The sequence below is a fragment of the Arcicella lustrica genome (assembly GCF_034930985.1).
GTDB lineage: Bacteria > Bacteroidota > Bacteroidia > Cytophagales > Spirosomataceae > Arcicella > Arcicella lustrica.
The window spans coordinates 1-57671 of record NZ_JAYGIM010000004.1 but is presented as its reverse complement, the minus strand read 5'-3'; the positions used below and the strand labels follow the sequence as shown (position 1 = coordinate 57671).

At 34.9% G+C, this 57671-nt stretch carries 44 protein-coding genes and 1 tRNA gene (1 of these 45 running past the window's edge); 19 read left to right on the top strand and 26 right to left on the bottom strand.

Translation table 11 applies throughout. The annotated features are described in order from the left end of the window. From VB798_RS05665 to ccoS, 6 genes are all read right to left on the bottom strand, one after another. Positions 1-384, bottom strand: partial view of a FixH family protein gene (locus tag VB798_RS05665; protein WP_323256871.1) — the 5' portion only. The gene continues 42 nt to the left of window position 1, outside the view; only the first 384 of its 426 coding nucleotides appear in the window; its start codon is at positions 382-384; its stop codon lies beyond the left edge, outside the window. A gap of 212 nt (positions 385-596) precedes the next feature. Beyond that, positions 597-2009, bottom strand: a complete 1413-nt coding sequence (ccoG, locus tag VB798_RS05660; protein ID WP_323256869.1) for a cytochrome c oxidase accessory protein CcoG — start codon at positions 2007-2009, stop codon at positions 597-599. Between the two features lie 97 nt (positions 2010-2106). Then, positions 2107-3018, bottom strand: a complete 912-nt coding sequence (locus VB798_RS05655; protein WP_323256867.1) for a cbb3-type cytochrome c oxidase N-terminal domain-containing protein — start codon at positions 3016-3018, stop codon at positions 2107-2109. Positions 3019-3114: 96 nt separating this feature from the next. Beyond that, positions 3115-3279 (bottom strand): hypothetical protein, encoded by a 165-nt coding sequence (locus VB798_RS05650; protein ID WP_323256865.1) that lies wholly within the window; start codon positions 3277-3279, stop codon positions 3115-3117. A gap of 182 nt (positions 3280-3461) precedes the next feature. Next, positions 3462-5594: a cytochrome-c oxidase, cbb3-type subunit I gene (ccoN, locus tag VB798_RS05645; protein WP_323256863.1), complete on the bottom strand. Its 2133-nt coding sequence runs from the start codon at positions 5592-5594 to the stop codon at positions 3462-3464. A 140-nt stretch (positions 5595-5734) separates the two neighbouring features. Beyond that, complete coding sequence (gene ccoS / locus VB798_RS05640) at positions 5735-5878, bottom strand: cbb3-type cytochrome oxidase assembly protein CcoS (protein ID WP_323256862.1); 144 nt, start codon at positions 5876-5878, stop codon at positions 5735-5737. Between the two features lie 154 nt (positions 5879-6032). On the opposite strand from ccoS, the gene hemN reads away from it, so the two are divergent. After that, positions 6033-7394 (top strand): oxygen-independent coproporphyrinogen III oxidase, encoded by a 1362-nt coding sequence (hemN, locus tag VB798_RS05635; RefSeq protein WP_323256860.1) that lies wholly within the window; start codon positions 6033-6035, stop codon positions 7392-7394. A gap of 135 nt (positions 7395-7529) precedes the next feature. Next, the gene (locus tag VB798_RS05630; RefSeq protein WP_323256858.1) at positions 7530-8366 is read left to right on the top strand and encodes a universal stress protein; all 837 of its coding nucleotides are present in this window, start codon (positions 7530-7532) and stop codon (positions 8364-8366) included. A gap of 282 nt (positions 8367-8648) precedes the next feature. On the opposite strand, the gene VB798_RS05625 is transcribed toward VB798_RS05630, so the two are convergent. Further along, positions 8649-9632, bottom strand: coding sequence for an alpha/beta hydrolase (locus tag VB798_RS05625; RefSeq protein ID WP_323256856.1), 984 nt, complete (start codon positions 9630-9632; stop codon positions 8649-8651). Between the two features lie 177 nt (positions 9633-9809). Further along, entirely contained in the window at positions 9810-10172 is a 363-nt protein-coding gene (locus VB798_RS05620) for a hypothetical protein (protein ID WP_323256855.1), read from the bottom strand. Between the two features lie 541 nt (positions 10173-10713). Here VB798_RS05620 and VB798_RS05615 point away from each other — a divergent pair. Together VB798_RS05615 and VB798_RS05610 are read left to right on the top strand one after the other, a co-directional pair. Then, complete coding sequence (locus VB798_RS05615; protein WP_323256853.1) at positions 10714-12816, top strand: family 10 glycosylhydrolase; 2103 nt, start codon at positions 10714-10716, stop codon at positions 12814-12816. Positions 12817-12940: 124 nt separating this feature from the next. Beyond that, entirely contained in the window at positions 12941-14098 is a 1158-nt protein-coding gene (locus VB798_RS05610; RefSeq protein ID WP_323256851.1) for an iron-containing alcohol dehydrogenase, read from the top strand. Between the two features lie 40 nt (positions 14099-14138). Here VB798_RS05610 and VB798_RS05605 read toward each other — a convergent pair whose 3' ends face one another. From VB798_RS05605 to VB798_RS05575, 7 genes are all read right to left on the bottom strand, one after another. After that, positions 14139-15119 (bottom strand): Rpn family recombination-promoting nuclease/putative transposase, encoded by a 981-nt coding sequence (locus tag VB798_RS05605; RefSeq protein ID WP_323256849.1) that lies wholly within the window; start codon positions 15117-15119, stop codon positions 14139-14141. Between the two features lie 98 nt (positions 15120-15217). Further along, entirely contained in the window at positions 15218-15901 is a 684-nt protein-coding gene (locus tag VB798_RS05600; protein ID WP_323256847.1) for an ABC transporter ATP-binding protein, read from the bottom strand. Position 15902: 1 nt separating this feature from the next. Further along, a complete protein-coding gene (locus tag VB798_RS05595) occupies positions 15903-17162 on the bottom strand; it encodes an ABC transporter permease (RefSeq protein WP_323256844.1) in 1260 nt (419 codons plus the stop codon). Next, positions 17159-18157, bottom strand: coding sequence for an efflux RND transporter periplasmic adaptor subunit (locus tag VB798_RS05590; RefSeq protein ID WP_323256842.1), 999 nt, complete (start codon positions 18155-18157; stop codon positions 17159-17161). Before VB798_RS05590 ends, VB798_RS05595 begins: the two co-directional genes overlap by 4 nt. 307 nt (positions 18158-18464) lie before the next feature. Continuing rightward, positions 18465-18851, bottom strand: a complete 387-nt coding sequence (locus VB798_RS05585; protein ID WP_323256840.1) for a group III truncated hemoglobin — start codon at positions 18849-18851, stop codon at positions 18465-18467. Positions 18852-18988: 137 nt separating this feature from the next. Then, positions 18989-19804: a phytanoyl-CoA dioxygenase family protein gene (locus tag VB798_RS05580; RefSeq protein ID WP_323256838.1), complete on the bottom strand. Its 816-nt coding sequence runs from the start codon at positions 19802-19804 to the stop codon at positions 18989-18991. A gap of 128 nt (positions 19805-19932) precedes the next feature. Continuing rightward, positions 19933-20679, bottom strand: a complete 747-nt coding sequence (locus tag VB798_RS05575) for an acyl-CoA desaturase (RefSeq protein ID WP_323256836.1) — start codon at positions 20677-20679, stop codon at positions 19933-19935. Between the two features lie 277 nt (positions 20680-20956). Between VB798_RS05575 and VB798_RS05570 the strand changes: the two genes are divergently transcribed. Then, positions 20957-22078: an adenylate/guanylate cyclase domain-containing protein gene (locus tag VB798_RS05570; RefSeq protein WP_323256834.1), complete on the top strand. Its 1122-nt coding sequence runs from the start codon at positions 20957-20959 to the stop codon at positions 22076-22078. 13 nt (positions 22079-22091) lie between these two features. On the opposite strand, the gene VB798_RS05565 is transcribed toward VB798_RS05570, so the two are convergent. Beyond that, positions 22092-22760, bottom strand: a complete 669-nt coding sequence (locus tag VB798_RS05565; RefSeq protein WP_323256832.1) for a Rossmann-fold NAD(P)-binding domain-containing protein — start codon at positions 22758-22760, stop codon at positions 22092-22094. Between the two features lie 62 nt (positions 22761-22822). Further along, complete coding sequence (locus VB798_RS05560; RefSeq protein ID WP_323256830.1) at positions 22823-23875, bottom strand: arginyl-tRNA--protein arginylyltransferase; 1053 nt, start codon at positions 23873-23875, stop codon at positions 22823-22825. Positions 23876-24152: 277 nt separating this feature from the next. Here VB798_RS05560 and VB798_RS05555 point away from each other — a divergent pair, with 277 nt between their 5' ends. The 4 genes from VB798_RS05555 (at position 24153) to VB798_RS05540 (ending at position 31152) form a co-directional block, all read left to right on the top strand. After that, the gene (locus VB798_RS05555; RefSeq protein WP_323256827.1) at positions 24153-24761 is read left to right on the top strand and encodes an RNA polymerase sigma factor; all 609 of its coding nucleotides are present in this window, start codon (positions 24153-24155) and stop codon (positions 24759-24761) included. A 130-nt stretch (positions 24762-24891) separates the two neighbouring features. Next, entirely contained in the window at positions 24892-25986 is a 1095-nt protein-coding gene (locus VB798_RS05550) for a FecR family protein (RefSeq protein WP_323256825.1), read from the top strand. Positions 25987-26168: 182 nt separating this feature from the next. Beyond that, the gene (locus VB798_RS05545; protein WP_323256823.1) at positions 26169-29687 is read left to right on the top strand and encodes a TonB-dependent receptor; all 3519 of its coding nucleotides are present in this window, start codon (positions 26169-26171) and stop codon (positions 29685-29687) included. Positions 29688-29730: 43 nt separating this feature from the next. Next, positions 29731-31152, top strand: coding sequence for a RagB/SusD family nutrient uptake outer membrane protein (locus VB798_RS05540; RefSeq protein WP_323256821.1), 1422 nt, complete (start codon positions 29731-29733; stop codon positions 31150-31152). 145 nt (positions 31153-31297) lie between these two features. On the opposite strand, the gene VB798_RS05535 is transcribed toward VB798_RS05540, so the two are convergent. The 3 genes from VB798_RS05535 to VB798_RS05525 form a co-directional block, all read right to left on the bottom strand. Continuing rightward, the gene (locus tag VB798_RS05535) at positions 31298-31624 is read right to left on the bottom strand and encodes a DMT family transporter (RefSeq protein WP_323256819.1); all 327 of its coding nucleotides are present in this window, start codon (positions 31622-31624) and stop codon (positions 31298-31300) included. 77 nt (positions 31625-31701) lie between these two features. Beyond that, positions 31702-32265, bottom strand: coding sequence for a Crp/Fnr family transcriptional regulator (locus VB798_RS05530; RefSeq protein WP_323256817.1), 564 nt, complete (start codon positions 32263-32265; stop codon positions 31702-31704). A gap of 201 nt (positions 32266-32466) precedes the next feature. Next, a tRNA-Asp gene (locus tag VB798_RS05525) sits at positions 32467-32543 on the bottom strand. A 121-nt stretch (positions 32544-32664) separates the two neighbouring features. Here VB798_RS05525 and VB798_RS05520 point away from each other — a divergent pair. Both VB798_RS05520 and dapF read left to right on the top strand, forming a co-directional pair. Continuing rightward, positions 32665-33186 (top strand): DinB family protein, encoded by a 522-nt coding sequence (locus VB798_RS05520; protein WP_323256814.1) that lies wholly within the window; start codon positions 32665-32667, stop codon positions 33184-33186. Positions 33187-33222: 36 nt separating this feature from the next. After that, positions 33223-33987, top strand: a complete 765-nt coding sequence (gene dapF, locus VB798_RS05515; RefSeq protein ID WP_323256812.1) for a diaminopimelate epimerase — start codon at positions 33223-33225, stop codon at positions 33985-33987. A gap of 28 nt (positions 33988-34015) precedes the next feature. Here the strand turns inward: dapF and VB798_RS05510 are convergent, their stop codons facing one another. Further along, positions 34016-38512 carry a translocation/assembly module TamB domain-containing protein gene (locus tag VB798_RS05510; RefSeq protein ID WP_323256810.1) on the bottom strand — a complete coding sequence of 1499 codons (4497 nt, stop codon included), beginning with the start codon at positions 38510-38512 and terminating at the stop codon, positions 34016-34018. A 144-nt stretch (positions 38513-38656) separates the two neighbouring features. Here VB798_RS05510 and tsaD point away from each other — a divergent pair, with 144 nt between their 5' ends. The 5 genes from tsaD to VB798_RS05485 all read left to right on the top strand — a co-directional run bounded on the left by tsaD (position 38657) and on the right by VB798_RS05485 (position 44653). After that, positions 38657-39655 (top strand): tRNA (adenosine(37)-N6)-threonylcarbamoyltransferase complex transferase subunit TsaD, encoded by a 999-nt coding sequence (gene tsaD, locus VB798_RS05505; protein ID WP_323256808.1) that lies wholly within the window; start codon positions 38657-38659, stop codon positions 39653-39655. Positions 39656-39773: 118 nt separating this feature from the next. Continuing rightward, on the top strand, positions 39774-40886 hold the full coding sequence (locus VB798_RS05500; RefSeq protein WP_323256806.1) for a DEAD/DEAH box helicase: 1113 nt from the start codon (positions 39774-39776) through the stop codon (positions 40884-40886). A 129-nt stretch (positions 40887-41015) separates the two neighbouring features. Beyond that, entirely contained in the window at positions 41016-42275 is a 1260-nt protein-coding gene (locus VB798_RS05495; protein ID WP_323256804.1) for a DEAD/DEAH box helicase, read from the top strand. Between the two features lie 358 nt (positions 42276-42633). Further along, a complete protein-coding gene (locus tag VB798_RS05490; RefSeq protein WP_323256802.1) occupies positions 42634-43578 on the top strand; it encodes a 3-oxoacyl-ACP synthase III family protein in 945 nt (314 codons plus the stop codon). 178 nt (positions 43579-43756) lie between these two features. After that, positions 43757-44653: a DUF4349 domain-containing protein gene (locus tag VB798_RS05485; protein ID WP_323256800.1), complete on the top strand. Its 897-nt coding sequence runs from the start codon at positions 43757-43759 to the stop codon at positions 44651-44653. A 60-nt stretch (positions 44654-44713) separates the two neighbouring features. On the opposite strand, the gene VB798_RS05480 is transcribed toward VB798_RS05485, so the two are convergent. From VB798_RS05480 to VB798_RS05470, 3 genes are read right to left on the bottom strand one after another with little or no spacing between them, the layout of a single operon-like run. Then, complete coding sequence (locus tag VB798_RS05480) at positions 44714-45190, bottom strand: DUF4843 domain-containing protein (RefSeq protein ID WP_323256798.1); 477 nt, start codon at positions 45188-45190, stop codon at positions 44714-44716. Between the two features lie 27 nt (positions 45191-45217). Next, the gene (locus VB798_RS05475; RefSeq protein WP_323256796.1) at positions 45218-46648 is read right to left on the bottom strand and encodes a RagB/SusD family nutrient uptake outer membrane protein; all 1431 of its coding nucleotides are present in this window, start codon (positions 46646-46648) and stop codon (positions 45218-45220) included. A 48-nt stretch (positions 46649-46696) separates the two neighbouring features. Further along, on the bottom strand, positions 46697-49753 hold the full coding sequence (locus VB798_RS05470; RefSeq protein ID WP_323256794.1) for a SusC/RagA family TonB-linked outer membrane protein: 3057 nt from the start codon (positions 49751-49753) through the stop codon (positions 46697-46699). 411 nt (positions 49754-50164) lie between these two features. Here VB798_RS05470 and VB798_RS05465 point away from each other — a divergent pair, with 411 nt between their 5' ends. Further along, a complete protein-coding gene (locus VB798_RS05465) occupies positions 50165-51493 on the top strand; it encodes an amidohydrolase (protein ID WP_323256792.1) in 1329 nt (442 codons plus the stop codon). A gap of 91 nt (positions 51494-51584) precedes the next feature. On the opposite strand, the gene VB798_RS05460 is transcribed toward VB798_RS05465, so the two are convergent. After that, positions 51585-52385, bottom strand: a complete 801-nt coding sequence (locus VB798_RS05460) for an SDR family oxidoreductase (RefSeq protein ID WP_323256790.1) — start codon at positions 52383-52385, stop codon at positions 51585-51587. Between the two features lie 97 nt (positions 52386-52482). Beyond that, the gene (locus tag VB798_RS05455; protein ID WP_323256788.1) at positions 52483-54552 is read right to left on the bottom strand and encodes a S9 family peptidase; all 2070 of its coding nucleotides are present in this window, start codon (positions 54550-54552) and stop codon (positions 52483-52485) included. Positions 54553-55152: 600 nt separating this feature from the next. Between VB798_RS05455 and VB798_RS05450 the strand changes: the two genes are divergently transcribed. Together VB798_RS05450 and VB798_RS05445 are read left to right on the top strand one after the other, a co-directional pair. Next, positions 55153-55725 (top strand): hypothetical protein, encoded by a 573-nt coding sequence (locus tag VB798_RS05450; protein ID WP_323256786.1) that lies wholly within the window; start codon positions 55153-55155, stop codon positions 55723-55725. Between the two features lie 347 nt (positions 55726-56072). Beyond that, positions 56073-56984: a tetratricopeptide repeat protein gene (locus VB798_RS05445; RefSeq protein WP_323256784.1), complete on the top strand. Its 912-nt coding sequence runs from the start codon at positions 56073-56075 to the stop codon at positions 56982-56984. Positions 56985-57671 lie beyond the last annotated feature (687 nt).

Below are 57671 nucleotides of genomic sequence, written 5' to 3'. Positions count from 1 at the left end.
TCCATCCGTCCAAGTAGCTTGTATTTTCCACTTTCCTTTTTCTAATTTTTCGGTAGAATAATTGAAAATTGGTTGTTTTTTAACAGGGACGGTAAAGTCTAAACGTTTATCTGAAGGACGAAAGAATGTTACACTTCCATCATTTACATTGGTTGGAAAACCGATTCTCAAAGTTTGGTTTTCAGAGGAATAAGTCATGGCATTGTTTATATTGAGATTTGACGAATTCTTACGTTTATTAATTTGTGATTGATAATTGATTTCGTTTTTGTAATAATCTTTATTCACTAAATCTACATTGGTAGTAGCCATTTTGTAAACCATTGTGCCTATAAAACCTGCAAAGATGATAAAACATAAAACGATTGATTTCCCCCAGTTCATAATATTGTTTTTATGATTCAAATCTACTGTACAATTCTTGAAAAAAATATGAGTTTTGTTAGTCTTTTTGATGAAAAAAGCTAGGAGACTTTAGACTAAAGAAACAAGATGTAAGAAACAAGAATTAAAATTTAGAGCTTGAAGTTAGTTATCTAATATCTTGCCTTTAATATCTTGTATCTTGCTTCTTTCGTCTAAAATCTTGCCTCTCTCTACAAAATTGGCCCTAAAAACTTTGTCTTTACATGATCAATCACTTTTCCATCAGAAATTACTTCAATCTCAATTTTTACACTTCCATCTGTTAAAGATTTATTCGGAATTTCGATGAAAAACGAAGATTCTGCCACTTCGCCTGGCTGAACAATAATCGCTTTTCCAATCATTTTAATCTGGGCATTCTGCTGATTAATTTTTAATTGAATCGGCATTGTTTGATAGCTTTTGTTCAAAACCTGAACATTATAAAGATTTGAAACAGAACCATTTTTGTTTTCTTGGTAAGTCAAACCTGGCGCACGCAAAATGGTAGTTTCAACGATATTTCTGGTCAATAATAAATAAGCCAATACACTTAACAAAGCCACTAACACAAAAGAGTAAGAAGCAATTCTAAAATTGAATTTAAGCTTTGTTTTTTGCTCAATACCTTCTTGCGAAGCATAACGAATCAATCCACGTGGTTCACTGATTTTGTCCATTACTTCGTCGCAAGCGTCAATACAAGCGGTACAGCCTATACATTCTAATTGCGTTCCGTTTCGGATGTCGATACCCGTCGGACATACTTGTACGCAAATTTTACAGTCGATACAAGAACCATGAGCTACGGGAGCTTTTTCTTTTTCTTCGGCTGTTTGTTTCTTGCCACGAGGTTCGCCACGCAAGAAATCATAAGCGACGACTATAGATTTTTTATCTAACATTACACCTTGCAAACGCCCATAAGGACAAACTACAATACAAACCAGTTCACGAAAACGGGCGAAAACAAAGTAAAAAACAGCAGTGAAAATAATAATCGCAAAAAGCCCAGCAAGATGGTCGAGCGGATTATCTAAAATGATAGCAAACAATTCTCTTTTACCGATAATATAAGCCAAGAAAGTATTCGCAATCAGAAATGAGAGTAATACAAAAATGCTGTGTTTGAGGGTTTTCTTCCAGATTTTTTCGGTAGTCCAAGGCTCATTATCTAATCTTCTTTGTGCATTGTGGTCGCCTTCAATTAATACTTCTACTTTTCTGAAAAGCATTTCCATAAAAATGGTTTGTGGACAAGCCCAACCACACCAAATTCTACCAAAAATAACCGTAAATAGAATGACAAATACGATAAAAGTAAGCAAGCCAATGGCAACTAAATGAAAATCTTGTGGGAAAAAAGTTACCCCCCAAAAGATAAATTTTCTTTCAATGACATTAAAAAGAAACACGGGATGTCCATCTACTTCAATCAATGGAAGTCCGAAGAGTAATCCCAACAATAACCAAGAGAAATAAGTACGAAGCTTATAAAAATTTCCGATGACGATACGAGGGTAAATCCAGATTCGTTTACCAGTTTCCGTCACATTCGAAAGATGATCTCGGTAATTGCTCGTATCTATTTTTGCTTGTTTCATAATTGTTGTAGATAATCATCGCATCACGATTTTATCTTATTTAATGTTAGAAAGCAAATCCCCAAAGAGTATCAAACACTTTGGGGATTTAGGTGAATTATTTCAATGAAATAGCACTTGTGGTTTTGTTGGCTGTTGAATCTGTCGAAGCCTCAGAGGATTCATATTTGTCTCCTTGTGGTTCTTTAGGATTCGGTGGATTTGTCCCTTTTAAAGAAACAATAAAACTTAAAACTTGCTGAACCTGAATTGGATTCAATGTTTTTTTCCAAGAAATCATCCCTTTTTCGGGTACTCCTTCGGTAATGGTATGGAAGATGTTTTTATCAGAACCACCATGAAGCCAGAATTCATCAGTAAGGTTTGGTCCAACTTTTCCTTCACCTTTTTCTCCGTGACAGGCTACACAGTTTTGAGTATAAAGTTTCGCTCCACTTTCTATTGCTTTTGCATCAGTCAAGGCTTTTACATTATCTTCATTTACTGCATTGGCGAATTTCTTCATGTACTCTTCTCTAGCTTTTTCTGCAATCGAAACCTCCTCAGAGTACTCATTAACCATGATTTTGCCATTGCCAATAATGTGGAAACCAATTAAGTAAACTACAGCAAAAACAATGGTAGCATAGAAAAGATACATAAACCAAGGTGGAGTAGGATTATCTAACTCGGCAATGTCATCGTATTTATGCTCCATTTCCAAGTCTTTTTCCATCGACAAAGGTTTTAAGCTTGCGAGTTTTTGCCAGAAAGTACGGTTTTGCATGGCTTGTTCATAGGCTTCATCAGTTTGTTTTAATGGATTAATAAATGCCTGCACTTTTTGTTGTAAGCTATATGCTAAAAAACAAATGACGATACAAGTAATGATTAAAATGCCCAATAACGAAACCATGAGCAAGTCTTCCGCTGTTTTGATACCTCCGAAAAAGTACTCTTTTTGTGGGGCATCGGCTGCAAAGATTTGATGCGAGCCTAAAAGAAATGAGAATATAAATATCTTTTTCATCTGATTTTAAATTTCAATAATTTCAACGGCATCAGATGGAACGCCCAATTTTTCATTGAGTGTTAAATCTTTACGATGGGCGTTTCATCGGTTATCTTAATTATTTTCCTCTAAAGGTAAATTACTCATGTATTGGACGTGCTTTTTATCAATGATGAACAGATAAGCTCCTACCATTAAGAAAAACACAAAGAATATGAGAAGAGAAGTAATCATTGGAACATCCGCTCCCTGAACTTTATCTAATAATTGTCTGAACATCGTTTTATATGTTTTGAAAAACCTCACCCCCTGCCCCCTCTCCTTTTGAGAGGGGGAAAAGTTTATATGATTTTCGATTCAATATCAATTTCTTAAAGAACTATGTTTGATACGAAATGTCTTTAAAGAGTTTTTCCCAAATTCCCCCTCTCAAAAGGAGAGGGGGGCAGGGGGTGAGGTTACTATTGTTGTCCTTTTTTAATATCAGTACCAATTCTTTGTAAATAAGCAATCAAGGCAATGATTTCTTTATCTGGCGTAACTTTGATTCCCTCTTTTGCCAAATTATCTGCAATACCTTTTGCTTGAATTTTCAAGTCTTCTTCACCATGTGCAATGGCATAATCATCGTAAGGAACACCTAAAGTTTTCATCGCTTTTAGCTTATTTTTTGTATCAGCGATATTTAATTTTTGAGATAATAACCAATCATAAGCTGGCATAATAGAGCCGGGCGACATTGAACTTGGTTCTCTCATGTGGTGATAATGCCATGAATCTGGATACTTGCCACCTTCACGGTGCAAATCTGGACCAGTTCTTTTTGAACCCCACAAGAATGGGTGGTCATATACAAATTCACCTGCTTTAGAGTATTCACCATAACGTTCGGTTTCAGAACGGAAAGGGCGAATCATTTGACTATGGCAAGAAACGCAACCTTCACGGATGTATAAATCTCTACCTTCTAATTCTAAAGGAGTATAAGGCATTACCGAAGCAATCGTTGGTACATTAGATTTTACCATTAAAGTCGGCATTAATTCTATCATTGAGCCAATCGCAACTACAACTAAAGCACCTACTAATAATGGCATTGGTTTACGTTCCAACCATCTGTGCCAGTAAGTATCAGAACCTTGTGCTACGAATACTTTTTCTAAGGCTGGAGCTTGTGCTGCTTCGTTAGCAATTAATTTTCCTTCCAACATGGTTTTGAAAATATTGTAAGCACCAATCAATGCACCAGATAAGTAGAAAACACCACCCAAAGCACGCATCATATACATTGGAATGATTTGTAGTGTAGTTTCCAAGAAACTTGCGTACTTCAAATTACCTTCTGCGGTAAACTCTTTCCACATCATTCCTTGTGTAAATCCTGCGATATACATTGGAACTGCCCAGAATAAAATCCCCAAAGTACCTAGCCAGAAGTGTGCGTTCATCAATTTTTTAGAGAACATCTGATTCCCATAAATCTTTGGAATCATATAATACATGATGGCAAAAGAAAGGAAACCATTCCAACCTAAAGCTCCTACGTGTACGTGTGCAGGAATCCAGTCGGTATAGTGTGCAATGGCATTGATGTTTTTCAAAGAAAGTAAAGGCCCTTCAAAAGTAGCCATACCATAAGCCGTAATACCAACTACCATCATTTTCAATCTAGGGTCTTCTCTTACAGCGTCCCAAGCACCACGGAGTGTAAGTAAACCGTTAATCATACCTCCCCAAGATGGAGCAATCAACATGATTGAGAAAACCGTTCCTAATGATTGCGCCCAGTCCGGCAAACTTGTATAAAGTAAGTGGTGAGGTCCCGCCCAGATATACAAGAAAATTAATGACCAGAAGTGAAGAATTGATAATTTATAAGAATACACTGGACGATTAGCCATTTTAGGTAAGTAATAATACATCAAACCTAAAAATGGAGTAGTTAAGAAGAATGCGACAGCATTGTGTCCGTACCACCATTGTACTAAAGCATCTTGAACCCCAGCGTAAATAGAATAACTTTTTGTCCAAGATACTGGAATCGCTAATGAGTTCACGATGTGTAACATCGCCACTGTAACGAAAGTAGCAATATAAAACCAAATGGCTACATACAAGTGGCGTTCACGACGTTTTAAAATAGTACCGAACATATTAATTCCGAATACTACCCAAATCAAAGCAATGGCAATATCAATTGGCCATTCTAATTCTGCATATTCTTTTGAAGTACTTAAACCTAAAGGAAGTGTAATGGCTGCCGACAAGATAATTAATTGCCAACCCCAAAAGTGAATCTTCGATAATAGGTCGCTATACAAACGGGCTTTACAAAGACGTTGTAAAGAGTAATACATTCCTGCAAAAATAGCATTCCCTACAAAAGCAAAAATCACGGCATTAGTATGTAATGCACGGATACGCCCAAAAGTAAAGTACTGCGTAATGTTGGCAGAAGGCATAAAAAGTTGAGTAGCAATAAGTACTCCGACTAGCAAGCCAACTATCGCAAAAACGATAGAGGCTAGTGCAAAATTTCGGACTATTTTATTGTCGTACTCAAAATGTTCTACATGGGTATTGATCGCTGACATAATATTATTTATTTCTGGTTAATTAGCTCAAAGTCAATTTCTTTTAGTGCTTTGCAACGTTTACAGTCTTTGTCACAGGTACATTTTTTGTGTTCTTGACTGTCGGTGGTTTGTGGGTTGTTTTTCATGGTGGGATGGTTTTATTCTTTGTCTTCAAATAAAATCCGCATAGCGGGTGTGTGCAAATCGTCGTTTTGTCCTTTAGACATCGACCAGAAGAAAGCACCTAGAAAACCCAGTGCCATCAATAAACTTATGCCAATCATAAAGAAGATAACTTGCATTTTTTGAAGATTTTAGAAATGTTTGATGCCTCAAAATTCGGCTAAAAGGCTCGTTTCACCCATGAGATAAGTCAGAGTAAAGACAAGGATTTATCAGTATCTAAACTGATAAATATCATAAGAAGGGCTTAGTACTTACAAGTAATTTTGAACTATGAATACTTTAATTGATAAATACAACGTTCCTGGTCCCCGTTACACGAGTTACCCAACTGTTCCTTTTTGGCAAAACGATGGTTTTGGTGAAAACGCTTGGCTTTCGTCTTTAACTGATACTTTCAGAAGTACTAATACGGCAACAGGTATTAGCCTATATATTCACTTACCTTATTGCGAAAGTCTTTGTACTTTTTGTGGATGTAATAAACGAATTACCAAGAATCATCAAGTAGAGAAACTATATATTGAAGCCGTTTTGAAGGAATGGGAAATGTATTTAACGCATTTTTCAGCAAAACCACAAATCACAGAAATTCATTTGGGCGGAGGAACACCAAGTTTCTTTGCTCCTGAAATGCTTGATTTATTAATCAATGGAATTTTAAAACACGCAAGTATTAGTATAGATTATGAATTCAGTTTTGAAGGACATCCGAATAACACTTCTTATCAACATCTAAAAACATTATATGATTTAGGTTTCAAACGAGTAAGTTTTGGCGTGCAAGACTATGACCCCATCGTTCAGAAAGCCATTCATCGTATTCAACCTTTTGAAAATGTAAAACAAGTAACTGAATGGAGCAGAGAAATTGGCTATGAATCCATCAGTCACGACTTAGTTTTTGGTTTACCTTTTCAACAAATTTCATCTATTCAAGATACCATCTCTAAAACCATTGAGTTACAGCCCGACAGATTGGCTTTTTACTCGTATGCACATGTGCCGTGGATTAAAGGAAACGGTCAGCGTGGTTTTAGGGATGAAGATTTGCCTTCAGCAGCGCTCAAGCGTCAATTATACGAAACAGGAAGAACACTTTTTGAGGAAAACGGCTATGCAGAAATAGGCATGGATCATTTTGCCTTGCCAAACGATTCTATGTATAAAGCCATGCAAAACGGCACATTGAACCGTAATTTTATGGGTTATACCACCACGCAAACTAAAGTATTATTGGGCTTGGGAGTATCATCCATTAGTGATTCATGGACTGCTTTCTCTCAGAATGTTAAAGATATTGATGAGTACCAAACCATGATTGAAAATGACCAGTTGCCCATTTTGAAAGGACATATCTTAACAGACGAAGACCTTACCATTCGCCAACAGATATTGGATATTATGTGTCAATTTGCTACCTCTTGGAAAGATGATGAATTTAGTTTTGAAGAAAGACAAGTCCTTTTCGAGAAACTAGAAGGTTTTAAACAAGATGGATTGTTGACTTATGATGAGAATTCATTACAAGTTAATCCAGAAGGACGCCCATTTATTCGCAATATCTGTATGGCTTTTGATAAACGAATGCTACAAGAAAATACCGAAAGAAAACTGTTTTCGCAGACGGTGTAATAGATTGATTACTAGTAAATAATTAACAAAACATAATATTAAAATTATGCCTATTCCCGAATAAAAAGTGGATATTTATATACTGAAACAGCAGTACATTTTTTTGAAAATGACATATTAAACCAATTACAAACCATGAAAAATATTCTTGTTGCAACCGACTTCTCAGAGAACGCTAAAAAGGCTTTGCAATACGCAACTTTGTTAGCAAAATCGTATGAGGCTAAAATTTATTTAATTCATACTTATCTACCATATTTTGTAGAACCTGGCATTTATGCTGACTCATTGATGATGCAAGAGGCTTTGAATGAACAGTACGAAAGTATGAACGCAAAATTTGTCCCTTTGGTAAAAGAACTTGAGGAGGCTGGAATCGAACACGAAACCTTGCTTGAACTCAATGACGTTACTTCGGGAATTTTTGATGCTATTGCTGAACATGAAATAGATTTCTTAGTCATTGGTAGAACAGGCTCTGGTGGGTTTATTAATAAACTAATTGGAAGTAATGCTGCTCATATTACCGCTAAGGCTTCTATTCCTGTATTGGCTATTCCGCAACAATTGGAAAATGTGGGTATCAAACAAATTTTGTATGCTACTCAACTAGAATATGAGGAGTGTGATGTTTTGGCAGAAGTATTCGCCTTGGCGCAGAAGCTTGGTGCTAAAGTGAATTTAGTAAAAGTGGAGGCTTCTTTTGAACCTGATATTCAAGCTGATAAACAATTTATCGACCAGATTAAAGGTACTTTTGTGAAAGAGGACTTTGAGATTACTAAGGTTACTGCTGGAAATGTAACGGAAGGCATTTTGAAAACTGCCAAAGCGCAAGGTGCTGATTTGATTGTCTTGGCTGCCCATCACCGTAACTTCTTAAGTCAGATTATAGACCCAAGTAAATCTAAACAAGTAATCATTAGCTCGCCATTACCTGTGTTGACTTTTCAATTAAAGGGAGATTTATAGAGCTAAGAGTTGTGAGTTTAAATTCGATAAAAAGTGGTCAAATAACTAATTTGACCACTTTTTTGTGATTGAGAAACAACGAATTCCTACTGTTTGAGCGAAGCGAGTTTAGGAATTCTTGATTTTCTTTTGTTACTTTTCTTTTATCAAGAAAAGAAAAGTAAGGACAAGGCGATAATAAATATTAAACACCCAAATCTTATTATTATTGATTAGAAAATTCGGGATAATCTTTACGGTATTGATAAGGAAATTCATAAAGAATCTAATATATATTAATCCCTAATCCAGAAAGCCTTTAATATGCGCCCGCATCTTATCTCCTTCACAAGAGGTTGCCATGTGTCCGCAATCACCTGTTAGTTCTACAATCGGGGCTTTTAATAATTTACCAAAACGTATTGCTGCTTGCGGATTCACCATGTGGTCTTGCGTTGCAATTACTATCATCACTTTTGCTTTTACCTTTGCAAAGGCCTCCTCTGGCTTCTGCCCTTGAAAGATGTCATGATTAATCATCGCTTTTAGCTGTGTCGCCCAATCATAAGCATTTAATTTCAGCGCATCATCCTCAATCTTTTTGATATAAGTAGCATATTCATCCGTATTGCTATGAGCTTCTCTGTAGCTTGGCGTCCAGAGGTTTAATTGATGCAGCGCATTTACTGATTTCATGGCTTCGGTTGAATATTGCCCACGCTCAATAATATTCAATTGAAGATTCCAATATAATTTATCATAAGTACTTTGCTTAGGACTACCAATAATCGGAACTACCTTGTCCATAAAATCTGGGTAGCTCATCATCCATTGAAAAGACTGCATTCCACCCATTGAGATACCCGTTACTGCATATAAATGATTAATCTTCAAAACTTCTTTTACCAATTTATATTGAGTATTGACCATGTCACGAATACTGACGGTAGGGAAAAGTTTATCTTTCTGACTAATACTATTAGAAGGAGAGGAGGAAACTCCGTTACCAAGGGCATCCACTACAATGACAAAGTACTTAGTGCTATCAGCTATATCACTTGGATTCGCTACAAAGGATTTTTGTTGACTAGTGCCTGTAAACCAAGTAGGTACTAATACTGCATTTGATTTATCGGCATTCAATTTTCCGAAGGTGCGGTATCCGATTTTACAATCCTTTAGCACTTGTCCATTTTCTAACTGATAATCTCCAATTTGATAATAACGCTGTTGTGCGTATGCCGACTGAACTAAAAATAATAATGTGATGATAAAAAGCTTTTTCATGTAAATAAGGTTATAATATAATGAGTCGGTAAATATACTAAATCGTAAAATTGAAAGTCCTTTATTATGATTGAAATGCAAAGGAATATGGAAATTGATACTTGTTTTAGAAAATCAAATAAGGGCTAAATCTTTATAACATATATCCTACAATTTGTGGATATATGAAATTCTATTTTAAGGTATATGTCTGAATTTGTCCATATATGAAATTTTAGTTTTATGTCTATGTCTAAATTCGTCCATATATGAAATTTTAGTTTTAGGTCTATGTCTGAAATCGTACATGTATAAAATTTTAGTTTTAGGTCTATGTCTGAATTCGTCCATATATGAAATTCTATTTTTAGGTCTATGTCTGAAATCGTACATATATGAAATTTTAGTTTTAGGTCTATGTCTGAAATCGTACATATATGAAATTTTAGTTTTAGGTCTATGTCTGAAATCATACATATATAAAATTTTAGTTTTAGGTCTATGTCTGAATTCGTCCATATATGAAATTCTATTTTTAGGTCTATGTCCAAATTCTGACATAGACTAAATTCTGTTTAAATATATATTCCTGATTTTGGGATAGTATCAAATTCTGTTTAAACATATATTCCTGTTTTTGAGATAGTATCAAATTCTGTTTAAACATATATTCTTGTTTTTGGGATAGTATCAAATTCTGTTTAAACATATATTCCTGATTTTGGGATGTAATCAAATTCTGTTTAAACATATATTCCTGATTTCAGGATAGTATTAAATTTTTGTTTTAGATATATTCCCGATTTTAGGATAGTATCAAATTTTTGTTTTAGATATATTCCTGATTTCAGGATAGTATTAAATTTTAGTTTTAGATATATCCCTGTTTTCAGGATATTATCAAATTATAGTTTTATGTATATTCCTGTTTTCAGGATAGTCCTAAATTCTGAATTTAATCTATGTCCTAATTTGAACATATATCATTTTCATTTTTAATACTATATCATCAATCAGAGATTAGCCTTGTTCCCTACAAAGCCTTCTTTCCTTTTCGGTAATTTATTCTATTTTTATAGCAAGAACCTTTAATATTTAATCTATGAGAATCCTTTCCCTGTTTTTGCTACTAACATTTTTGTCGAATGGCATCTTTGCTCAAGAATCTGAACCTAAATTTTGGTGGAAACGGAATAATCTAAGAGTAATACAAACCAATCTTCCTGACTACGAAGCCGCAACACTTAATCCAGACTCCTTAGTAAAAGATTTAGTGGATTTTTCTGCTAATATGCTTATCATCAATGCAGGAGGAATCATGGCTTTCTATGATACTAAGCTAGATTTTCATTACAAGAACCCTTGGATGAAAAATAATATGTTGAAAGAAGTAGTGGATAAATGTCATCAAAAAAATATTAAGGTCATCGTTCGTTTTGACTTTAGTAGAGTTCACGAAAGTATCTTCAAAAAACATCCAGATTGGTGTTATATCTCAGCCAAGAATGAACGTATTATTAATACAGATATGTACGTCGTTTCAATTAATGCTCCTTATGTACAAGACAAGGCTTTTAAGATTATTGAAGAAGTAATAAATTTCTTTCCTATTGATGGAATCTTCCTGAATATGCCGGGCTATCAAGTGAATAACCCTTACGAAGGAAAATATCATGGCATCGACCAAAATGAATATGATAAAAAACGTTTTGCCGAATACAGCAATGGAAAGACCTTACCAACGGTAGAAGATAAAGCCGACCCCGTTTTCCAAGAATACTTAGCCTTTAAAAAAAGTACCATTGAAGATTGGTCGGAGAAACTTCATAACCTTGTGAAATCTAAGAACGAACAAATTGCTATTTGTACTTATCTGGATAAACATGTGGACATTATTCGGCATGAATCTCAAACCAGTAATTTGCCATACTGGCCATATTCAGCATCGGATAATGTGAGTAATGCACGCAATTCGTTTCCGAAGCATATCATCAGTAACGCAAGTATTCAGCAAATTTCATTTCAGTCACGTTATAATGCCGCCGAACCAGAAGAAGTAAGTATCAGGTTATACGAAAATATTGCCAACGGTTCAGGTTTAGATATGAGTATGATGGGTGATATGCGTGGCTATGAAGACAAAAGGAATTACCCAGTGTTTAAAAAGATTTATGCTTTTCACAAAAAACATGAAGCCTATTTCGGAAACTATAAATCTGTTGCCAAAATAGCATTGGTAGCCCCAGGTTCATGGCCAAATGGCGACCCTATGCAAGAGTATCGTGGTATTCAGTTAATGCTAAAAGAAGCACATTTACCTTTTGATATTATTGAAGATGCACAGCTTACCAATGTAGCGGATAAAGTAAAACAATATCAATTAATCATTTTACCAGAAATTACTTACCTAAAACCAGAAGCCATAGTGCTACTAAAAGAACTAAGTAAAGCAGGTACAAATATTATTGCGACCAACAGAAGTTTATTTGATAGTCCCGAAACGTTGCAAGAGCTATTCGGGGCAAAGATTATCAATAAAGACCATGACGGAACAGGCTTTTATTTACAGCCCAATGATGCCAAAATCCTCAAGCATTTTAAGCTACAAAAAATGTTGTTTTGGAAATTTAATTTAGGGCTATATGATTTATCAGGGACAGACAAAAAGCTATTCCCAATACTAAGTAAAGGAAGACCCGGTCCTCCAGAAATCATTGGAGGTCACGAACCCATCAATTACTATGCGATGGGAATAAAGGAATTCCCACAGAGTAAAAATGTGATATTACCCATCAATATCGGAAAGCTATATTATTTACATGGCTACGAAGAACATAAAAATATCCTTTTAGATGCGATAGATTATGTAATGCCAAAAGCAAAGGAGCTTGTACAAACCAATGCACCAGAAAGGATAGAAGTGATTTTACAAGCTTATGGTAAAAATGTAGCCAATAAAAATATCGGAAGTACAGACAACGGTTTGATAGTACACCTTATCAATCTCACAGGCTTTAGTGGAAATTCTTACTTTGATGCCTTGCCTGTTTATGGACGTAACTTTACAATCAAGACAAGCTTTAAACCGTCAAAAGTATATGACTTAGCTACAAAATCACCCATTAAATATGTGTGGAAAGATGGTTTTATTCATTTTCAGTTAGCTAAAATCGGAGAATACGAAGGCATTGTAATAGATAAATAAGGCAAAAAAGCGTTGTGATGCTTGTGTTGAGAAAGAGTATTGCAGAAACTTTTCAATACACAGACTTGTTGAAAGATTATGCGTATTAGCGTAAAACTTTATAAACAAACAAAGAACCATCAACATGTTAAATTTCGATTTTCAGAACCCCACAAAAATCATTTTTGGTAAGGGACAAATCGCTACAATAGCCAAAGAAATTCCTGCCGACGCAACAATATTAATGACTTATGGCGGAGGAAGTATTAAGACCAATGGTGTTTATGAACAAGTAACCAAAGCTTTAGAAGGTAGAAAAATAATAGAATTTGTTGGCATCGAGCCAAATCCAAGTTATGAAACTTTGATGAAAGCTGTAGCAATCATGCGTGCTGAAAAGGTTGATTTCGTATTAGCAGTAGGAGGAGGTTCGGTGATTGATGGAACGAAATTCTTAGTAGCAGCCGTAGATTATGATGGCGACCCTTGGGAGATTTTAACCAAGCCTGTGCGAACAACTAAAGCAATGCCTTTCGGAACAGTACTTACTTTGCCTGCAACGGGGACTGAAATGAATTCTGGAGCGGTGATTACTCGTCAATCAACCCATGAAAAACTAGGAATGGGTGGCCCAGGATTATTTCCTAAGTTCTCAGTACTCGACCCAGAGGTAATAAAAAGTATTCCTAAAACACAATTGGTAAATGGTATTGTAGATGCTTATACGCACGTATTGGAACAGTATTTGACCTATCCAGCAGGAGCATTGTTACAAGACCGTTTTGCAGAAAGTATTTTACAAACTTTGGTGGAAGTAGCTCCAAAAATCATTGCAGACCCAAGTGATTATCAGGCAGCGGCTAATTTTATGTGGAGCTGTACGATGGCTTTGAATGGTTTGATACAAAAAGGCGTTCCGACCGACTGGGCAACTCATGCGATTGGTCATGAACTGACAGCCTTATACAATATCGACCATGCAAGAACCTTAGCGATAATTTTCCCGAATCTTTATAAAGTACGTTTCGAGAATAAAAAAGAAAAGTTGGCACAATACGGACAAAGAGTTTGGAACATCACCGAAGGTACTTTGGACGAAAAAGCCAATGCCGCTATCGATCGTACAGTAGCCTTTTTACATGAATTAGGCGTAAAAACTCGCTTATCTGAATACACCGATGATTATGCAAAATCAGCAGAATTTATCGAAAAACGTTTTACAGAAAGAGGCTGGAAAGCTCTTGGCGAGCGCAAAGACATCACGCCAGCGATAGTGAAAGAAATTGTAGAGTTGAGTTATTGATAGCGGTTAGCATTAAGCTTTGAGATTTTATCGAAAAATCTCAAAGCTTATCTATTTCTTCTTTGCTTAACTTAGTTGTCAAAATAATAAGCTCAGTAGGGACTCCATTTGCTTTGAGTGTTTTAGCTATTTCTAATTTTGCTTTATATTCACCTTCTTCAATGCCTTTTTTAATACCTTCTTTGATACCTTCCTTAATACCTTCCTTAATACCTTCTTTGATGCCCTCTTTGATACCTTCCTTCATGCCTTCTTCGTGACCTACTTTTCTTCCCTCATTTATTCCTTCGTCAAAAGCTGTTTGTTTGGCATAGTCGAATGTCGCTTTGTTATCTCTAAAAACTTTCAGGCTACTTTCATAGCTATCCAATTCAACTTGATTGTATTTAGCAATTTCTGCTTTCTCAAACGCTTGCGTGAATACTTCGTCTTTGAAAATGAGAGGTATTGACTGAAAATCTTCCAAATTCTGGATAAAATAAAGCCATTTATCTAAGCGAGTTTCGAGTTCTTCTTCATTTTTCTTGAAATTGGGCATTTCAAGGTAGATATAAGTAAGTTTATCGTAAAAGACTTTTCCTTTTTGATCTTTCAGTTTAATAAAATGAACTACTTCATGCTTTTCTGGTTCAGCTTCATAATCATCGAAAGTAAAATCTAAAATGCCAATACAGTAAACCGCTTTTAAATTATAATTCCAATTTCCTTTTTCAGCCTGCTCTCGGATAGGGAAAGTTGAGTAATAGATTGTTCTTTCTCTGAAGTAATTCTGTTTCGCCTTTTGAAGCTCTACGATGAACTTTTCACCCTTTTCATTTTCGCAGTAAATATCATAAATCGCCTTTCTATCAGCATCAGTAATGCCTAACTGTTCGGCATTTTTAAAAGAAAGGTCAACGATTTTATTAGGTTGTGGCAATAGAGCATTCAAGAAGTCAAGCAATTGAGGTTTACTTGCTTCTTCACCAAAGATTTTCTTGAAGCCGAAATCAGTGAATGGATTTATGTATTTTGCTCTCATGGTGTTGAAATTTAGTAAGCAAATTTACAAAAATGCCTGAGATAGTTCAAGTTAATGAAATGATTTTCAGCTTATTTGTTGATTTAAATAACATTGCCCTAACTCTTAATCACTCGTCCATCCTCCATTTCAATAATTCGATTAGTACGGTTGGCAAAGCTTGGGTCGTGGGTTACGATTAATAGTGCTTGTTGGTATTCTATGGCTAATTGTTGAAAAATATCAAAAACTATTTCTGTATTCTTTTTATCTAAATTGCCCGTAGGTTCGTCGCCCATAATAATCAGCGGATCGTTGATTAAGGCTCTGGCAATGGCTACTCTTTGTTTTTCTCCGCCCGAAAGTTGTGTAGCACTTTTCAAAGCTTGGTTTTCTATGCCTAACTTTCTAAGATGTTCCATCGCTCGGTGTTCTAATTCTTGTTCTGAATATTTATTGAGTTTCAAACCGGGCAACATGACGTTTTGTAACACCGTAAATTCATTCAACAAGTAATGAAATTGGAATACAAAACCAATTTTTTCATTTCTTACTCTTGCCAAATCTTGCTCTTTTTTACCTTGCATACTGATGCCATCAATCAATAATTCTCCTTCATAAGCAGTATCCATTGTAGAAAGTATATACAACAAAGTTGATTTTCCACAGCCAGACTTTCCTATGATAGAAGTAAATTCTCCTTTGTTCACAGAAAAATTAATATCCTTCAAAATAGGAATCGTTACGGGGTCGTGGAAACTTTTGTTGATGGCTTTTGCCTCAATAATTGTTGAATGTTGCATATTATTTTCCTCTAATAATGTCCACAGGGTCGATTTTACTTGCTTTGCGTGCAGGGAAAAGCCCAGCGAAATAGGTTGTGATTAATGAGAAAGATATTCCAATAAAGTAAAATTTTGGATTATAATTAATCGGATAAGTCGTTACTGTGGGCAATGCTGCCGTATTGAAGGGTATTTGGTCGATAACGGAAGAAAGTAAAAAACCAGAAATCAAACCCGTAATGCCCCCGAAGAAACCAATACTTAGTGCAATTGTAATGAAGATTCTATTCACATCTTTGCCAGAAAAACCTGTTGCTTTTAAAATCGCAATGGTATCCATTTTCTCATAAATCATCATGTTCAGAATGTTATAAATCCCGAAACCTGCTACAATTAAGAGTGTTATACCCACGGCATAGGAAATCAAAGAACGAATGGAACTTCCCGTTTCAAACTGAGAATTAGCTGTTTGAATATCCTCTGCATCAGTATTAAAAACATGGGTGTACTCCTTGCTAAGTGCAGGAGCCATTTTAATGTCTTTTAATTTTACTTGGATGTCGGTAACGTAACTATTGGTTTGCCCTAATAATTTTTGAGCTGTTTTGATGGACGCATAACTCTGTACTTTATCAATCTCAACAATTCCAGATTGAAAAAAGCCAACTACTTTCAAAGGAAAACGTTCACCTTTTGGCGTTGTAATCTGAATGACGTCACCAATTCTGGCTAACATTTTATCGGCAGCACCTTTCCCCAAAATAATACTGTTCGGAACATTTTTTAAATCAAGATAAGAACCTTCGGTAACATAATCTTGAAAGAAAAATAATTTACTTTCTGCTTCTACATCTACGCCGTTTACCACACCTGTAATATCAATGTTCCCAACGTTATAAAATACCTGAGCTGTCATTTTGGGAGAGATACCCAATACTCTATCATCATTACGGAGTGTCTGCATGATGAGTCCATTGTTACGGATTTCAATACTATTACCACTTGGTTTGATTGAACTTATAAAATTATGGTAAGCTTTATAGCGTTCGGAAAGATTTATTGGTTGGTTTTTATTGGCTTTTATTTCATTAAAAAGCCTAACATGTGGCGTGCGGTTGAGGATTAAATTATCTAATAAATCATTCAAACCGTTCATGAAACCCAAAAGTGTGATGAACATCGTGATACTAAATGTAACGCCTACAGCCGCTACAAGTGTTTGTCGCCAGCGGGCTAATAATAGCGATTTGGCTATATTGATGATGAGTTTTGCGTTCATTTGCTAGGTTTTAGAATGATGTTTTGAGCCGTTAAACCCGATAGGATTTCTACTTTCTGATAATCTTTTAAACCTATTTTTACTTTTACTTTTTCCTTCTTTTCATTCAGAACGTAAGTGTCTTCTATTAAATAGTTGCGTGGAATTGTCAGTACTTTTTCTTTGGTTTGGATGATGATATTGGCTTCTACCGTCAGGTTTGGATATAATAGTTTCGGTTGTTTTGTAAAGCTTGCTTTTACAGTGAAAGCTCTTGTTTTTTCATTCATCAAAGGGTCGATTTCATTGACGGTTGCCTCAAAAGCTTCACCTTGGTAACTATCTAGTGTCACCATAATTTTTTGTCCGATACTTACTCTAACAATATCATCTTCATCTACTTGTAGTTCTAAGCTAAACAGATTGGCATCACCAATAACAGCAATAGCGGTTTGTGCATTTACCATTTCGCCTTTTTCTTTTTGTAAACTATACAAGCGACCAGCGTATTCACTTTTCAAAGTATAATCTGCTTCAATAGTTTGGTTAATGGTTAAATTCTTTTTGGATTGTGCCGCTGAAAAATTTACTTGGCGTTTCAATTCTTTGTACTTCAAAATGGCAGATTGATAAGCAATTTTTGAATTGGTATAAACTAATTCTCTTTGCTCAAATTCTACTTTAGTACCAACTTGTTGTGCCCAAAGATTACTTTGACGAAGAAAAAGTAAAGAATCGTTTTGAAGTTTTTTATGTGCTAATTCTATGGCAATGCTTAAATCTTTTAATTTATCTTCATTAGCTTTTACATCTGTATTGGCGGCAAGCAAAGCTGCATTTTCAGTATTGAGTCTGCTTGTTTGATTAAAGATTTTCATCAGTGGTTGACCTTTCTGTACAAAATCGCCATCTTTTACATAGAGTTCGTCGATGATGCCATTTACTTTTGAGAAAACCTGATATTGATTTTTACTTTTCACGATTCCCGAAGCATAAACCGATTCCGAAATATTCATGATTTCGGGTTGAGTTTGCTCCTGTATTTTTTTACAAGAAAAGAATAGGAGGGGTACTAATAGAAAATAGATAATTTTCATGTGTTATTTCGATTAGAAATGTACTTAGATTGTGTGTTGGGCGAATTGCCAAAAGTACCTATTTAGTTGTAGAAATGAAATAGCGTTTAGTACAGAGGAGTAAGGAACGACCTTTGAATTGTTAAATTTGAGTTTTTGATGGAATTGTTACTCTTTAAATCGCATTTATTTGAGGAGGAATAAACTTTTTGATTTGTCCTCTTTCATGAAAGTGGACAAATCTTTTTTAGGCAGGACTATTAAAATGGTGAATTTTAAATGCCCAAGATAAAGCTACATTTTTAGCCCTACTTTTAATTTCGTCTGCTTTTTCACCTTCAAAATGTTCGTCAACAGTAGCTTCGAAAATTGTTAGCCAAGTAGCGAAATGTTGTGGATTCAGCGGATGTTGATTATTAATCACCAAATGCGGACGAAGCGGATGCCCTTCATAACCTTCTTTATTGAAAAGAATCATCTCCCAAAAACTATACATTTTTGGTAAATGTTTTTCCCAATTTACTTTGGCTACTTCATCAAAAATATAGCCTAATGTATCGTTATCACGTATTTTATCATAAAAACTATTGACTAATAGCTCTATGTCAGCACGGGTTTCTAAGTCTTTTTTCATGTGAGATTATTTAGTGAGTTAGTGAGCGGTCCGCCGCTGCGGTTGTGAATTAGTGATTTTTGAAAGGTTAGAAATTCGTTTGAATTTGGCGGAGTACCTTTAGTTGAACTGTTGAAATATTCACTAACTCACAACTATCACTTCACAACTAATTTCCCCAATTTATGATAAAAAGGAGTTTTGCTTTTTTCGTCTTTAGGTTGATATTTTCCTTGAACAATCGGGAAATACATTACTCTTCTACGAGATTTTTCACCGGTAAACGGACAAACTTCTACTCTATGCCAAAGGTCGCCATCGTGTACGGTTAAATCGCCTGCTTCAATATTTAAACCTACTTCGTTTTTATCTGGATTATGGTCAATGAATTGTTTCTTCAAAAACAACACTTTCATTTTACTTAGTTTGTGCGTACCGGGCAATACTCTTAAACCACCATTTTCCATCGGACAATCATCTAAATGCGTACCAACATTCAACATTTTTAAGATTTTTTGTCCTAAAAATAAATCTCTTGGACTATCGGTATGCCAACCCATTTGCGAAAACTTACTATTATCAGCATTCACATAATGATTGAAAACCAAACCATCCTTTTCATCTTCGCCAATGCGATTAGCATTGTTGGGAATCAATGTCAGTAAAGCTTTTAAACGTGGGTCTTGCAAATATTCATGCAAGATAGCACTGTGTTGTGATAAAAAACACAAACGCTGAATCATAGGGTTGCCCTTTTCATCCTTTCCGAATTTCAAAGGAATGCCGTTCATCTTGTCAATTCCTGCCTCAAGCCATTCTTTTTCAACACGATGAGCTTCGTTTTTAAACGCTTCCACGGTTTCTTTTGAAATAAAATTTTTGAAATGAATAAATCCATATTGGTCGAAATACGCTTTTTGTTCAGGAGTTAATTGCTCGCCAAGCGTAAAAGTTTTTGCATCAAAGTCCATCATTATAAATTGTGAATGAGTGAGCGGTCCGCCGCTGCGGTTGTGATTTAGTGAATGGGAATCTACAATTAGTTTTTTTGACTTTAAGAACAATAATCACTAATTCACAACTCTCTCATTCACTAAATTACCTACATATAATTCAAATCGTTATTGCGTTTTAGTTTGATGATGTGTAATAAATTCAGTACTAAGATAACTGGATAAGTAGGGTCGAATTCATGCCATTTGATACCAAAATTGGCTCTTCCACCTAATTTATGGTGATTGTTATGGTATGATTCTCCCATCATCAAGAAATCGAATGGTAATAAGTTTTTGGCTGTATCATTTACTTTGAAATTTACATAACCATATTTATGAGCAAACCAGTTGATAATTACACCATGAACTGGCCCCATCAAATAATGAATTGGCAACAAAGCATATTCCCAAGTATGTGTAGCGAATTTCATATAAAACAAAGTATATAAAACACCCCAAGCGATTCTAACAAACCATTTATCTCCTAATTTTTCAACCAAAGCATAATAAGGAACTCCCTTCAAAAATTTAGGCTCTATACCCGCACGGTCGTTAAGTACAGCATTATAATAATCCTTAGTTTTCCACATCATGTGGAAAAGGTTATCAGAGTAACTTGGCGAATGTGGGTCTTTTTCAGTATCTGCATAAGCATGGTGTAAACGGTGCATAATTCCATAAGCTTTTGGGCTTAGGAACGAAGAACCTTGCGTGATAAAAGTAAACCAGTAAAAGAATTTCTCCCAACCCTTCGACATCGTGAACATCTGATGCGCTGCATAACGATGTAAAAAGAATGTCTGAGAGAATAACGATAGATACCAGTGAGCTACGAAGAAAATTAAGATTGCCATATAAGTTTTTTTTACAAAATTATGGCAAGGGACAGGCTTAAAATATGATAAAAGTCAGCGGCGATAATGAGGATGATTAACTATAGAATGATTTTATCATACGACATATTGCCAAAGAATGGGATAATTGCCATTAAAAACCTAAATTTAAACCTTCGCTTGAAAACGAATAAAAATATAAGTATTTGAATATTGCTAAAGGTGCTTTATTTTCTCAAGAACTAATTTTTATTTGTTGAAAACCTCAAAGTCTAAAAACAGTTTTATAGCATTTTATATGTCAGAAAGGTTAGATTATACCAGTAGAGCTAGACGGGTAGCTTTTCAATATCCACTATTTTCTCATTTATCAATCCAAATAAATTTTTGGATTATAGCACACTTGTCTTTTGGATTGGTTAATTATTTAATACTTCGTTCGTTTATGACAAGTGCCAATTTTGTCATGGGTGATACTTTGTGGTCTAGTTTTTTATTAGCACTGATTTTAGGATTTTTATTTGGTATCTCATTTGGAATGATTGAATACTATTTAGAAAATAGGATTTTCAGAAGAAAGTCGCTTGGAAGAGTAATGATATTCAAAGCGATACTCTCATTTATCGTTTCCTTGATACTTTTCTACATCATCAGGTATGTGCTTTTTGAAAAATTGATAGCTCCAATGGTTGATTTAAGCGCTATCAAACTAAATGAGGAATCGTGGAAATACATTTTTTACCTATTTCTGATTCATACTTTTTTTATGAATATCATCATCAGTTTTATCAACCAAATGAATAAAAAGTTTGGTCCTGGGATTTTGTTACCTCTTTTACTAGGGAAGTATCGTTCGCCTAAAGAAGAAGAAAGAGTATTTATGTTTATGGATTTACAGTCATCAACAAGTATTGCCGAAAACTTAGGGCATATCAAATACAGTGCTTTTATTCAGGAAAGTTTTATGGATATTAACGACGTAGTTCCGAAGTTTAGGGCAGAAATATATCAATATGTGGGAGACGAAATAGTGATTTCATGGGCATTATCTGAAGGATTGAAAGATTTATCTTGTATCGCTTTTTACTTTGCCTGCGAAGCACAATTTAACAAACGAGCATCAGCTTATCAAAACGAATATGGTACTGTGCCAAAATTTAAAGCGGGTGTTCATTTAGGAAAAGTAACAGCGGTAGAAATTGGGGAAATTAAAAGAGATATTGCCTATCATGGCGATACTTTAAATACCACTGCCAGAATTCAAAGTGTTTGTAATGATTATGGGAAATACTTGTTAGCGTCTAAAGAATTGATTGATTTTGCTAAAATTACAGCAAAATATAATGTAGCATCAATTGGAAAAATACAATTAAAAGGAAAGCGTAACCTCGTTGATATTATGAGTGTTGAGGAAAAATAACAGTATTTTGATATTATATTCCAGCCAATTCATTGATGTCTTTTACTTCTAAAATGCTTTTTGGATAACCATGCTGTGTAGCATGAATCATCGCTAAACCAACTTGAGTAAGTGTGCTAACGTAGTTTTGAAAGAAAGTCTGGAAAATTGGGAAAAGCCAACTAAGATATGAATAAAAACTTTGAGTGTTTTTCAGCCCATCCGTCGGCTGAATATAACCCGGTCTGAAAGCAAAAACGTGTTTGAAAGGCAATTTCATTAAATCATTTTCGGTTTTGCCTTTTACTCTTGCCCACATTCTTTTTCCTTTTTCAGAACTATCAGTTCCAGCTCCAGACACATAACAGAAAGTCATAGTTGGGTTTTGTTTGCTAAGTATTTCGGCAATGTGCAAAGTAAGCGTATGCGTCAATTGAGTGTATTCGGGTTCTTTTTTGCCTAAAGAAGTAACGCCCATGCAGAAATAACAAGCATTGTAACCAGTGAGTTTATCTTGAATAGGAGTAATATCAAAGAAATTTTCATGGATAATTTCAATCAGTTTTGGGTGATGTACTCCACAAGGTTTTCTATTGATTACCAGTACAGTATCAACTTGCGGGTGCATCAAGCACTCATGTAATACGCCTTCGCCAACCATGCCTGTTGTACCTGTAATGATTGCTCTAATTTTTCCCTTCATATTTTCCAATGGTCTATGTTTTTCAAATTACATATAAATCTTGAATAATTATCATGAAAAAATTATACTGTTTTGATTAAAGACATAGAAACTACATTTGCCATAATATTTGCCGATTCACTTGAGTATAAATACTTGATTGTTTTTAAGAGATTCGTACTATAATGGTCGCCTACATTTTGGTCGGCATAGGTTCTGAAAACACTACTAGAAAGTAATAGATGATATTGATGGTCACGAATATCATAAACAATAATCGGACTTGGGTTATTTTCATCTACTTCAAAACAGAAAATAAAAATTGGGAAATCGAAAAGGTTTAAGCCATTTAAGTTGGTCATCAAATCAGCATCGAAGTAATCGTATTTAAAAAATGTATGTTCAAAACCGATTTCACTCAGTTGCTCAGATAATGTTTTGAGCTTCTGGGTCATGATTAAAAAAGGAACATTTTCTTTTGAAAAATGCTTAAAACTTAACCAATTGTTGCTATGTATATCAAGGTATTCAAGATTATTTTTTGCTAAATCTAATTTATAGTCAAACAAAGGATAACCCGGAGCAAAATATCCCGGATAGAAATAGCGCATTCCCAAATTCTTACAAAAATCTATTTTCTGGTACATCAAAAATTTCCCTAAGCTATGTTTCTTATAGTCAGGGTCATAGAAACAAGTAATACCAGCAGAAGTATTATCGCCCAAGTCAAAGAAACCTGTTGCAATCAATTTCTCTTGGTCATACACACTTACTTCATAAGTATTGAAAACATCATTTTCGCCATTATTAAAGAGTAGGTTTTCTAAAGAAGGAGAAGCATCAAAAGTGATATGATTTCTATATTTTTGAAAAAGATTTTCTTGTTTTTCATTAAATTGAATAGGCTGAATCACGACTTTGAAACCTACATTAAGTTTCTCAAGTTTTTGTTGCGTTTTACTTTTTTCAAAAGTCGATAAATCAATTCTAAGCCAAATAGCGCTGTAGATGATTCCTGAAAACTTCAGAAAATTGGTCGTAAAAATAGTCTGCCCCATTCTAAACCATCCATTGGCAAGATAGTCGTCTAGTTCGTGTGGATGTAGAGAATCGGGAAAAGTTAGTTTCGCAAACATCTATAAGAATGATATTTTATATTAAAATAGCAGTAAATGTAAGGAAAAATGTTTTTTGAAGGAAATAAGACGAAAAGCAAAGGTTTCTTCCAAGTTCATATTTTATCAATAATGGCGTAAAAAGAAGCAAATACTGATTGAAATCGAAAATTTTCGAAAAAAATAATTAATAAATGAAGCTTATGTTTGAGTAGAATATTATTCTTTTTACCTTTCTAGTAACTGGTATTTTACTTTCCTAGTTTGTGTACATTAATATTTAACATTCCTCAGATTTATGTCGTATTCATCTTCTCAATATGATGAATTAGCCCTTTGGTACGATTTGCGTAATGGCAATGAAGATGCGCTTGCTACGCTTCTGAGGCTTTATGCAAAACCATTGATAGGCTATGGTCGAAAAATGATCAGCGATGATTCAATTATTGAAGATTGTATTCAAGAAGTATTTATTCAGCTTTGGCAATATCGACATACTTTGAAAGAAGATGTAGGTTCTGTAAAAGCATACATTTACTCATCGGTAAGACGAAGAATTATTACTGAAGTCAAGAAAAGTACTTTTGCTAGTCCTCAATACGACGGTTCAGAATCAGAAGAATGTTTTGAAATAGGTTTTTCTGTTGAAGAAAAAATCATTCAGGATGAAACTGAACTTCACCGTGTAAAAATTATTAATCAACACCTGAATAGTCTTCCAAAACGCCAAAAAGAAGCGATTTATTTAAAGTACTTCAAAGAATTGAATAATCAGGAAATCGCTGATATTATGGGTGTTAAATACCAAACCGTTGGTAATCTTATTCACGAAGCACTTACATTTTTGCGTACAGTTTTCCCGAATGATGCTGTTTGGCTTAGTATTCTTTTCCTTTATTTCGAGTAAAACCTTTCATTTCCTGCCTTGAAAATTGACTTTTTAGGGACAATTGTAAATATTTTAATTTTTTTTATTCAAAAAGCAGTATGGATCTGCTCAGTAGTTTCTACTGTATATAGAAGCATATTATTATTTTATGAAAAAATATAATGATTATACGATAGATGATTTTGTTCTGAATCCATCATTTGTGGACTGGGTAAAGAGTTCAGGCTATAAAAACCCGAATGATTTCTGGACAAAATGGGTTGATGAAAATCCTCAGCAATATTTACTTGTGCAACAAGCTAGTGATTTTATCCTTGCTTCAGCAGTAGAAGGAGAAACTGTCAGTGATTTTCAAGTAGAATTATTAGTGAATAAAACCCTGAGTACAATTAATAATATAGAAAACCAACGAGAGCCTATTCAATTAAAGTTTTTCCAAAATAGAGAATGGCTTTTGAAATTAGTTGCTTCTGTAGTCATCGTTTTTACAATGGGTTTAGGCGCTTATTTATGGAAAAACAATATTACGGAAGAACTTTTATTGACAAAAATTAACAGAAAGTTGATTGAAAAAGAAAATCTCACGGCACAAAAAATGCCTGTTCAATTACCTGATGGAAGTACGGCACTTTTACAGCCCAATAGTTCTATCAGTTTTCCAGCAACTTTTGAAAATGCCAGTAATAGAGAAGTTTATCTAAAAGGTCAAGCTTTTTTTGAAGTTGTAAAAAATGCTAATCATCCTTTTTTAGTTCATGCCAAAGATGTTGTGGTAAAAGTATTGGGAACGAGTTTTACAGTTCAAGCTTTTTTGAAATCAACTGATATAAAAGTAGTTGTGAAAACAGGGAAAGTAATGGTTTTCCCGAAAGAAGGCGAAAGTACTGAAAATACCATCACATTATTACCGAATCAACAAGTAGTTGTGAATAGCGAAAGTCATCATGCAAATCAATCGAATGTTGAACTCGCAGAAGTAAAAGCAATTACTTCAAATGCTACGCCAAGCCTAGAATTTAGCGATACACCCATCCGTAATATTTTTCAAACACTCGAAAAAGTTTATGGCGTCACGATTTATTTTGATGAGAAACTATTGGCAGATTGCTCGTTAACGACCAGTTTAGCCGATGAGCCACTTTTTGAAAAATTGAAATTGATTTGTGAAGCAATAGGACCTAATTCTCATTTTGAAGTAGTAAACGAAAAGATTATCATTCAATCACGAGGTTGTAACCAATAACATGTACATTTTATGATTTTCCCTTTAACATTACCTCCGTAGACATAAAAAAAAGGTATTAGCAATGTACCACCACTGCTAACACCTTTACTTTCAAATCCCCTTGATGCCTGAAGAACATAAACCCTTAGCGAGGGAAAGGGGATTTTTGTGCTTTTGTCATTCCAAAAACGAACAATTATATGAAAAAAAATCGACAATCAAATGCCTTATGGCTTACTATTATGAAAATAACTGGACTACAGTTTTTCATGATTTTATTACTCACGAGCTTCTCGTGGGCGAAGAGTTCAGCACAAGAAGAGCTGAATAGAAAAATCAGTGTATCAATTGATGGAATTGCGCTAAAATCAGCTTTACAGAAAATTGAAAAGACTGCCCAAATCAGGATTTCGTATAATTCGCAAGTAGTGCCGTTAGAACGAGTAGTTTTTTTATCAGCCAAAAATGAAAAATTGGCAGAAGTACTTGAACGTTTATTGAAGCCGTTAGCCGTTACTTATGTAGTGGTGAATAAGCAAATTGTGTTAAGAAAACTGGAAAATGCTTCACAATCGTTTGCTCCTGTTGAGGAAAATAAGGAAGAATTTGCTGTTGCTCAAATTGCTCAAAGTGTTTCTGGAACGATTAAAGATGAAAAAGGTAGTCCGTTAGCAGGCGTAAATATTACCATAAAAGGAACAGTAAAAGGAACGAATTCGGATGCGAATGGTCAGTTTAAAATAGATATTGAAGACGAAAATACCGTTTTAGTTTTTAGTTATGTAGGCTATGGAAAACAAGAAGTACTAGTTGGAAAACGCACAGTTTTTAATATTTCAATGATAATTGACCAGAAATCATTGGATGAAGTTGTTGTTGTTGGTTATGGGACACAGAGTAAAAGAGCCGTTTCTGGAGCCGTTTCGTCAGTAAATTTCAAGCAATTTCAAGACCGTTCTTTTAGCAATGTTACGCAAGCTTTGGCTGGTCAAATTGCAGGGGTAAATATTTCACAAGGACAAGGAGCGCCCGGCGTTTCGCCGATTATTCGTATTCGTGGAGTAAGTTCAATTACAGCAGGAACGAATCCATTATTTGTAGTAGATGGCGTTCCGCTTGAAAACTTCAACCTTAACATGGTAAACCCACAAGATATTGAATCTGTAGAGGTATTGAAAGATGCTTCTTCGGCAGCAATTTATGGTTCGAGAGGAGCGAATGGAGTTATTTTGGTAACTACAAAATTAGGAAAGCCGGGTAAAACGACTTTCAGTGTAGGATATGAATCTGGCGTGCAAAGTGTAGAAAGAAGAGTAGAAATGATGGACGCCCAGCAATGGATTAACTATTATATTGATGCACATAATAATGCTTGGGTAGATTTGAATCCAGCTAAAAATAAAGCGAGCGACCCAAATAGTCTTCGTACTTCTACTTATAGAATTCCTGACGAGTTTTTAACAAATCCACAACAGTTTGGAAAAGGGACGGATTGGCAAGATGTGATGTTCAGAGTTGCGCCTTCACAAAATGCACAATTCTCAGCATCGGGTGGTACAGAAAAAACACAGTTTATGTTTTCGGCGGCTTATCTCAACCAACAAGCAGTATTAGACGAAAATTATTATAAACGTCTTTCGATTCGCTCGAATATTAAACATCAATTAAGCGACCAATTTACCATTGGTTTGAATATTGGCGTAACAAGTATTTTCGACCGCACGGATGGAACACAAGGAAAAAGTGACGTGGTAAGTTTAGGCTTACAAAGTGACCCGATTTTTCCAGTGTATAACGAAAATGGCAACATCGGTTATCGTGACCCTAATTCTGTTTGGAATAAATACGTGGCTTATAACGATTTGAATTTATGGCATCCGTATTCATTAACACGTTATATCCACAAGCAAAACAAGACTTTTAATACTTTAGGAACAGCATTTTTAGAGTATAAAATTATAGATGGTTTAAAATTCAGAACAAGTATCAATGCCAATTTGTACAATACTCGTTATAATTCTTATCGTGTAAATAAACAAGGTTATGGTTATTCAGGCGTTTTAGCAGCAGAAGGTTACTCAACGAGTGGTTATATGTTTAACTGGTTGAGTGAGAATACTTTGAGTTATGAAAAATCTTATGGAGAACATAATCTTAATGTATTATTAGGATATTCAGCACAAAGTCAACGCAATGAATTTGCTTCACTTACTTCTGGAAACTTTCCTAATGACTTAGTTGAAACCCTTAATGCGGGTGTAGTGTCAAGTGGTTTTACCAATGCTACTGAATGGTCGATGCTTTCATATTTAGGGAGAGCACAGTATAATTTCAAAAATAAATATTTCTTAACTGCTGCCATTCGTCGTGATGGAAGTTCACGATTTGGTTCAAATACTCGCTGGGGTTATTTCCCATCAGTTTCTGGCGCATGGATGGTTTCAGACGAAAATTTTATGCAAGATATTAATGCCATTAATAGCCTTAAATTTAGAGTAAGCTATGGTATGGCTGGGAATAATCAAATTCCAAATTATGGTTCAAAAAGCTTGCTGAACTCTTCTAATTATGTTTCAGGAACAACACTTGCGCCGGGTTTAACCATTGGAAATATTGCCAATACCGATTTAAAATGGGAACGTACTACGCAATTTAACATCGGTTTTGATTTAAAAACATTGAATAATCGCATTGGTTTATCAGCCGAATATTACAATTCTACTACTAATGATATGTTACTGAATGTTCCTGTACCTGATATTACAGGTTTTGCAACACAATTGACCAACATTGGTAAAATGGAAAATACAGGTATTGAATTAAACTTGAATACACAAAATGTAAAAGGGAAATTCAATTGGTCAACTGATTTCAATTTTAGCATGAATCGTAACAAAGTATTGCAATTAGGACAAAGCAATGCGCCAATTACTTATACAGATTTTGTGGTTGCGGTAAAAACAGAAGTGGGTCAGCCAATATCTAATTTTTATGGATATATCGTTGATGGAGTTTTCAAAAATCAAGCGGCTGTTGATGCTTATCCACATTATTCAACAACAAGACCGGGAGACCCAATTATCAGAGATGTAAATGGTGATAACAAAATTACTGTCGATGATCGCACAACTTTAGGAAATTATCAGCCTGATTTTATGGCAGGTTTAACCAATACTTTTTCATACAAAGGTTTCGATTTTTCTTTCATGCTTCAAGGAACATTCGGTGGCGAAATTGTAAATCAAAATTTCCGCTACTCTGGTTTCTGGAACAACGGACGTAATATGTACGCAGGAGTAGCCAACAGATGGCGTTCGGAATCTGATCCGGGCGACGGGCAACACTTCAGAGCTACTTTAGGATTGACGGGTCTGCAAGACCAGTTTACAAGTTTATGGGTTGAAGATGCGTCTTTCGTAAGATTAAAAAATATCCGTGTTTCTTATGCTTTACCAGCAAGTATTTTAAGAAAATTACCAATCAAAACAGCTCGTATTTATATGAATGCTGAGAATGTTTTCTTGTGGAGTCATTATACCAATTATGACCCAGAAAATACTACTTATAGTGCTTCGAGTTTCTCAGGAGAAGCCAACGGTAATACTTCAAATGGATTAAATGCTTCTGGAAATGCACCAAACGGAGCTTTTGTTGGTGTTGATTATGGTTCATATCCAATTCCAAGAGTAATAACGATTGGTGCAAAATTTGATTTTTAAGAAGATATTTTGGTTTGAAGAAACCTCAAAAAGACATATGACGATGAAAAAAATAAAACAATTATGCTTCCTGCTTGCCATTAGTTTAACGGCAATAAGTTGTGGTGATTCTTTCTTAGAATTAGCGCCCATTTCAAATGCAACCGCCGATAATTTTAAAACAACTGATGATTTTGAATTAGCTGTAAACTCAGCTTATGCTACGCTTTATACGGTTTATCATCCAGAAGGACCTGTTTCATACGTGAATGAACAAATGAGCGATAATGCCATTATGTTTAATATTTCGGGGATTCAGGCTGATAAATGGCAGTTTAAAGATTACTCTTTAATGACGACCAATACGATGGTTTACCAATTTTGGCAAGATTATTACAAAGCAATTTTCAGTACTAATATTGTTTTGAATAAAATAGAAGGTGCCAGCCTAAGTACTGCTTATAAAGATGAAGTAAAAGCCCAGATGCAATTTTTAAGAGCTTTGTATTATTTTAATATGGTACAAACTTGGGGCGATTTACCAATCGTAACAACACCATTGACAGGTACTGAAGCTTATGCTGTTCTTCGTTCGCCACAAGCAGCGGTGTATGAACAAATCAAAAAAGATTTACTTTTTGCTATTGATAAATTGCCTTTGGCTTCAGCGATTCCAAGTGCAAAAATCGGTAGAGCTTCAAAAGGAGCAGCACAAACTTTATTGGGAAAAGTGTATTTAACGATTGGGGATAAAACTTCAGCCGCTACAGTATTGAAAGAAGTATATAACAGTAATCAATACGCATTATTGCCAAGTTATGCTAGTCTTTGGGGACCAAATGTAAAAAACACCAAAGAATCAATTTTTGAGATTCAATATCAAGGCGGTTCAGTATCAAGTCCATACAGTAGATATTATCAAACATTTTATCCAAATAATAATTTCTTAGGATTTTATGGCTCTGGCATGAACCAAGTAACCGACGATTTGTACAACGAATATGAAAATAATGACCCACGCAGAGATTTATCAATTGCTTTGGGTTATAACAATGGAAATACTTTCATTGCGCAGAAATATCCTATCAAATGGGTTCATACCAATGCAGTATTGGGCGGAGGAAATCCATTGTCGAATAATAATTTCATGGTTTTACGCTATGCTGATGTGCTATTGATGCTATCAGAAGCAACAGGAGATGCGAGTTATTTGAACTTGGTTAGAAGTAGAGCAGGTTTGCCAAAATTTGGTGAACCCAATTATCCAGCCGCTTATACAACCTTGAATTTAGCCATCGAACATGAGCGTAGAACAGAATTAGCATTAGAATTTCATCGTTGGTTTGACTTGAAAAGAAACAGTAGAGCTGTTTCATTATTAGCAACTAAAGGCAAAGCCATTACAAACGACAAATTGTTATTACCAATCCCACAAATTGTGCGTTCACAAAATTCAGCTATTACTCAAAATAATGGCTATAACTAAAGAATCATTATTGTTTATTATTGAGATGTGATTAATTAAAATTCTACACCTATTTTTTAGAAGCTGTTCGTTTAAAATTTTGTAAATTCAAGATTCTACGAACAGCTTTTATTGTAAATATCTTAGAAAAGAATAAAAGAAATCGCTAATGAGATACTGATTTCAAGCCAATTATAGAACCGACCAATGTTGTAATAAAAAATAATCTCCAAAAATTTATGGGGTCTTTAAATAAAAAAATGCCCATGAGAACAGTTCCCACAGCACCAATTCCTGTCCAAACAGTGTAGGCAGTTCCAATCGGTAATGTTTGTGTAGCTTTTAGAAGAAGTAACATACTGATGGTCATTGTAACAACAAAACCACCATACCACCAATAAACATCGTTTCCTGTAGCTTCCTTGGCTTTTCCTAAACATGAAGCAAAGGCTACTTCAAATAACCCAGCAATAATCAAAATAATCCAGTTCATATCCTTTGTTTTTATGGGACAAAGTTCTTGAAGTGAGTCAAATAAAAATTTTACAAATGATAAAAAACGAATTACTGCTACCTTATTGTTGCTCTTATTCTGCTTAGGCTTACTTGTGTGATGCCAAGGTAAGATGCAATATGACCTAGTTGAACTCTTTGGATTAAATCAGGACTGTCTTTTAATAAACTACTATATCTTTCTGAGGCAGTTTTAAATTGTCTATGAATTAATCTTTCTTCCGTTTTGATAAGTTCTTTTTCAGCGAACCTTCTACCAAAATTTGCAATGTTTATGTCCTTCTTGAATAACTTTTGCAAGTTGCTTTTCTTTAACTCATAGAATTCACAGTCTTCCAAAAGTTCAATATTTTCATATCCATTTTGATTATCAACATAACTTTTCATAGAAATAACCGTTTCACCTTCTTTCCCAAACCAAAAAGTAATTTCCTTGTCACTTTGGTTAATAAATGCCCTCACGATTCCCTTTTTGATAAAGTAAATAGTAGGCTCAATTTTGTCGGCTTTCAATAGAATATGACCTTTTGGATAGGCAACTTTGGTAATACTTTCTTTAAGAGCATTTTTTGATTCCTCTGGTAATTCGAAAATTGCGTCAATAATCTTATCTAAATTCATTGCTACCTTTTGATATGGAGAAATAAAATTAATCTTTCTAAGGTTTGCTACAGAAAAGTTAGGATTATTTTTTAAAAATTGAATTCTGATACAAAGTAGAATTTAAATAAAAACAGCGATGAAGTATTGATTTGAATTTATTGTAACATAAAGCAGTGTAAACAAAAAAGTCTCACAATCAATGATTATGAGACTTTTAATTGGCGGTCTGGACGGGACTCGAACCCGCGACCCCATGCGTGACAGGCATGTATTCTAACCAACTGAACTACCAAACCTTTTTTACAATTTAACAACTTCTTAACTTTGTGTTGTTATGTCGTTGTGTTATTGTGATGCAAAATTAGTCGTTTTATTTTAGAATGCAATACCTTTGTCAAAAAAAAATCAAAAAAATATATGAGAAAACCTTTTGAAAACGAGTTTCCTGATGATAAGTATTTTTCTTTTTATATAGAAAAGGTTGAAAGTCAAAATGTTATTGATGTACTTATGGCGCAAGAAAGTCTTGTAAAAAAAATCTATAAAAATTTGTCTGAAGAGCAAAAAAAGTATCAATATGCTGTTGGGAAGTGGACTCCACAGCAAATTTTAGGTCATCTTACAGATACGGAACGCATTTTTGGCTATCGTGCTTTGTGTATTGCAAGAGGTGAAAAACAATCTTTACCTGGTTTCGATGAAAATGAATACATGGATGCGTCACATTTTAATGAAATTCCTTTTGAATCTTTATTAGAACAGTATCGTTTAGTAAGAAAAAGTTCTATCGCATTGTTTTCATCGTTTTCAGAAGAGGTAGCTTCAAGGCTTGGAATAGCGAATGGACATGCAGTTTCGGCAAGAGCTTTGGTTTGGATGATTGCTGGACATGAGCGACATCATTTGAATATATTAAAAGAGCGATATAATATTGGGTAAAAATTAAGGCGTTTAAAGTTTTGAATAATTATTAAGATGAAATTTTATAAATATCAAGGTACTGGAAACGATTTTGTAGTGGTTGATGACCGTTCAAAATCTTTCCCAATTTCACAGGAGTTTATTGCCAGTTTATGTCATCGTCGTTTTGGGGTTGGTGCTGATGGTTTAATGCTTTTACAAGAAGCGGAAAGCTATGATTTTAAAATGGTTTACTTTAATTCTGATGGTACCGAGGGTTCGATGTGTGGAAATGGTGGTAGATGTTTAGTTCGGTTTGCTCATGATTTGGGCATTATTGGAGATTCTACCGTTTTTATTGCCGTAGATGGAGAACACGAAGCGAAAGTAACAAAAGAAGTAATTTCACTGAAAATGATTGATGTGAATAATATTGAGGAAACAACTGATTACGATTTTATGAATACTGGCTCGCCTCATTATGTTACTTATGTAAATGATTTACAAAATTACGATGTTTACAGTACTGGAAAGGCTATACGTTACGGAGAACCTTTTGTAAGTAAAGGTGGAACAAATGTGAATTTTGTGGAAGTAACGGGCGAAAATGCTTTGGCTGTAAGAACTTATGAGCGTGGTGTAGAAGATGAAACCTATGCCTGTGGAACAGGAGTGACAGCTTGTGCTATTTCAGCTAATATTCGTTTGGGCTTTGATAAATTTGTGGATATTAAAGTAATGGGAGGGCAACTAAGAATAGAATTTGAACGTACTGAAAATGGCTATCAAAATGTCTTTTTGATAGGCCCAGCTGTGAGAGTTTTTGAAGGTGAAATTTGAGGTTGCGTTGAAAATGTGAAGAAATTCTCTATGGATTAACGATTGGTTCGTTCGATTCAGCAAGTGGGTTTTTAGCCTTCTTTCTATTTAAAAATAAGTAATTGAAGCTTTTGGTGTACAGCAAACTTGCTCCGCCAGAAGTAAAGGTTTGATAAGTATTTAAAGCTCCCAAGATTGAAGTTTGTAAGTTTCTGTTATAAGTCTTAAATCTCAAACTTCCGTCTTTGGTAATAAACCATTCCAATGCCCAGTCGCCAATAAGTGATTGGGCATTGGTTTGATTGGTAGCCGTTGTAAAACCGCCACTTCTTGTAATTCTGAAGCGGTCGTTGAAATTGTATGAAAGTCTAAGCTGTAAATTATTAATCAAATCTTGATTCAAGCCGTTTCCGTTTAATGATAAATCGACGTTTAGGTTTTGGTCAATTTTAGAGAAAACATTACTCAATTGATTCGATAATAATTCTGTTAAATTACTTACTAAATTGACTGTTGCAAAGGCGGTTGAATTTGTCTGAGAAACCATTTGTCCCAACAATAAAACATTACTTACTTGTCGGTTTAATTCCTGGTCATCCGTTTTCATTCTGTTTTCAAATGCGGTCACCGCAGAATTGAAATCTGGATTTTGTGGATAATCGTGCATTTTCAAATTGAAAGAAATCGTTGGATGTAAAAGTCTATCTTTTAAATTAATCGTAATGTCAACTGGATAACGGCGTGTATAATCTGCTTTGTTTCTTAATTCTCTGCCTCTTCCAGTAGAGTCAATTACGGAACCCAAATAACTTAAATTTTGTGTATAAGCGGCACGAATATCAACGATAGCTTCATAAGGATTGCCCGACCATGAAATTTTACTTCCTCTTTGAATATTAAATTTTTTATTGATAATATTCTGGAAAGTAAAAGTATAATCTCCACGTTCAATATTATAATCGCCAGTCATATCAAAACCGCCTCTTGTATCTACTTTTAGATTGATAATTCCAGAACCATTGGCACGCATAATATCGCCAGTTTGTTTGTCGAATTGTACTTCTCCGTAAGCATCGGGTGTAATTTCAAAATTGAAATCCATTTTGATACCGCTACTTGAGCCATTTTTTGCTTGGCTTTTATTCAAAGAATCTTTGGCTACTCTTGCACTGAGGAATTCAATTTCTTCTTGATTTCCCGCATCTTGTGCTTTGTCAAGCGGAATGTATAATCTTGTTCCTCTATCACTTTTTAAATCGGCAGAAATGTTAAGATTATCGAAAGTTCCACTTAAATTGAGTTTCCCTGTAGCATAAGCTGTTCCGTAATAAGTATCGTTATCTCTTCTGAGGGTATTCAAGATTTTAAAACGATTCATTGTCGTGTTTAAATCTACACTAAAAGTTTTATCACCGTCAAAGAAAACACTGCCTTTTAGTGTTCCTTTATTTCCTTCATCGTCGGTTAAACGAAGGCTTTTCGCTCTTACTTCGTCAGGTTCAAAAGTGATTTTATCTTCAAAATTTAAGACAGATTTTAAGTAATCGAAGAACAGCGTACCCTTTTTAATGTCAATTGCTCCTTCTAAAATCGGGTGAGAAGGTTTCCCTTTGATATTGATATTACCAATCGCAACTCCACCAATTTTAGAGAAAAGTCCTTTGGTAAAAGGTTCTAAAATTTGCAGATTTGTTTGGTTTAAAGTAGCCAATAAATCAAGTGAGTTTTCAGTTTGTTTAGGGTCGTAAATACCTCTTACACTCAGTACTTGATTTTGAAGACGCTCTAATGAATAATTAATATCTACAATTTGTCTTTCGTTATCAAAAACGCCATCGCCTGTTACATTACCAATTAAAAAATTATCCAAGTACAAATCTTTGATGTTCAGATGGCTATCAAGATTAATACTTTTATAAATGTTTTTTACTTCAACTTCGCCGTTTACCAAGCCTTTCATATTCAAAGAAACGATGGGTGCTAAGGTTTCAAGCTTGAAGTTTTTAGCTTGGAAAGTTAAGTTCTTGAGCGAATCCTCCGAAACATTTCCGTTCAAGGCAATGAATTGTTCTAAATTACTCAAGTATAAATCCTTCGCAGTGATTTCATTTCCAATAATTGTTAGGGCATTATCGGGACTAACGTTCCAATCTTGATCAAGTAAATGAAGCCTAGAACGTTTGAACTGTAAAGCAATACCGTCTGGAATAAACTTCAAATTTCCATTGAGTTTTACTAAATTACTTGTTCCTACTTGTTTTAAACCACTGGTAAATCTAATGCCTTCATCTGCCCAAGAAGCATCAATGTCAAGTTGTTCTGTTGGCGCAAGTACACTAATTTTTTGTTTTTTAGAGTTCAAGATTAACGACGCTAATATTTCTGGCGTATTATAGAATTTTGAAGAGTTCAAATCTATATCCGACTGATAGAAACGATACTTTTGACCCAAAACCAAAGTGTCAATCTTTGAACTCAAAGAGAAAGTAGAAGTATTGCTAATTCCGAAAGTGCCATCTATCCAAGTTTTTTTCGAAATATGTCCGTCTGGATAATAAAATGAAAGAATTGGGTCGAAATTTTTGAGATAAAACTGATAAGCAATTTGGTAATTCTGTGGAGGCGTCAATGGCTTTTTAGCATAATAAGCTCTACGAGTAGCTTCGTCGCCAACAAAGTAAATTTTATATTCTTCAACAAGTACTTTTAAATCTTCAAAAGCTTGGCTAGGTTTGAAATTTCCATTAAAATCTAAATTAACTAAATCTGATTCAATGTTTAATTTTCGAGTACTATCATCAAGTTTAGAAGTAATGTACAATGAATCAAGAATTAAGTTTCGTTGCTCTAGCGTAACATAAGTGTTGATGAATTTAGCTTTCCCAACTAAATCATCAATGGTTTTTCCTTTCGATTGAATATCAAGTAACGTAGAAATTCGCCAATCATCTTTCGTGAAATGAAGATTTTTTAGGTTCGCCTTCGATAATTTCCCCAGCATATCTACGTCACTTTTCCCATTTCGTAAATCTACTTTTCCGAATACATTCAACACAAGATTCGTGTCCTTTACGGCAATTCTTCCATCAAAAAGCTCTTTGGCAAGTTTGCCATTAATGTCAATATTTTTGTAATTATAGTCGTTATAACCTATTTGTTTAACCGTTCCGTCGAAATTTAAACTAGCATTTTTCAATGAAAAACCAACGCCTTCGATTTTTCCAGAAAGTGAAATATCACCTAATGAACCTGCATTTTCAATCAGTTTTCCGAGTTTAAAATCTTCTAATTTCAACGAACCTTTGTAAGTAGAATTAGCTTCGTTTGGCTTTAAAACCATCGCAACATCCACGTCCGATTTTCCTAAATCAGAAGTCAACAATCCTGTCGTTTTAAAATTAGAAGTACTTCCCTTGAAAGTGCCATCAAAGGTAATATGCCCAAATTTTTCAATGGCTTTTACTGGGTCTTTGCCAATATATTTTTCTAAATCGGTTACCAAAACATACGATTTTCGCATGTTGAAATTCATGTCTGTTTTAGGAATATTAGGTAAACCCTTAAAGGCAAAATCGCCTTTTAATTTAGATTTTTCTCCAAAATACAAATCGAAATTTTGGAGTTTAAAATCATTGACAGTGCCATCAAATTTTCCGTTGAGATAATAAATTTCTTTGTACTGATACATGTCGTTTACAAAACGAGCAATATCGTTTGCCGCAACCACGGTAGAGTCAAAATTGGCACGCATTCTTACTTTTGCATTCCAATGTTTGAAATCTTTTTGACTTCTGAACGACATGACAATATTATTCCTTACCACTGAATTATTTACTTTCAGCAATAAATCATCAAAACGCATTTGCGTATCAGAAATCAAGAAATGCGTTTTAAGCGTTTTAATTCTTAAATCAGAAGAGCGGTCGTAAGCTTTTAGCGTAGTTTGAAAAGTAACAGTATCACGAATCAAAGTGAAGTTTTTGAGATGCGCATTTAATTCGTGCAGTTTGAAATGATAATGGTCAAACGATTTTCTATCGTTCATATAAGGTTCCGACTCATCATTCATGCTAAAAATACCTTCCACAATATCAGCTTCGCCAATGATAAATGGCGTAGGTTTATGGTTTGGGTCAGGTTTAGAAGCCGTAAGCCTGTTGATACGACGAATAAATTCATCAATATTCAAATCACCCTTTTTGTCGGTCACTAAACCAACTTTTGGATGATACAATCTTACATAATCTAATTTCGTTTTCAGAGAATCTTGTAAAAGACTTTTCAATTGAAAATCTAAATCTAGTTTTTCAATATCTATCATTTGATGATTCTGATAATCTTTTACTCTTACGCCTTCTAGTGTAGCTTCATCAAAAAAACGAATGGTTACTTTATCAATTTCGATTGGATAGCCAAGTGCTTTAGAAATTTTTGGAGCGTAATATTGGGCAATCTTGGTTTGTAAATAGGAACTTCTAAGTGCTAAAGAGCCTAAAACAGCCAACAATAATAAACCCACAACAGTGTAGAGGATTATTTTTGTCAATATTTTAGAAACCTTTATGAACATTTATTTTTACTATAGAAATTATGTTGACTGGAAAAAATCAGACAAAAGCCTATCACAGAAGCGCTAAGGTATTGTTTTCACTGTGTTCTATCAACTAGCATTCATTATCTTTGCATTATTATGACAATCTTAGCAATCGAATCATCATGTGATGACAGCTCAGCAGCTGTAATTATCAACGGCAAAATTTGTTCCAACATTGTAGCAAGCCAAGCTATCCATACAAAATGGGGCGGGGTTGTTCCCGAATTAGCTAGTCGTGCACATCAACAACATATTGTACCTGTTGTGGCAGAGGCACTTGAAAGAGCGAAGATAACAAAAAATGACCTAAATGCCATTGCTTTTACTCGTGGACCTGGCCTTTTAGGTTCATTATTAGTGGGTACTTCGTTTGCCAAGGCTTTGGCGATGGGTTTGAATATTCCTTTAATTGATGTTCACCACATGCAAGCCCATGTTTTAGCACATTTTATTGATGAACCCAAACCCAATTTTCCGTTTTTATGCTTGACAGTAAGCGGAGGACACACACAAATTGTATTTGTGCGTTCGCCTTTAGAAATGGAAGTAATCGGTGAAACCCAAGACGATGCCGTAGGAGAAGCGTTTGATAAAACCGCTAAATTATTGAATTTACCTTATCCGGGTGGTCCTTTAATTGACAAGTACGCTAAAGAAGGAAATTCAGAACGTTTTCCGTTTCCGATGGTAGAAATGCAGGGATTGAATTACTCTTTCTCAGGAATTAAAACTTCATTTTTGTATTTCTTACAGAAAGAAACAAAGAAAAATGCCAATTTCGTTGAAGAAAATTTGGCAGATATTTGTGCTTCGATGCAAGCCACTTTGATTAAAATATTATTACAGAAACTCAAAAAAGCAGCTAAACAGTATAAAATCAAAGAAATTGCGATTGCTGGTGGTGTTTCGGCAAATTCTGGTTTAAGAACGGAATTGCAGAAAATGGGAGAGGCTGAAAATTGGAATGTTTATATTCCAGCTTTTCAATATTGTACCGATAATGCAGGAATGATAGCGATGGCGGCACATTTCAAAGCTGAAAAAGGCGAGTTTTGTACACAAGATGTAAGTCCACTGCCAAGAATGGCTTGGTAATTTTCAAGAAAAATCAAAGGCTATGAGTAACTAAACTTGTAGCCTTTTTTGTATCATCGCTCATCAAAGAGCTTCTTCATTAATAATTCCTTACCTTTGTGAATAAAAAAATACAATTTTGGCAACATTCAAGCAATTAGGCGTATCAGAACATTTCATCCAAGCATTGACTGAACTGAATATCAATAAGCCTTCTGAAATACAGGAAAAAGCAATTCCTTACTTATTAAAAAATCAAAACGATTTTATTGGACAAGCACAAACAGGAACAGGTAAAACTGCTGCTTTTGGTTTGCCACTTTTGATGAAAGTAAATCCTAAATCAAAAGAAGTACAAGCGTTAATCTTAGCACCAACTCGTGAACTTTGTCAACAAATAGCCAAGCATTTGTTTAAACTGACAAAGTATGCTCCAGAAAAAATATTTGTTGAAGCGGTTTATGGAGGTGAAAAAATAGATATTCAATTAAGAGCATTATCAAAGCCAACTCAGATTATTGTAGCCACGCCCGGCAGATTAATTGATTTGTTGGCTAGAAAAGCCGTGGATTTGAGTGCCGTTAAGACCTTGATTTTGGACGAAGCCGACGAAATGTTGAGCATGGGTTTTAAAGATGAATTAGATAATATTCTCAGACAAACGCCTCATGATGGCTCAAAATGGTTGTTTTCGGCTACTTTGCCAAGCGCTTTGCAGAAATTGGTGGATACTTACATGTCTAAAAATACACATACCATTCAAGTAAGTAAAAGCGAAGTGGTGAACAATTTAATTGAACATCAGTTTTGTGTGTGTGAAGAAAAAGAGAAGTTTGATTTTGTGATGCAGTTTTTAAAAACGATGGGTGCTTCTACAGGTATTATTTTTTGTAGAACAAAAGCGGCTGTTCAAACGCTAACGAAACAGTTAGTCAGTAAAAATATAGCAGTAGATGCTATTCATGGCGATTTGCAACAGAGTGAAAGAGACAAAGTAATGCGTGCTTTCAAGAATCATAAATTGAAAATATTGGTTGCCACGGATATTTCTGCAAGAGGTATTGATGTGGACGATTTGGCTTATGTAATTCACTATCAATTGCCAGACCAACCCGAATATTATACTCACCGAAGTGGTAGAACGGCCAGAGCTGGGAAAAGAGGGATTTCAATCTGTTTTGTAAGTCAGAATGAAGTAAAAAGGATTTCAGAGTTTTCTAAATTATTGAATATCTCATTTAGAAAATTATAGTATAATTACCATCTTACACACAATAAATGGTAGTTTTTTCGCTTATTAATAATAAGCAATTATTTGATTTTTAGTGTTTTATATGTTCGTTTTACATATTAAAACCTTTTCGTTTTTAACAACATCCTCATGTCATTTCAATCATTAAATTTAATTGAACCTATCCAAAAAGCATTAGCTGAGGAAGGTTACAGTACGCCAACACCTATTCAAGCCCAAGCGATTCCAACAATACTTCAAGGAAAAGATTTGCTAGGAGTTGCCCAAACCGGTACAGGAAAAACAGCAGCTTTTGCCATTCCGACGATTCAATTGTTGTGCCAAAATCCTGTTCAACATCGTGGAAAAAGAAGTATCAAAGCCTTAATCGTTACGCCAACTCGTGAATTGGCTATTCAAATAGACGAAAGTTTTAAAGCTTATGGAAGATTTACGGGACTTAAACATACTGTAATTTTTGGTGGAGTAAAGCAAGGACGTCAGACAGATATTTTGCAAGATGGCGTAGATGTTTTGGTAGCCACACCGGGTAGATTATTAGATTTAATCAATCAGCGATTTATTTCATTAAAAGAAATTCAGATTTTTATTTTGGACGAAGCCGACCGTATGTTAGATATGGGTTTTGTGCATGATATCAAGAAAATCCTTACTTTTTTACCAAGTAAACGTCAGTCGTTATTTTTCTCGGCAACGATGCCTCCTGAAATTCAGAAATTGGCGGATAATATTTTATACAAGCCTGTAAAAGTAGAAGTAACACCCGTTTCATCTACGGCAGATACCATCAAACAAGCGGTCTATTTTGTGGAAAAAGACCAGAAAAATGCTTTGTTGATGGATATTTTGAAAGACAAATCTATCGAAACTGTTTTAGTATTTACTCGTACCAAACACGGAGCGGATAAAGTGGTGAAAGTTTTGGCGAAAAACGACATCAAAGCTGAAGCAATTCATGGAAATAAAGCACAGAATGCTCGTCAGCGAGCTTTAGATAATTTCAAAAGTAAAACGACTAGAGTATTGGTTGCTACTGACATTGCCGCTAGAGGAATTGATGTGGATAATCTGGCTTATGTAATCAATTTTGATATTCCGAATATTCCTGAAACTTATGTGCATAGAATTGGTCGTACTGGAAGGGCAGGAGCAAACGGAACGGCATTTTCTTTCTGTGATTCGGAAGAAAAGAATTTTTTAAGAGACATTCAGAAATTGATTGCCAAGAATATTCCTGTGATTGAAGACCATGATTTTAAAAAGAGTAATGTGGCTCCAATTCCAAGTCCAACAAAACCTCATGTTTCTCAGAAAGTACATGGTAAGTCAGATGAAGTAAGTAATAAAAGTAAAAAAGTTTGGTTCAAGAAAAAGGCAGAAGTAAGATAGAAGATTGATGAATATCAATCTTATTGAAATGACGAATATCATTTTTAGGATAGAATCGTAATTTTTGACTTCCCTTCGCTAAAATTTGTTGAATTTAGTATTTAGCTTTACTTTTATGGGATTTATCCAAAAAACATGGAAATAGTACAAAAAAATACAGGACTTTATTAAGTAATAATTGTTTATTTCTAATAAATTGTTGTACTATGAAAAAACATTGAGTTCCTTTGTATTAGATTTAGACCCAAAATTTAATTTTTTGTGGTCGTCAATGAAATCGGGATACTCATAAAGTTATACCAAGTTCATTGTCAGGAGATTACGTTGACATTTACAAGAAAAGACCAAAATAACCCAAATGTTTATAAACGCTATAGCAAGTTATTTGCCCGAACAAATTATTACCAATGCTTATTTTGAAGAATTAAATGGATTAACTGACGACTGGATTACCGAACGTACTGGCATTCGCCAACGTCGTAAAGCATCAGCCGATGAGAATACGCATACAATGGCAATTCAGGCAGTCGATAAAATTAAAGCGAGTTTACCTTATGATATTTCTGAAGTTGATTTAATTATCGGTGCTACTTATACTCCTTATGACAGTATTTTTACTTTAGCACATTCAATTCAACACCATATCGATGTTAGTGAAATTCCAGTAGTTACGATTTCCTCAGCTTGTTCATCTTTATTAAATGCCATTGAAATTGTTCAAGGATATTTTGCAACAGGAAAAGCAACAAAAGCATTAGTAGTAGCTTCAGAACATAATACAGCTTATAATAACGAAGACGATACAAAAGCAGGTCATCTTTGGGGAGACGGAGCCGTAGTGGTTTCAATTTCAAAAGAAAGTTTCGGAGAAAGTAACTGGGAAATTAAAGATTTATTAACTGGTGGTGCAGCCAATGTAGGAAAAGCATCTGAAAGTGTTACATTGAAATTAAATCAGAAAGGTTTAGTGATGCCTTATGGTAAAGATGTGTTTATTAACGCATGTACTTATATGCCAAAGGCAAGTTTAAAGATTCTTGAAAGAAATAATTTAACGATTAAAGATGTTGCTTATATCGCACCGCACCAAGCAAATCTTAGAATTTCTAAAAACGTTGCTGGTACTTTAGGAGTTTCAGAAGATATTATGCTTTCTAATATTCAGTACTTAGGTAATACTGGTTGTGCGGGTTGTGCTATTGTTTTAGATGAACACAAAACAGAATTCAAAAAAGGAGAAAATATCATTGTAACAGTATTCGGTGGTGGATATTCTTATGGAGCAATGTTGATTACGATTTAGATTTTTATTGAATAATATTAATAGAAAACCTCAAGTTTAGTTCATCTAAGCTTGAGGTTTTTTTATGATTAAAAATATATTTTAATAAGTTTTTAAGTTTATTTTAATAAGTTTTTAATTATTAATAATACTTGATGGATTGAGTTCGTTTCATTAAAAACTAAAACCTTCACAAGCAATGAAAACTTACCAATTCTCTCTTTCTATCATTGCAATTTATGCAATGCTTATGTTTACGGGTTGTTCTGAGCAAAAAGCTGAAACGACAGACTTAATAGAAATGTCTGATTCTTTAGCAGTTAATGGTACCACAACTAGCTTGGAACCCTTTGAAAAAAGGAAATTTATTAAAACGGCTGATTTGAGGTTTAAAGTAAAAAATGTACAAGAAGCTACTAACAAGATTGAAGACATTGCAGAAAAGTATGAAGGATTTATAACCGAAGCAGAGCTATTAACCAATGTAATTAAAACCAATGAAGTAGAAATAAGCGAAGATTCGGTTTTACATAACAAAGCCTATGAAATCACGAACCAAATTACGATGAGAATCCCGAATCAATACTTTGATAAAGTACTGAGAGAAATTCAACCAGTAATGACATTTGTAGAGCGTAAAAGAATTGCTGCGGATGATGTAAGTTTTTCGTTAATTGCAAGCGATTTGCGTAAGAAACGCTTCTCAAAATTTGAAAATCGTTTTGAAAAAGAGATTGAACAGAAAGGTAAAAAGTTGGTAGAAACCACAGCGTCAGAAGAGAAATTATTAGATTATCAGACTCAAGCCGATAACAATAAAGTACAAACAATGAGCTTGAACGACCAAGTAAATTACAGTACGCTCACTGTTGAATTGTATCAACCTGTTACTAATACTGTAGAAATGCTTCCTAATATGGAAAACCCTTTTGCTTATCAACCTAATCTCTTTCTTAGAATCTGGCAAAGTGTGCGAACAGGATGGTTTCTTTTTGAAGAAGTATTAATATTTGTTACAAAACTTTGGATGTTTATGTTGCTTGCTTTGTGCGGATATTGGCTTTACAAAGTGTATTTCAAAACTTCAAAAGTTTAAGAAAAAAAGCCTTCTCGGAATTTCCAAGAAGGCTTTTTTTAAAATAAGAAAAGCATTAAACTATAAAGTAATTCTATACCCTACTTTTTTGTAATTAGCATTTGGGCTAATATCTGTTCCGTTTCCTTCTAAAACAAAAACTACAGTCGCTGTTTGATTAGGCTGAGCAGGAGCTTTTAAGATATTTACTTTTAATTCACCAAAGCTAGATTTTGCTGGAATTGTAATGGTAGTAGCGCCTGCTAAATCGTAGTGAGTACCCGCAATAGCAGTAGTTTCAGTTGGATCGACTGAAAATTTGATTACTGACTCTGTCTCACGTTGTGCACCCACTAAGTTGATTCTTAATGTTTTAGTTTGCACAGCATTGGTAGAAGCTAATAAAGGAAATGTTTTTCCTAAAGCTGGAGAGTTAACAATAGCATCTTGAAACTCTACAAGTGTTACTTTGTCGAAGAGTGGTTTATTTTCATCAAAACATGAAAATAAAGAAGTCATGACAAGTAAAAGCAATGATATATTGATTATTCTTTTCATCTGAAATTTCTTTAAATATTGAAAATATTAATATCCAACGTTTTGTTTCAAGTTAGAATTTGCTTGAATTTCACGGTTTGGAATAAATGATAAAATACGGAAATCTGTGTAAGCAAGATTTTGAGCAGGAGCATCTTTGATAATATCTTGTCCACGACGTTTCAAATCAAAGAAACGATGTCCTTCAAATGCAAACTCAATACGTCTTTGATTCGCAATTTCATTAATTAAAGCTTGTCCAGTTAAACCTGTTTTTGCTTCTAAACCAGCACGAGTACGGATAGTATTAACATCAGCCAAAGCTTCAGTTTCTTTTCCTGTAAGGGCATAAGCTTCAGCACGGTTCAAATACATTTCAGAGATACGAATAACAGGAATGTTATCTAAGTTAACTGCACCACTTCTACCGAAGAATTTAGTACATTCAATTTCAGCAGTACCTCTACCAGCTGTTCCTCTTTCGTACAAATTACGTCTTACATCACCTGGTTCAAAGGCAGCTAATAAAGCAGCTGTTGGAACTAAGTCGCCGAAACCACCAGTAGTAGCAGTATTTCCTAATTGTACTAAAGTAGTATAAGTAGTTTGTAATGAAGTATTCACACCAATATTCTCGTTAGTTTGATATACAATTTCAAACATCGATTCTGGGTGATTTGCTACACGCCATGCACCAACATAAGCATCTTTAGTTTGGAATTTACCAATACCCGAAGCCAATGCAGCATTTGCATACTTAATAGCATTTTCATAATCTCCACGATACAATGCTACTCTTGAGAAAAGAGCATTTGCAGCACCTTTGTTAGCATAAGCTGTTGAAAGTGTTACTGTAGATAATTTAGCTATTGCATTTGTTAAATCTGAATAAATGAAATCATAAGTTTCAGCAATAGTAGCACGTGGTAATCTCTCAATTTGAGAAAGATCCAACACTCCTTTTTTATGAAGTGGTACTGTTCCTCTATCAGATTGAGTTACTACTACTTTTGGTTCATAACCATAGCAACGAGCTAACTCAAAATAAAGTAAAGCTCTTAGCATAGAAGCTTGTCCTTCAAATGAATCTCTAGTTGCTACTGGAACAGCTGTAGCTTTAGGAAGTGCTTCTAAAATCAAGTTTAATTGGTTGATGGCATTATATGCTCTTTCCCAAATTTGGAAGTGTGCATTGGTAGCTTGGTTCTGGTATTCAGCAACTAAACGACCAGACTTATTGGTAGCACGTCCATTATCTGCCAGTGCTTCAGGAATAGCAACCAAATCACGCCCATAGAGGAATGTTGATTGCAATACATCATACACACCATTAACAGCGGCACGGATAGCGTCTTCGCTAGTAAGTGCCGTAGCAGAATCAATTGATTGACGTGGTTGCACATCCAAAAGATCACTACATGAACTTGCAGTTAGTACTAAGCCAAGTGCAAGCGGTTTAAATATATTTTTTAATTTCATTTGATTTTCTCTTTAAATGTTTCTAAAAACAGGGTTTCGTTTATAAGCCTAGAATCCTAATTTAACACCTGCGGTTACAACACGTGGTTGAGGAACAACACCACTATTTCCGTTTCCTAAGTTAGCCCATTCAGCATCAAAACCTGACCATTTTGTCCAAGTATATAAGTTATAAGCTTGTAAGTAGATTCTTGCAGAAGCTAATCCAAATTTGCTAACAGTAGCTTTTGGAACATTGTAACCTAACGAAATAGTTTTTAAACGAATGTATGAAGCATCTTCATATAATCTTGAACCAAGGCTACTAGTGACACCTGAACCAAGCGTTTCGGTATTACCATTAATTGGTCTAGGGGTACTTGTAATTTGTCCCGGAGTTGTCCAGCGAGTTTCATATACTGAACGTAGTGTGTTGAATAAACGTCCACCGTTTTCAAACATGAAAGATGATTGGTTATTTAATGCTGTACGGCCATACTCATAGGTGAACAACACGTTCAAGTCAAATCCTTTATAAGAGAAATCGTTGGTAAAACCACCAAATAAGTTAGGGATTTGACTACCAATAATTTTTGAATATGAATCAACATTACCAGCAATACGATAAATAATATTACCAGCATTATCATACCACATAGCACGACCAGTTGCTGGATTTACACCTGCATATTCTGCTACATAAATAGAGTTGAAAGAATGACCGATTTTAATTTGCTCATCCACTGCACGACCAGGCAAAGTAGTTAAAGTATCATAAAGTGTTGTGATTTTGTTATCAATTTTCGTGATGTTAAAATCAGTAGTCCATCTGAAACCTCCTTTATCAATGTTAGTAGTTTTGATACTAAATTCAAGACCTTTATTCTGCATACCTCCTAAGTTGTTAGAGATAGTACTAAAACCACTTGTTTGAGGAACAGGTTGATCTAGCAATAAATCAGTACTTGTACGAACAAAGTATTCAATAGAACCTTGTACACGGCTGTTGAAGAAACCATAGTCTAAAGCAAAGTTAGCAGTAGTGTTTCTTTCCCATCTCAAAGAAGCATTACTTAAACTGGTAGGAGAAATACCAGAAAGTCCGTTATAGTTTACTCCACCACCGTATAGACCTCTTGAATCAAAGTTTCCGATTTGGTCGTTACCTAATGTACCATAACTAGCTCTTAGTTTCAATTGAGAGATAGAAGGGTTGTTTTTTAAGAAATCTTCTCCAGAAATATCCCATCCAGCTGAAACACCTGGGAAGAAACCATATAGATTTTCAGAACCGAATCTTGATGAACCATCATAACGAGCAGTAAGTCCTAAGAAATACTTGTTTTTGAAATCGTAGCTTAAACGAGTGAACACACCAGCTTTTTTGAAACCTGTCCATGAACTAAATACCGAAATTGGGTTTGCAGCTGATGATTGCGTCGTAAACTGTGGAGTAGGAATACCTTCAGCAGTTGTTTGATAGTTTTCTTGCGTATTTTGGCGATATTCAACCCCAGCTAAAGCACTGATTTTATGGTCAGTTTTAATCACTTTATCATACATAAAAGTAGCATTCGTCAAGAAGTTGATTAACTCAAATTGTTGAGCAGAAATACGACCTTTTACGTTGAAAGCATCTGCAGTACGTGGGTCTTGGAAGTTATAACCGTTAATTGTGCGGTAATCCAAACTAGCGTAAGGTCTGAAAGATAAACCTTCAATAATTTTGTAAGTTAAACCTAATGACGCAATTGCTTGATTAGTCCTTGATTTGATTTTGTTCAAATCGCTTACCATCAAAACGTTTTGGTTCAATACACCAGCTAAACCGCCTTCTGCAGGAGTTCCGAAGTAAGACCCATCGTCATTATAGATACGGTTCATTGGTAAAATTAATGGAGAAGAGAAAGCAGGAGAACCTAAGAAACTACCACCGTTTGGACCACCAAAAGTACCACTTTGATTAAATGAACTCAAGTTGATAGAAGCATCAACATTCAAATGAGAGCTTACTTTATTGTTAATTTTAGCACTAAAGTTTCCTCCTTTGTAATCAACGTTTCTAATGTTGGCGTCTGATTGGTTGTAAGCACCCGATAAATAGAAAGTTGTTTTTTCATTACCGCCATTCATCGAGAAGTTATAATTATTCGTTTTTCCGCTTTGGTAGGCTTCTTTTTGCCAATCGTAAGTAGGAAGTGCAGCAATTTCAGCATCTGTAAGTGTACCACTTAATCTTACACCCGTCAAAGCACCTGATCTTGCTGTTGCTTCATTTCCTGTTTGGTTGAATAAAGCTTCTCTTCTTAATTGAATCCACTCTTGTGTATTCAAAACATCTAAGTATTTAGTTGGTTCAACATAACCTGTGTTATAATCTAAGGTGATGTTTGTTTTTCCAGCTTTACCTTTTTTGGTAGTAACCAACACAACACCGTTTGCCGCAGAAGCACCATAAATAGCCGCTGATGCCGCATCTTTTAGGATTTCGATGTTTTCAATATCATTCGGATTAAGATATGATAAAGGGTTAGTAGAAGCAAAAGCAGAGTTACTAGAAGTGTTAATTTGAACACCATCCACAACATACAATGGATCAGTACCACCTTTAATTGAACCTACACCACGTACACGTACTTGTACTTGACCGCCCGGAACACCATTTGAACCAGTAATTTGAACACCTGCTGCACGTCCTTGTAAAGCACGGTCAAATGTTTGAACGGGAATGTTTGCAATGTCTGAACCTTTAACAGATGCTTGTGAACCTGTTAATGTACGACGAGCCTGAGTACCATAACCAACAACAACAACTTCTTCAAGGTCTGAAATTTCAGAAACTAAAGAAACATTAACAATTGATTTTGAGCCTGTAGCCACTTCTGTTTTTTTGAAACCCACAAATGTGAATACCAATGTTGCCGAACTAGAAGCATTGATTTTATAAGAACCATCAGTTGCAGTAACTGTACCTTTGGTTGAACCTTTCACTCCAACACTTACTCCAGGAAGTGCTGAGCCGTCTTCGGAAGATGTAACTTTCCCTGTGATAGTTCTGTCTTGTGCAGCTACTCGAAATACGAGCGCAAGCAGAAGCACAAAACTAAGAAGTAGTTTTTTGCTCATTTGATTTTAGTTTGAGTTGATGAATAAAAAAATATTATGCAAAAATAACAGGAATTTTATTGCTGATGCAAATTTTATTTGTTGAAACATTAATTAATAGGGCAATAATTGCATGTAAGCAGTATTTTCTTAGGTAAAACTAGAAAATTGAAGATGAAAATTTGGAGAATCTTACAAATTGCATTTTGACACAAGATTCGATTCTTATTTTTTATATAACTATTTCATGATAAAAATGTTTGAATAAAATAGCTTAAAAGTTTGCCATCGTTGAGCATTATCTATCATAAATGTCATCAAATACAATATTTAATAGGGTATAAATCTTCAAAGTGATTATAAAAATTTGGGAGATGACGATTAAAATGTTAGCTTTAAATCATTATCATTTCATCTTAAATCAAACTTTTCATGAAAAAGATTATTCTGCCTGTGGCATTGTTGATGTTTTCTCTTTCCACTTCATTTGGGCAAACCACTTCACTATTAAAATCTAAAATTGCACAAAAAGCTGAAGGTCTTGAAGCCAAAGTAGTAGCTTGGCGAAGAGATTTTCACCAAAATCCAGAACTAGGTAACCGTGAATTTAAAACGGCTGAAAAAGTAGCAGCGCATTTACGTGCATTAGGAATTGAAGTAAAAACTGGCGTTGGAAAAACAGGTGTTGTAGGTCTTTTGAAGGGTGGAAAACCCGGTCCAGTAGTGGCTTTGCGTGCTGATATGGATGGTTTACCTGTAAAAGAACGTGTTAATATTCCTTTTGCTTCTAAAGCAACTGGCGAGTATAATGGACAACCCGTAAGTATTATGCACGCTTGTGGACATGATACGCACGTGGCAATTTTGATGGGTACTGCTGAAATTCTTGCTTCGATGAAAAGTGAATTAAAAGGAACTATTAAATTTATTTTTCAGCCTGCTGAGGAAGGTGCGCCAGAAGGAGAAGAGGGTGGAGCTGCTTTGATGATTAAAGAAGGCGTTTTAGAAAACCCGAAAGTGGATGCTATTTTTGGTTTGCATATCAATGCTCAAACGGAAATTGGCAAAATAAAATATCGTCCGGGTGGTACGATGGCGAGTTCTGACTGGTTTAAAATTAAAATTAAAGGAAAGCAATCGCACGGAGCTTATCCTTGGTCGAGTATTGATCCAATCGTTACGGCATCACAAGTAATTATGGGTTTGCAAACTATCGTCAGTAGAAATGCTCCTGTAACAGAATCGGCGGCGGTTGTTACGGTCGGACAAATTAATGGTGGTGTAAGAAGTAACATCATTCCAGAAGAAGTAAATATGAATGGGACGATTCGTGCTTTGGATACTGGTGTACAAGACATGATTCATACTAGAATCTCTCAAATTGCTACAAACATTGCAGAAAGTGCGGGTGCAACAGCCGAAGTAAATATCACTAGAATGTGCCCTGTTACTTATAATGATATTCCTTTGACGGAGAAAATGGTACCAACTTTAGAAGGTGTGGCAGGTAAAGAAAATGTCTCTATCACTGCTGCGGTGACTGGTGCGGAAGATTTTGCCTTCTATCAGCAAAAAGTACCGGGTGTTTTCTTCTTCTTGGGCGGCGCTCCAAAAGGTAAACCCGTTTCAGAAACAGCACCACATCACACTCCAGATTTTTATATTGACGAAGGTGGTTTTGTATTAGGTATGAAATCAATGGCAAGCTTGGTGGTTGATTATATGGAAATGAATACTGGAAAGAGTAGTGTGGGGAAATAATTTGATGTCGGATGTCGGCTATCGGATGTCGGATTTATAAAATCCATTTGCTGAAAGCTGACATCCGAAATCTGACATCCACAATCCCAAATTATTTTGCATTTACTTTCTGAACGATTTTATAAACCAATGAAGGTAAATAGCGTTTTAAGTATACACCTGCTACTTCGTACCAACCACCGATATATACTTCTTTTTGATTCGCTTTTACGGCTTTTACAATCTTTTCAGCACATCGTTCGGCACTCATGCCATTGCTTTGGTTTTTATCCATTTTACCATGAACATTCCCCTTGCCATCTAAGGCATTTAGCGAAATAGAAGTATTGATATAACCCGGACAAATGACTGTTACTTGTATATTTTCTTGCCAAACTTCTGCTCGTAATGAATCAAAAAAAGCGATTAAAGCGTGTTTGGCGGCACAGTAGCCACTTCTTAAAGGCGTTCCGATTTTTCCTGCAACGCTGCTAATTGCTACAAAATGTCCTGTTTTTCTTTCGCTAAAATGTGGAAGAATTGCCTGCGTAAATGCCACAGTACTGAAAAAATCCAGTTCCATAATCTCTCGATAGACTTTAAAATCTGTATCTTTTACTAATGAACGCTGTGTAATTCCTGCATTCTGAATTATCACATCAATTTGTCCGAAGTGGTCCAAAACCGTTTTTACTTTCTCAGGAAAAACATCAAAATTCAACATATCCATTGGCAAGACTAATACTTTGTCTGCACTGAGTCCAGTTGTATCGGCTACTCTTTGCAATTCCTTTTCACGCCTTGCCGAAAGTACCAATTTTGCTCCTTCTTTAGCGAACTGATAGGCAAGAGCTTCGCCAATACCTGACGAAGCTCCTGTAATCCAAACTATTTTGTTATGGAAATTATTCATGGTAAAGCATCAAGCTTTTAATAATAAAGAAAATCAGATTAGTCAACTTTCAAATTTGACTAAGCTAAAATACTCCTCATTCCGCATTCAAAACTCCTCACTCATCAATTCCCATCAAATTCAACATAAAAGCATACTCTAAGGCTACATCATGGAAACGTTTGAATCTGCCTGATGCTCCGCCGTGACCAGCTTCCATGTCGATATGGAAAAGTAAAAGATTGTTGTTGGTTTTCAAGGCACGTAATTTGGCTACCCATTTGGCTGGCTCGAAATACTGTACTTGCGAATCGTGTAAACCTGTTGTAACCAACATATTTGGATAATCTTTTGCTTCTACATTATCCACTGGCGAGTACGATTTCATGTATTCGTAATACTCTTTTTGTTTCGGATTTCCCCATTCTTCCCATTCGCCTGTGGTCAAAGGAATACTTTCGTCGAGCATGGTTGTTACCACATCTACGAAAGGCACTGCTGCCAAAATACCTTTGTATAAATCAGGACGCATATTTGTTACTGCACCCATCAATAAGCCACCTGCCGAACCGCCATTGGCGAAAAGTTTATCTTTTGAAGTCCATTTTTCTTGAATCAAGTATTCTGAAACATCAATGAAATCATGAAAAGTATTTAACTTTTTCAACAATTTACCATCCTCGTACCAATTTCTGCCCATTTCTTGTCCGCCACGAATATGAGCAATCGCAAAAGCAAAACCACGATTCAATAAAGTTAATCTTGCTGCCGAAAAGTAAGGGTCAATCGAATAACCATAAGAACCATAAGCATATTGAAGCAAAGGTTGCGAGCCATCTCTTTTGAAACCTTTTTTGTAAACAATTGAAATCGGTACTTTTACACCGTCACGAGCGGTAGCAAAAAGGCGTTCGCTGATATAATCTTCTTTGTTGAATTCCCCCAAAACGGTTTGCTCTTTCATGAGCGTTTTGTCTTGCGTATCCATATTATAATCATATACTGAACTTGGCGTAGAAAGTGAAGTATAAGAGTAGCGAAGAATATTGGTATCAAAATCAGGATTTGAAGATACGCCAGTATCATAAGCCGTTTCGTCAAACTGAATATAATGCTCCGCTTTTGTACTTTGGTTAATAATTCGGATGTGCATCAAAGCCTTACTTCTTTCTTGCAACACCAAATGGTTTTTAAAAACCTCCATACTATCCAAATAAGTATCCTCACGATGAGGAATTACCTCTTTCCATGTTGTCATGTCAGTACTTTCGGCTTCATTAACTTCCATCAATTTAAAATTGGTGGCATCTTCAGCGTTAGTTCTGATATAAAATTTATCCTCAAAATGTTCGATGGCATATTCTAAACCTTCTTCTCTTGGATAAAAAGGAGTAAATTCACCTGTGGGATTTGAAGCTTCCAACAAACGATATTCTGTAGAAACACCATTTTGTTCAGAAACTGAAATGATGTATTTCTTAGATTTCATCCTGCCCAAACCCATATAAAATTGTGGGTCTTCTTCAGTATAAACTAATACATCTTCAGCAGTATCCGTACCAATTACATGGCGAAATACTTTTGATGCCAACAAAGTTTGTTGGTCACGCACCATGTAGAAAATCGTTTTATTGTCTGTCGCCCAAGCGTAAGCACCGCCTTCTGTATTTTCAATTTCATCGGGTAAAATTTCGCCAGTACTTAGGTTGATGAATTTCAAAGTATAATTTCTTCGACTGACGGTATCTACACCATAGGCTAAAATCTGTTCATTATCGGAAACCTCATAGCCACCAATGCTAAAATAAGCATGATTTTTTGCCATTTCGTTTCCATCCAACATAATCTCTTCTTCGGCTTCTAAAGTACCTTTTTTACGACAATACAAAGGATATTCTCCTCCTTCAATATATCTTGAATAGTAATAATAATTGCCATCTTTTACAGGAACAGACTCATCGTTTTCTTTGATTCTGCCTTTCATTTCATGGAAAAGGGCTTCTTGTAAAGCCTTTGTGGGAGCCATTACGGCATCAGTATAAGCATTTTCAGCTTCAAGGTATTGGATTACTTCTGGATTTTCGGGGTCGTTTAACCAATAATAATTATCTTGACGAGTATCGCCGTGGAGTGTCATAGGATGTGGCTTTATCGCCGCCACGGGAGCTTGCATAACATCTGGGTTCATACTATTCATTTTAGAAGGGTATTAAGTACTAATGCAGAATTGTGAGTTGCGAATCTTGAATTTAAAATTTTCATTTTCAGCTACTTACAATTTATATTAACTAAAATTAATATTGCACGAATACTTAGATTGTCTTTTGGAAGGCTATTCATCTTCAAAGTTAAGTTTTTCAAAGAGAAAAGCATTTTTAAAACCAGCATTTTGCCTTTTTAATTCAATATTAGGGTTTTTAGAAGGGAAACAGGATTGTACTTGAAGAAAAAATACTCATGGCATAACTTTAATTAGTTTGGGAAAAGGGAAATTTTTTTGTCAGTCATGCCATGAGTAGCTAAACAGAAGCCTAAAAATACCACATAATAAATTTTTGGAAGAAAGCTTTGCTTAGGAGTGTAGGGTTAGTCTTTAATTTGATACTTTAGGGTTTGAAAGATGATTGATTAATTTTAATAAGATAAAAAGGAGTTTAAAACTTTCGCTTATTTGCAAGTTAGTAGCTATATCATGAAGACTAGTTATTTAATATTTACATTTTGCTTTTTGACTTTTGACCAAATTTTTGGACAAAAGAAACAATGTCATTGCGACAAGAACACATTAATGAATACTGCGACAGTAAGCTGTGAGACAAGGGTTTTAAAAAACAACGTAAAACTATATTGGCAGTATAATTGCGATAAAATTTGGTTTACATTTCAAACAATAAAAGGGCGAAAAATAACTCTTGACGAAGTTCCAGTTGAATTTTATGGATATACATATAGACTTGGGTATCATTTTGTGAAAGAATTTGACAAATCAATTTTGTTCAGAAGTGGTTGCCCAGCAAATGGACCTTGCATATACACACTCATAGACAAAACAACAGGAAGAAAAATTGAAGAATTTAGACAACTAATTTGCATTAATGGTGATATTGAAGAAAATAAAAAATATCAGTTTGAATTTATAGTTTATGCTGACAGTAACTATAAGAACTTGATTGTAAATTATCCTGATAAAAAACAAGTGCTGAAAATTCCTTTTGACTTTCAACGTAACAACCTTACTGCTGTAATTCCTGAATATCAATTTGACAAGATAAAATTAGAAAGGAGCTTGTTGACACTTTTCTATACAACAACTAGTAACAAGAAATTAAACTTGAAAATAGACTTAAAAAGCAAGAAATAAAGGTACTTATAATATTGTCTTAGCGGTAGCCTCTCGGGAGTGTTCAGACTGAGAGATTAATCTCCGACTGGTCTTAGGCTCTCCTAAGACCAAAAACAAATAAGAGCGTCACGCTCGAACCTTGTGAAAAGCAAGAAAATAAAGACGATACAAACTCATTGATTAAGCCTACAATAATCCTGAAAGGATTACAGGTTTATAGGGAAAAGGGAAATGGTATGAGCGTATGACCCCTTCGGGGTCGAATAATGTTTATCGGCATTGGAATTATCTATAAACATTTAAATCCTTTGGATTTATTAAGCTGTGTACCATTTTGTTGGACACCCTAAACCAGACAAACGAAAATGAAAAAAATATTTTACCTAATTGTAATCTTCATAAACTTTATTGTTTATACCAATGCACAGGACAACAAAAGAATGGCTAACATAAATTCTATCTTTGAAAAAATGGAACTTCAAGGTGTGGACACTAAAAAGCCTTTACTGTTCGGTTACTTTTTTTATGACAAGGACAAATCAAAACTTGAAAATTTTAAAAATGAATTACTCAAAGACAACTACCAATTAGTCAGACTTGAAATGACTGAAAAGAATGAGTTTGTTTTACATGTCGAAAAAGTAGAAATTCATACAAGAGTTTCACTTTTGGAGAGAGAAAATCAACTTGAAAAACTTTCCAAGAAATCTAAAGTTGAAACTTATGATGGTTGGGACGTTGGCAATGCAGACCCAACAAAACCATTGGTTTCAAAAAGTGACTTTGAAAAATTGCTTGATACTAAAACAGACGCTGAACTTTACAAATTAGCAGGAGAACTTTATGATAGTGAAACTAACGACAAAGCAATCATTGTATTTAATAAGTGTATAGAAAAAAATATCAAACCCGACACTTCAAACTTTAAACTTGGAGTAAGCTATATTGGACTTGGACAGATAAAAACAGGAGTTGAAAAACTTGAAAAAGCAGTAATACTTAATCCAAATTATTTTAAGGCTTGCTTTAATCTTGGAGCAACTTATTATGACAATCAACAGTATCAAAAGTCAGTTGACTATTACCAAAAAGCAGCCAAAATAAATCCTAAAGACGACAACGTATTATATGGCATTGCTGCATCTCAATTTGTTTTAAGACAATTCAAAGACGCTGAAACAAATTGTAAAATGGCTTTGAAACTTAACCCCAATAATACAAATGCAAGTTCACTTTTGGACAACATAAACAAGGAGAAAAACGGCACACAAGATTAGGTTTGGTATTATTGGGGTTCAAGCTGGTCTTAGGCTCTCCTAAGACCAAAAACAAATAAGAGTGTATCACGCTTGATTTTTTTAGAAGAGGTGTATTGCCTTTTGGTAAATCCCAAATACTTTCTAAACACACATTCCAATTGTTTTTGAAAGAGATATTTTACTCCAGTGGCTGGTCTCCCGAACAAAAATTGTCAGGAGACCAGCCACGGAATAAGCAACCCGATTGAGGGATTTTGCTTCACGACGGAGAGATTTTGCAACCCATCCGAGAGATTAAGCTTCCCGACTGAGAGATTTTGCTTCCTGACTGAGGGATTTTGCTTCCTGACTGAGGGATTTTGCTTCCTGACTGAGGGATTTTGCTTCCTGACTGAGGGATTTTGCTTCCCGACTAAGGGATTTTGCTTCCCGACTGAGAGATTTTGTTTCCTGACTAAGGGATTTTGCTTCCTGACTGAGGGATTTTGCTTCCCGACTGAGGGATTTTGCTTCCCAACTGAGGGATTTGTCTCATCCTAAAAAAGCTTGACAGTATTAGGGGTTAAAAACTGAATTGATTGTCAAGTTTTTTTTATTGTATTACCAAGATTACACCATTTATTTTTTATTTCTAAATGTATTTTAATCTTTTGTGTTAATACTGGTTTTTGTGCTAAGTTGGGCTTCTATTCCTGTTCATTTCTT

Bases quoted from the DNA above. Each gene is read 5' to 3' on its own strand.
- ccoG (WP_323256869.1), bottom strand. From the start codon at position 2,009: ATGAAACAAGCAAAAATAGATACGAGCAATTACCGAGATCATCTTTCG.
- VB798_RS05655 (WP_323256867.1), bottom strand. From the start codon at position 3,018: ATGAAAAAGATATTTATATTCTCATTTCTTTTAGGCTCGCATCAAATC.
- VB798_RS05650 (WP_323256865.1), bottom strand. From the start codon at position 3,279: ATGTTCAGACAATTATTAGATAAAGTTCAGGGAGCGGATGTTCCAATG.
- ccoN (WP_323256863.1), bottom strand. From the start codon at position 5,594: ATGTCAGCGATCAATACCCATGTAGAACATTTTGAGTACGACAATAAA.
- ccoS (WP_323256862.1), bottom strand. From the start codon at position 5,878: ATGCAAGTTATCTTCTTTATGATTGGCATAAGTTTATTGATGGCACTG.
- hemN (WP_323256860.1), top strand. From the start codon at position 6,033: ATGAATACTTTAATTGATAAATACAACGTTCCTGGTCCCCGTTACACG.
- VB798_RS05630 (WP_323256858.1), top strand. From the start codon at position 7,530: ATGAAAAATATTCTTGTTGCAACCGACTTCTCAGAGAACGCTAAAAAG.
- VB798_RS05625 (WP_323256856.1), bottom strand. From the start codon at position 9,632: ATGAAAAAGCTTTTTATCATCACATTATTATTTTTAGTTCAGTCGGCA.
- VB798_RS05620 (WP_323256855.1), bottom strand. From the start codon at position 10,172: ATGTCAGAATTTGGACATAGACCTAAAAATAGAATTTCATATATGGAC.
- VB798_RS05615 (WP_323256853.1), top strand. From the start codon at position 10,714: ATGAGAATCCTTTCCCTGTTTTTGCTACTAACATTTTTGTCGAATGGC.
- VB798_RS05610 (WP_323256851.1), top strand. From the start codon at position 12,941: ATGTTAAATTTCGATTTTCAGAACCCCACAAAAATCATTTTTGGTAAG.
- VB798_RS05605 (WP_323256849.1), bottom strand. From the start codon at position 15,119: ATGAGAGCAAAATACATAAATCCATTCACTGATTTCGGCTTCAAGAAA.
- VB798_RS05600 (WP_323256847.1), bottom strand. From the start codon at position 15,901: ATGCAACATTCAACAATTATTGAGGCAAAAGCCATCAACAAAAGTTTC.
- VB798_RS05595 (WP_323256844.1), bottom strand. From the start codon at position 17,162: ATGAACGCAAAACTCATCATCAATATAGCCAAATCGCTATTATTAGCC.
- VB798_RS05590 (WP_323256842.1), bottom strand. From the start codon at position 18,157: ATGAATATTTCGGAATCGGTTTATGCTTCGGGAATCGTGAAAAGTAAA.
- VB798_RS05585 (WP_323256840.1), bottom strand. From the start codon at position 18,851: ATGAAAAAAGACTTAGAAACCCGTGCTGACATAGAGCTATTAGTCAAT.
- VB798_RS05580 (WP_323256838.1), bottom strand. From the start codon at position 19,804: ATGATGGACTTTGATGCAAAAACTTTTACGCTTGGCGAGCAATTAACT.
- VB798_RS05575 (WP_323256836.1), bottom strand. From the start codon at position 20,679: ATGGCAATCTTAATTTTCTTCGTAGCTCACTGGTATCTATCGTTATTC.
- VB798_RS05570 (WP_323256834.1), top strand. From the start codon at position 20,957: ATGTCAGAAAGGTTAGATTATACCAGTAGAGCTAGACGGGTAGCTTTT.
- VB798_RS05565 (WP_323256832.1), bottom strand. From the start codon at position 22,760: ATGAAGGGAAAAATTAGAGCAATCATTACAGGTACAACAGGCATGGTT.
- VB798_RS05560 (WP_323256830.1), bottom strand. From the start codon at position 23,875: ATGTTTGCGAAACTAACTTTTCCCGATTCTCTACATCCACACGAACTA.
- VB798_RS05555 (WP_323256827.1), top strand. From the start codon at position 24,153: ATGTCGTATTCATCTTCTCAATATGATGAATTAGCCCTTTGGTACGAT.
- VB798_RS05550 (WP_323256825.1), top strand. From the start codon at position 24,892: ATGAAAAAATATAATGATTATACGATAGATGATTTTGTTCTGAATCCA.
- VB798_RS05545 (WP_323256823.1), top strand. From the start codon at position 26,169: ATGAAAAAAAATCGACAATCAAATGCCTTATGGCTTACTATTATGAAA.
- VB798_RS05540 (WP_323256821.1), top strand. From the start codon at position 29,731: ATGAAAAAAATAAAACAATTATGCTTCCTGCTTGCCATTAGTTTAACG.
- VB798_RS05535 (WP_323256819.1), bottom strand. From the start codon at position 31,624: ATGAACTGGATTATTTTGATTATTGCTGGGTTATTTGAAGTAGCCTTT.
- VB798_RS05530 (WP_323256817.1), bottom strand. From the start codon at position 32,265: ATGAATTTAGATAAGATTATTGACGCAATTTTCGAATTACCAGAGGAA.
- VB798_RS05520 (WP_323256814.1), top strand. From the start codon at position 32,665: ATGAGAAAACCTTTTGAAAACGAGTTTCCTGATGATAAGTATTTTTCT.
- dapF (WP_323256812.1), top strand. From the start codon at position 33,223: ATGAAATTTTATAAATATCAAGGTACTGGAAACGATTTTGTAGTGGTT.
- tsaD (WP_323256808.1), top strand. From the start codon at position 38,657: ATGACAATCTTAGCAATCGAATCATCATGTGATGACAGCTCAGCAGCT.
- VB798_RS05495 (WP_323256804.1), top strand. From the start codon at position 41,016: ATGTCATTTCAATCATTAAATTTAATTGAACCTATCCAAAAAGCATTA.
- VB798_RS05490 (WP_323256802.1), top strand. From the start codon at position 42,634: ATGTTTATAAACGCTATAGCAAGTTATTTGCCCGAACAAATTATTACC.
- VB798_RS05485 (WP_323256800.1), top strand. From the start codon at position 43,757: ATGAAAACTTACCAATTCTCTCTTTCTATCATTGCAATTTATGCAATG.
- VB798_RS05480 (WP_323256798.1), bottom strand. From the start codon at position 45,190: ATGAAAAGAATAATCAATATATCATTGCTTTTACTTGTCATGACTTCT.
- VB798_RS05475 (WP_323256796.1), bottom strand. From the start codon at position 46,648: ATGAAATTAAAAAATATATTTAAACCGCTTGCACTTGGCTTAGTACTA.
- VB798_RS05470 (WP_323256794.1), bottom strand. From the start codon at position 49,753: ATGAGCAAAAAACTACTTCTTAGTTTTGTGCTTCTGCTTGCGCTCGTA.
- VB798_RS05465 (WP_323256792.1), top strand. From the start codon at position 50,165: ATGAAAAAGATTATTCTGCCTGTGGCATTGTTGATGTTTTCTCTTTCC.
- VB798_RS05460 (WP_323256790.1), bottom strand. From the start codon at position 52,385: ATGAATAATTTCCATAACAAAATAGTTTGGATTACAGGAGCTTCGTCA.
- VB798_RS05455 (WP_323256788.1), bottom strand. From the start codon at position 54,552: ATGAACCCAGATGTTATGCAAGCTCCCGTGGCGGCGATAAAGCCACAT.
- VB798_RS05450 (WP_323256786.1), top strand. From the start codon at position 55,153: ATGAATACTGCGACAGTAAGCTGTGAGACAAGGGTTTTAAAAAACAAC.
- VB798_RS05445 (WP_323256784.1), top strand. From the start codon at position 56,073: ATGAAAAAAATATTTTACCTAATTGTAATCTTCATAAACTTTATTGTT.